Origin of the sequence: Hyphomicrobium sp. (genome assembly GCF_036780825.1) — a bacterium.
In the GTDB taxonomy this organism is placed as follows: Bacteria; Pseudomonadota; Alphaproteobacteria; order Rhizobiales; family Hyphomicrobiaceae; genus Hyphomicrobium_C.
On record NZ_DAIQCD010000006.1, the window covers coordinates 1 to 57,671 of the forward strand.

The window sequence follows — 57,671 nt, forward strand, 5'->3', positions numbered from 1 at the left end:
CGCGACACATGGGAATCCCCTAGCGATTCTGTAAGCTCGGAAAAGGCTCTAGAGCGCGTGTGCGTTCACGCCGCACAATCCGATTCCAATAAGAGTGAACGCGCTCTAGCGCCGCCGACTGCCCTGCCCGAGACATAAGGACTTGTTTATATCTTATTGCGGCATGTGCCTCACGAAGCTATAGGAAGGGCGACTTTGCGCTGAGAGGCCGCTGCCCCGGAAAACGCTCGCAAAAAAAGGATTCCCATGACTGCCACCACGGATTACGTCGTCAAGGACATCTCCCTCGCCGACTTCGGCCGCAAGGAAATCGATCTCGCGGAAACGGAGATGCCGGGCCTGATGGCCATCCGCGCCGAATACGGGCCGAGCCAGCCGCTCAAGGGCGCCCGCATCGCCGGGTCGCTTCACATGACGATCCAGACCGCGGTGCTGATCGAGACGCTCAAGGCTCTCGGCGCTGACGTGCGCTGGGTGTCCTGCAATATTTTCTCCACGCAGGATCACGCCGCCGCGGCCATCGCCGCCGCCGGCATCCCGGTGTTCGCCTACAAAGGCGAGACCCTGACCGAGTACTGGGACTTCACCGCGCGCCTCTTCGACTGGCATGGCGGCGGCTACCCGAACATGATCCTCGATGACGGCGGCGATGCCACCATGCTCGTCCATCACGGTCTCAGGGCGGAGGAGGGCGACGCGGCGTTCCTCGACAAGCCCGAGTCCGAGGAGGAGGAGATCTTCTTTGCGCTCATCAAGCGCCTTCTGAAGGAGAAGCCCAAAGGCTGGTTCGCCGAGGTCGCCAAGTCGATCCGCGGCGTCTCCGAGGAGACGACCACCGGCGTCCATCGTCTTTACAAGCTCGCCGAGCAGGGCAAGCTTCTCTTTCCGGCCATCAACGTCAACGACAGCGTCACCAAGTCGAAGTTCGACAATCTCTACGGCTGCCGCGAAAGCCTGGTCGATGCCATCCGCCGCGGCACCGACGTCATGCTGGCTGGCAAGGTGGCGTTCGTCGCCGGCTTTGGTGACGTCGGCAAGGGCTCGGCCGCATCTCTGCGCCAAGCCGGCGCCCGCGTCATCGTCTCCGAGGTCGATCCGATCTGCGCCCTGCAGGCTTCGATGGAAGGCTATGAGGTCACGACGATCGAGAACGTCTTCGACCGCGCCGACATTTACGTCACTGCTACCGGCAACCGCGACATCATCACGACCGAGCACATGCGGCAGATGAAGGATCGCGCCATCGTCTGCAACATCGGCCACTTCGACAACGAGATCCAGGTCGCGGGTCTCAAGAACTTCAAGTGGACCAACATCAAACCGCAGGTGGACGAGATCGAATTCCCGTCGGGCAACCGCATCATTCTGCTGTCGGAAGGCCGCCTCGTGAACCTCGGCAATGCCATGGGCCACCCGTCGTTCGTGATGTCTTCCTCGTTTGCGAATCAAACGCTGGCCCAGGTCGACCTTTGGACCAACCCCGGCAAGTACGAGAAGAAAGTCTACACGCTGCCGAAGGTGTTGGACGAGAAGGTGGCGGCCCTGCATCTCGAGAAGCTCGGCGTCAAGCTCACCAAGCTGCGTCCCGATCAGGCGGATTACATCGGCGTTCCGGTGGAAGGCCCATACAAGCCGGACCACTATCGTTATTGATGCTGCGTGCGGAAGGGTATCCGTTCCGTCCGCACCGGCATTCCACGATCCAAGACGCCCGGCTCCCGTCCGAAACGGGGGCCGGGCGTCTTGCATTTTCGCGTTTGAGCAAAAAGGTATTTTGGCTGTCCCTCGCACGCACTGGTGCGGGCCCGCGAAGCTCCCCATAATTCGTCACCGATTCGCATGTCCGGTGCCGGGCGCCTTCGCGCCTGTCCGGACCGAACCCCGAGATCGATGGCAATCAGGAGCCCTATGCCGGATCGGCAAAATACACGTGTCGAACTGGCCATGCTGGCGTTGGCGAGCCTCGCCTGCGTTACCGTCTTGACCGCGACATTCGCCTCCGGCCGCCGGATGCTCGAGGAGGGCGGCCTCCCGGGCGGCACGTGGATCCTGGCCGGCCTCGTTGCGGCGGCCGGGGCCGGTGCCGTCTACCTGCTCTATCAGGCGATCACGGCCATGCGCCGCCAGACGCGCCGCGCACAGGACGAGGCGCGCGAGCTGCGACGCGCCCTCGCCGCCGCCGAATCGCTCATCAAGGCGGAGCCGCAGGTCCTGATGCACTGGGAACAGGGCCGCGGCTTCTCGGTCGTCACCAGCACACTTGCGGGCGTGCCGGGCCTGCCGAGCAACACGGGCGAGCTCGTGCGCTTCAATTTGTGGCTGGATCAAAAGAGCAACGCGGCCTTGCGCGGAGCACTGGATGGTCTTCTGGCCCAGGGCCGCGCCTTCAACCTCATCCTCAAGACCGCCGCCGGCGGCCACGTGGAAGCCGATGGCCGCGCCGCGGGCGGACGCGCCGTTCTGCGGTTCCGCGATGTCGCCGGCTATCGGCGCGATCTTTCGGTGATCCTCGACCAGCACATGCGGCTAGCCCGCGACGTGCGCTCGAGCCGCGCGCTGTTGAGCGCTCTGCCCCATCCGGCCTGGCTCTCGGACGTGAGCGGCCGCCTCACGTGGGTCAACAGCGCCTACGTCAAGGCCGTGGACGCCGAAAGCGAGGCCGAGGTCGTCGAGGGACAGATCCAGCTTCTCGAGTCCCGCCAGCGCAAGCACATTGCGCCCGTTCTCAAGACCGGCGAGACGTTCAAGGAGCGCCTGCCTCTCGTCGTCGGCTCCGAGCGCAAGACTCACGAGGTGACCGTGCTTCCGCTTGGCGACGCGGTGGCTGCAGCCGCCATCGACGTTGCGGATCTCGAATCCGCCAAGGGCGAGCTCGACCGTCAAATCGCCGCTTACGATCGTACGCTGGACCGCGTCGCCACGGCGGTCGCGATCTTCAACGCCGACCAGAAGCTCACCTTCTTCAACGCCGCCTACCAGAAGCTCTGGCAGCTCGACGCCGACTGGCTCGCGACAGGACCGAGCGACGGCGCCGTGCTCGATCGCCTGCGCGAGCTCGGACGCCTGCCGGAGGTCGTGAACTACCGCGAATGGAAGGCGAAGATTTTGACATGCTACCGGGAAGCCGATGAGCATGAGGACTGGTGGCATCTCTCCGACGGCCGGGACCTGCACGTCATGGCCGCGCAGCGCCCCGACGGCGGCGTTACCTATCTCTACAAGGACGAGACGGAGCGCCTGGCGCTCGAGAGCCGTTACAATGCGCTGATCAGCGTCCAGACGGAAACGCTGAACAGCCTCAAGGAAGGCGTCGCCGTGTTCGGAACCGACGGCCGCCTCAAGCTGCACAACGCCGCCTTCGCCGCCATCTGGAAGCTCTCCCGCCAGCAGCTCGCCGAAAGCCCGCACGTCGACGAGTTCATTCGCGTCACGCAGGTTCTCTACGGTGAGATGAGCACGTGGCGCGAGATCAGCCGCTCGGTCACCTCGTTCGAGGATCGGGAGCCTCTCGAAGGCCAGATGATACGCCCCGACAGCAGCGTCATCGATTACGCGGTGACGCCGCTTCCCGACGGAGGCACGCTCTTGACCTTCGTCGACGTGACCGATTCGAAGCGCTACGAGCGCGCGCTGATCGAGCGCAACGAAGCGCTGGTCACGGCCGACAGGCTGAAGAACCAGTTCATCAGCCACATTTCGTATGAGCTGCGCACGCCGCTCACCAACATCATCGGCTTCAGCGAGCTGCTTTCCAACCCGATCTTCGGTGAGCTCACTCAGCGCCAGCGCGAATACCTCGACGACATCTCCTTCTCGTCGAAGACCCTTCTCGCCATCATCGACGACATTCTGGATCTCTCGGCCATCGATGCGGGAGGGCTGGAGCTCGATCTCGCGGAAATCGGCGTGCAGGCCCTCATCGACCATGCCATCCAAGGTGTGCGCGAGCGCGCGGCCCGTGCGCGGCTAACGCTCGATATCGCAGTTGCGGACGATGCGGTGAGCTTCGTCGCAGACGAGAGCCGCGTGCGCCAGGTGCTCCATAATCTTCTGTCGAATGCGGTCGGCTTCTCCAAGCCCGAGGCCGTGGTTCATCTCTCGTGCTGGCGCGAGGACGCCGCCACGGTTTTCTCGGTCGAGGATCAGGGCGTCGGCATCCCGAAGGATCAGCAGGCCCGCATTTTCGAGCGTTTCGAGAGTCAGAGTCAGGGCGGCAAGCACCGGGGCGCGGGGCTTGGCCTTTCCATCGTCAAGAGCCTTGTCGAGCTTCATGGCGGCGACATGACGCTTGAGAGCGAGCCTGGAAGAGGAACCAAGGTAACGGTACGCTTCCCCGACCGTGGCCTCGAGCAGAACCATGTCCCTTCCGCAGACAGCGATACGACAAGATTGGCACGTAACTGACGCCGACGAGGCGTCCCTGAGCCGACTGGCGGAGCGCATCGCGCTGAAGCTTGCGGCCGGCGACGTGGTGGCGCTTTCGGGCGATCTCGGCACCGGTAAGACGACGTTCGCGCGCGCTTTGATCCGCGCCGTCTTGGGCGATCCGCACGCCGAGGTTCCGAGCCCGACGTTCTCGCTCGTGCAGACTTATGTTTCGCCTCGCTTCGAGCTTGCGCATCTCGATCTCTATCGCCTCTCCGGCGACGAGGATCTGATCGAGCTCGGCTTCGACGAGCTGGTGGCGAACGGCGTTGCGATCGTGGAATGGCCGGAGCGGGCGCCGGGGCTCGTGGCCGCGAACCGCCTCGACATTCGCCTGACGCAAGGCGCACGTCCGGATCTGCGCACGCTTTCTCTCTCCGGCCACGGAACATGGGCGTCGCGTCTCTCGCGCACAGCCGCCATGGCCGATTTTCTCGACGGCCTCGAACCTTGGGGCAGGGCCGCAGCCGTTTACCTCCAAGGCGATGCCTCGCCGCGTGCCTATGCGCGCCTCACCTCTCCTCCGCTTGCCGCTAGTCCTCCTTCCTTGTGGGAGAGGCCAGGCGGGAGGAAGCCCGGAACAACGGCCGTCGAGCTTCCCATCTCCCCACAAAACGGAGGGTATGCAGCCATCCTCATGGATCAGCCGCGCCAGCCGGATGGCCCGCCGATCCGGAACGGCTTGCCCTATAGCCGCATCGCGCATCTCGCGGAGGACGTGCGCGCCTTCGTTGCCGTTGCGCAAGCGCTCGCCGGCGCGGGCCTCAGCGCGCCCGAGATTTACGCCGCCGACCTCGAACGCGGCTTTCTCATTCTCGAAGACTTCGGCGATCGCGTTTTCGGTGCTGAGATTGCAAAAGGCGCGCCGCAAGCCGAGCTGTGGCGTGCCGCGGTCGATATCCTTGTGGCGCTGTCCGCCGCTTCCGTGCCGGACGCCATCGTGCTCCCGGACGGATCGGCGCACCGCGTGCCGGACATGGATGCCGGCGTGCTGACGGTCGAGGTGGAGCTGCTCGCGGACTGGTACTGGCCCGCCGTCCATGGTGCGCCCATGCCGGCGGACGTTCGCGCCGACTTCATGGAGGCTTGGGCTCCTGTTCTTGCGCGCCTCGCCGAAGGGCCGAAGGGCTGGGTCCTGCGCGACTTCCATTCGCCGAACCTCGTCTGGCTGCCTGTCCGCGATGGCTTGCGCGGCGTCGGCCTGCTCGATTTCCAGGACGCCCTGAACGGCCCGCTGGCCTACGATCTCGCCTCGCTGCTCCAGGATGCACGCCTCGACGTTCCGCCCGCCCTCGAGGATGAGCTGCTCGCCTATTATGTCGCCGAGCGGAGTGCGGATCCGGGCTTCGATGCGGATGTGTTCCGCGCCACCTATGCGGCCGTCGGCGTGCAGCGCGCGACCAAGATTCTGGGCATTTTCGCGCGGCTCGCGGCCCGCGACGGCAAACCTACGTATTTGCGTCACATCCCGCGCCTATGGCGATATCTGGCCCGCGGGCTTGCGCATCCCGAGCTATCCGCGCTGGCCCGCTGGTTCGACCGCCATTTCCCCCCTGCGGTCCGCCTCGATCCCCCCGACATTCCACACCGCGAGAGCTTTCCTTCATGACCGCCGAGATCAAGACTGCGATGGTGCTTGCCGCCGGGCTCGGCACGCGCATGCGCCCCCTGACGGACACGATGCCGAAGCCGCTCGTGCCCTTCGCCGGGCGGCCGCTCCTTGATCACGTTCTCGATCGTCTGGCCGCCTCGGGCATCACGCGCTGCGTCGTCAACGTGCATCACTTCGCAGACCAGATCGAAGCCCATCTCGCGGCCCGCTCCGCTCCGGAGATCGTCATATCCGACGAACGCGATGCCCTGCTCGATACGGGCGGCGGTGTCGCCAAGGCGTTGCCGCTCCTCGGTCCCGGGCCGTTTCTCATCCACAATTCCGATTCGGCCTGGATGGAAGGGGTGGGCGCCAATCTCGCCCGCCTCATTGCGGCCTTCGATCCCGAGCGCATGGATAGCCTTCTGCTGCTCGCCCTTGGCTCGGCCAGCCTCGGCTACGATGGGCATGGCGATTTTCTGATGGCGCCCGATGGCGAGCTAACCCGCCGCCCCGAGCGCGACGAGGCGCCGTTTGTCTTCACCGGCGTTTCGATCGCGCACCCGCGCCTGTTCGAGGGCGCGCCGCAGGGACGCTATTCGCTTAATGTCGTGTGGGACCGCGCAATCGAGCGGCGACGCCTCTTCGGCTTGCGGCTCGACGGCACCTGGATGCACCTCGGGACGCCCCGGGCGATCGAGGAGGCGGAACAGTGGATAGCCCGCGTGGCGAGCGCCTGAGCGGCCTCTTTGGGATAGTATGCCCAGGCTCTAGAAGCTGAGCGGCAGTTATCCCGGGGGCGAAGCTCTGCAAGCATATCCGAACATCTATACGATCGCAGCCGGCCGCCCGTTTCTCGATTGCCTCGCCGCCGCGATCCTTGATGGCACGCTCCCTGGCGGCGGCGCGGGTGCGCCTGCCGCAATGGATCTCCCGCGCGTCACCCTCTACCTTCCGACGCGGCGCGCCACGCGCGCGCTGCAGGACGCCTTCCTGCGCGCCTCGGGCGGGCGCGCGCTGCTGTTGCCGCGAATCGTGCCGATCTCCGAAGGGGAGGAAGACCTCTCGCTAATCGCCGCTGCCGCGTCGGATGCCGCCGCTGCCTCGGTGGGCGCCATTCCGCCGGCTATCGGCGAGCTCGAGCGCCGCCTCGTGCTGACGAGCCTGATTCGCCGCTGGACAGAGGCCATGCAGAGCGCGCGTGCCGATGGCGCCGATGGCGATGAGCCGCTCGCGGCCGCAGGCGCTGCCACCACCGCCCAGGCCGCCATCCTCGCCAAGGAGCTGGCCGAGCTCATGGACATGGTCGAGACCGAGGAGGCGAGCCTCGACGGTCTCGCGAGCCTCGTCCCCGAAACCTTCTCCGAGCATTGGCAGAAGACGATCCGCTTCCTGGAGATCGTCACGCTTTATTGGCCCGCCTATCTCGCGGAAACAGGAACGCTGTCGGCGGCCGCGCGCCGCAACGCCGTCATTCGCGCCGAGGCGAAACGTCTTGCGGCATCTCCACCCGATGGGCCCGTCATCGTCGCCGGCGTCACGGGGTCCATTCCCGCGACCGTCGACCTGATGCGTTCCGTCGCCGGGCTCGCCAACGGTGCTATCGTGCTGCCGGGGCTCGACACGGATCTCGACGCCGAGAGCTGGCAGGCGATCACGCCCGATCATCCGGAGCATCCGCAATTCGGCCTGAAGAAGCTGCTCGATGCGCTCGGCTGTCCGCGAAGCGGCGTGCGGCCGCTTGGTGAGATGCCGTCTGCACCGGTGAAGGCGCGCACCCGCCTCATTGCGGAAGCCATGCGCCCCGCCAGCACGACGGAACGCTGGGAAAGCTTCGCCGCTGCCGCCCGCAAGGATCCGGCAGGGATCGCGCCGCAAGGCTTGAGCCTCGTCGAAGCACCGACCGCCCAGGACGAGGCGGAGGCTATTGCCCTGATCCTGCGCGAGGCGGCGGAGACGCCCGGCCGCACGGCGGCCTTGGTGTCTCCCGACCGCTTGCTGGCCCGCCGCGTGGCGGTTCGGCTCGAGGCGTGGGGGATCACGGTTGACGACTCGGCCGGCCGGCCGTTGCGCAAGACGCCGCCCGGCGCGCTCCTGGACCTCGTGATCAACGCCATCGCCACGCGCTTTGCGCCGGCGGATACCGTGGCGCTTCTCAAGCATCCTCTGGCGCGCCTCGGCCTCGATCCGTTTTCGGCCCGCCTCGGCGCGCGTGCGCTCGAGATCGTCACCTTCCGTGCGCCCTATCTTGGCGAAGGGCTCGATGGCATCGAGGCCGCCTTCGAGCGCGCCGCCGCCGACCATGCGCGTGGCCTGCGCGCGCATCCCGCCGCGCGGCGTCTCTGGGACGAGGACTGGCAGCGCGCCCGTGATTTGCTGGCGCGGCTGCGCGCGGCCTTCGCGCCATTGCTGGCGCTCTACGAGAGCGATGCGCCGGCCGCGCTCCGCGATCTCGTCGCCGCGCACTGCCACGCCGCCGAAGCCGTCGCCCGCGTGCCCGGCATGGAGCCCGCCACGGCCGATCTCTTCGCACGAGGGGAAGGCGAACCTTCAGACGATGCAGAAAGCCCGCTCTGGCAGGGCGAGGCGGGCGAGACGGCGGCGCGCTTCTTCGCAAGCCTTCTCGATGCGCGTCTGCCGTCGCTTGATCTGCCGTCCTCCGACTACGCCGATCTCTACCGTGGCCTCGCCGCCGCCGAGACGGTGCGCCCGCGCGGTCCCGTGCATCCGCGGCTGTCCATCTGGGGGCCGTTCGAAGCGCGCCTGCAGCAGACCGACATCGTCATTCTCGGCTCGCTCAACGAGGGCACGTGGCCGAAGTCCTCGGACCCCGGCGCCTGGCTCAACCGTCCGATGCGCACCGCCCTCGGTCTGCCTTCGCCCGAGGAGAAGATCGGCCAGTCCGCGCTCGACTTCGCGACGCTGCTCGCCGCGCCCGAGGTGATCCTGACGCGCGCCGAGAAGAAGGATGGGGTGCCGACGGTGCCGTCCCGTTGGCTCTTGCGCCTCCAGGCGTTGCTTGAGGGCATGGGCGCCTCTGCCGCGCTGGAGCCGAAAGAGCCCTGGCTCGCCTGGGCACGCCAGCGCGATAGGCCGGCCGAGATGCAGCGCCTTTCCGCGCCGGAGCCGCGGCCCGCCGTCGCGCAGCGCCCGCGTAAGCTCTCTGTCTCGCGCGTCGAGACCTGGATCGCCAATCCGTATGCGATTTTCGCGAGCGAGATTCTGAAGCTCACGCCGTTGCCGCCGCTCGGCGAGCCGCCTGGTCCGGCGTTGCGCGGCAGCATCATCCACGACGCGCTCTCCGAGTTCGCGAAGGCGTATCCAGCCGCGCTGCCGGATGACATCGCAGGCGAGCTGATCCGCTTCGCGCGCACCGCGCTTGAATCCTATGCCGCCCATCCGCGCATCGCCGCCTTCTGGATCCCGCGCTTCGAGCGCTTCGCCGGCTGGTTTGCCGCGACCGAGCCCGCCCGCCGCGCCGGTATCGAGACAGTGTATGCGGAGATGCGCGGTGCGCTCGTGATCGACGCGCCGGCCGGGCCCTTCCAGCTCACCGCCCGCGCCGATCGCATCGACGTCACCGAGAGCGGGCTCGTCATCTCGGATTACAAAACGGGGACGCCGCCGCCCGATTCCAAAGTGCTGGCGGGCATCAATCCGCAGCTCTCGCTCGAAGCAGCCATCGCGGCCGATGCGGTGCTGGGCTTCGAGGGCGTACCGAAGCGCCCGGTGATGGCACTGCGCTACATCCGCGCCTCGGGCGGCGAGCCACCGGGAGAGGCGCGCGACGTGAAGACGCCCGACATCACAGCCCTTGCCGCGGACGCGCGTGTCGGGCTTGAGCGCCACGTTGCCCGCTTCGACGACGAGAGAACGCCCTATCGCCCTCTGCGGCGCGCGCGGTTCGGATATGCTTTTGATGGTTACGCGCACTTGGCGCGCGTCGCCGAATGGTCGTCGGGCGCCCTCGCTGAGGAGGACGCATGACATGACGGCGATGACCGAGCTCAAATCGATCGAGATCGCGCTGGCCGAGACACGGCGGCTCCAGGCCGAGGCCGCCGATCCGGCTGCGTCCGTCTGGGTCAGCGCCAATGCCGGCACCGGCAAGACGCACGTGCTGACCATGCGCGTGCTGCACCTCCTTCTCGCCGGAACGCCGCCCGAGCGGATCCTGTGCCTCACCTACACGAAGGCCGCCGCGGCCGAGATGTCGAAGCGCGTTTTCGAAAGCCTGTCCAAATGGGTGATGCTGCCGGGAGCCGATCTCGAGCGAACCCTGGTCGAGTTTCTGGGCCGGCCGCCGGCCGCAGCCGAGATGGCGCTCGCGCGCACGCTCTTCACGCGCGCCACCGAAACGCCGGGCGGGCTTTCGATCCAAACCATCCACGCCTTCGCCGAGCGCCTGCTGCAGCGCTTCCCGCTTGAAGCAGGTGTCACGCCCGGCTTCGCCATCCTCGATGACGAGACCGCGCGCAGGCTGATGCGAGACGCGACGGACGCGGTGATCGGCACGGCGGCGCGCCAGCGTGAAAGCGCGCTCGGCCAAGCGCTCGAGACGGCCATCGCTTATGCCGCCGACGACCGCTTCGACGAGATCCTGGCCGATGCCCTCGGCCATCGCGAGTGGCTCGACGAGGCGCACCGTTTGCCGGGCGGCCTCGACGCGGTCGAAGCCATGTTCCGCCGCCATTTCTCTGTGCGCGAGGGCGTGACCCGCGCTGCCATCGAGACCGAATTTGCGAACGTTCTCACGCCGCACGATCTCGTGCACCTGCGCGACGTTCTGCAAGGCGGTACGAAATCCGACATCGATGCGGCGGGCCGCGCCGCCGCCATCCTCGCGGCCGCCTCCGACGGGGAGCGCATGGAAGCCGTCTGTGATTTCCTTCTGACCAGTAAGAAAGAGGCGCGCAAAAGGCTTGTGACGAAAGCCGTCGCTGCCAGTAATCCCGAAGCCGAGGCCATGATGACGCGCGCGCAGGGCCGCTGCCTCGCGCTCCATGCCGAGTGGCAGGGCCTCGTCGCCGTCGAGGCGACCATGGCGCTCCTGCGCCTCGCCGGCGCGGTGCAGCAGCGCTACACCGAGGCCAAGGTCCGTCGTGCCGCGCTCGATTTCGACGATCTCATCCAGCGCACGAAAGCGCTTCTCTCAGAGCAAAGCTCGGCCGAATGGGTGCTCTACAAGCTCGATAACGGTCTCGACCATATCCTGGTGGATGAAAGCCAGGACACGAGCCCATCGCAGTGGCGTGTCGTGGAAGCCATCGCCACCGAGTTCTTCTCAGGTTCGGGTGCGCGCGAGGACATCGTGCGCACGCTGTTTGCGGTCGGCGACGAGAAGCAGTCGATCTATTCGTTCCAGGGCGCGGCGCCCGAGATGTTCTCCTCCATGGGCAACCGCTTCGCCGATCTCGGGCGAGCGGCCGGCGTCGCCTGGCGCACCGTGCCGCTCACGCTGTCGTTCCGAACCGTGGCGCCGATTCTCGCGGCGGTCGACCGCGTGTTTGCCGATCGCCATCACACGCCCGGCGTCACGCCCGCGCCGCACGCCGCCAAGCGTGCCGGACACGGTGGCCTCGTCGAGATCTGGCCGACGGAGGCGCATGAGGATGTGGTACCCGCCGATGCGTGGTCACCCCTCGACGAGCAGTCCGCCGAGCCGCCCGTGGTGCGCCTCGCCAACCGCATCGCCGACACCATCAAGGACTGGCTCGCACACGGAGAGATCCTGGCGTCCACCGGCCGGCCCGTCACGCCGGGCGACATCTTGATCCTGGTGCGCAAGCGCGAGCCCTTTGCCGCGCCGATGGTGCAGGCGCTCAAGGCACGCAATATTCCCGTGGCCGGCGCCGACCGCATGCGCCTCACCGAGCAGATCGCGGTTGAGGATATGCTTTCGCTCGGCGACTTCCTGACGCTTCCCGAGGACGATCTCGCCCTCGCCGAGGTTCTGAAAAGCCCGATCTTCGGCCTTGATGACGGAGACCTCACGGACCTCGCGTTCTGGAGCCGGTCCAATCCGAGCCAGGAGCGCAAGGGCACGTTGTGGAAGGCCCTTCTCGAGAAGAGCAAGGAGAATAGCCGCTACGTCGAGGCGGCGGAGACTTTGAAGCGCTGGCGCAAGGCCGCCGATTTCCGGCCGCCGTTCGAGTTCTTCGCCGACATTCTCGACCGGGACGGTGTGCGCAAGAAGCTGATTGGCCGGCTCGGGCCCGATGCTGCGGACCCGCTCGACGAGTTCCTGAACCTCGCGCTCACCTATGACGACGGCGCGCCGCCCTCGCTCGCGGGCTTCCTCGCGTTCATGCGCGACGGCACGCGCGACATCAAGCGCGACATGGAGCACGGCCGCAACGAAGTGCGCGTCATGACCGTGCACGGCGCCAAGGGACTCGAGGCGCCGATCGTATTTCTGCCCGACACCACGAGCGCCGGGTCGGCCGGGGGCCAGGGCGGCCGCCCGATCAGATTGGATACGATCGCGCGGGCGTCTGGCGCGCCGCCGCCGTTCGTCTGGCCCGTGAAGGACGCGGGCGGTCTCGAGGTCTTGCGTGAGGCGCGCGAAGAGCTGCGCCGGCGCGAGCGCGAGGAGCGAAACCGGCTGCTCTATGTGGCCATGACGCGCGCCCGTGATCGTCTCTACGTGTGTGGCTTCGAGGGTGCCAAGGGCCCGGAGCCCGGCTGCTGGTATGAGCTGATCACCGAGCGCCTGGATGGCTTGTTAGAGAGCGTGGCGGAGCCTTCTGGCCGCGAGGTGAAGCGCTTTACGGCACCCCAGACGGCCGAGCTGGAAACGTCCAGGGCGACGCCCGCAGCCTCGCTCGCAGCCGCCCCGCTGCCGCCGTGGAGCGCCACGTCCGTGCCGCGCGAGCCGCAGCTCACGATCCCGCTCGCGCCGTCTCGCCTCGAGGTCTTCGAGACCGACGAGGAAGGCGAGCCGTTGCCGGACCAGCCGCCGCGAGCCCGCAGCTCGGAGCCGTCCTCGATGAGCCCGGCGATGCTTGCTGGCGAGGGGCGTTTTCTGCGCGGCACGCTCACGCATGCCCTGTTGCAGCATCTGCCCTCGTTCGAGCGCACGGCGTGGCCGGCGATCGCTGAGACCTTCCTCGCCGAACGCGGGCGTGGCCTTCCGGCGGCTATGCTTGCCAGCATCAAGGCGGAAACGCTCGCTGTCCTTTCCGATGCAACATTTGCCGCCGTGTTTGCGCCGGACAGCCGGGCCGAGGTGCCGATCGTCGCCGTCATTCCGCGCTCCGAAGGCAGCGGACCACCGCTCCGCATCGCCGGCCAGATCGATCGCCTATCCATTACGGACGATGAGGCGTTGATCATCGATTACAAGACGAACCGCGCTGCGCCGCGCGACCTCGCCGCCGTTGCGCCAGCCTACCTCTATCAGCTTGCCGCCTATCGCCTGGCGGTGCGCGAAATCGTCCCTGGCAAGCGGGTTCGGGCTGCGTTGCTATGGACGCAAGGCCCACATCTCATGGAAATTCCAGAGGAAATTCTGGATGGCCATGCTGCCGAGCTGTGGCGCCTCGATACGGCGCAGCTTGACGCCTGACAAGCCCATTCCTACGTTTACGGTCCGCTGAGGGCCCCGCAACCGCATCGGCCAATGCCGATCAAAGGAGACACAATGACCACGCTCGTATCCGACAAGACATTCGACGATGAGGTCCTGAAAGCGAGCGAGCCGGTGCTCGTAGACTTCTTCGCGGAGTGGTGTGGTCCCTGCAAGGCGATGGCCCCGGCGCTGGAGCAGCTCGCTGCCGAGCTCAAGGGCAAGGTCAAGGTGGTCAAGCTCGATGTTGACCAGAGCCCGGCCATCACGACCAAGTACGGCATCCGCGCCATGCCGACGCTGATGGTCTTCAAGAATGGCCAGGTCGCGGCCCAGCACGTCGGCGCGCTGGTGCAGAAGCGCAAGCTCGAGGAGTGGCTCGGCCAGCAGGTCGGCGAGGCTATTGCCAAGGCCTGAGGCCTGATTGGCCGCAATGGCTTCGAGGTATGAAAAAAGGGCCCTGCGGGGCCCTTTTGTTTTCCGGCTTTGCAACAAAAGAGTGGAGGGGGGAGGGCGCCCGCAAGCGCCCTGCCGGTTCCCTCAGTTCGCCTGCGGCTCGACGCCTTCCTGCAGCGCCAGCACGTGCCCTGCGAGGTAGAGCGAGCCTGTGATCAGAATGCGCTTCGGCCCCGGATCGAGCGCATCGATGCGCTTCAGAGCGGCTTCGACGCACGTGCCGCCTTCGGCGCTCAGCGAAACGGAGCGCGCGGCTTCTGCCAGCGCTTCGGGCGAGAACGGCGCTTCGTGCGATCCCGGGATCGGCACGCCGATCACGTGGCGAGCAAGCCCGCGGAACGACACCAGGAAGCCCGGCGCATCCTTGAGGCCGAGCATGCCGACGACGAGATAGAGCGGTTTCGGAGAGCGTTCCTCGAGATCGGCGAGGGACTGGGCGATGTAGAGGCCCGCGGCCGGATTGTGCCCGCCGTCGAGCCAGAGCTCCGAGCCTGGCTTGAGCAGCGACGGCAGCGGGCCGCTGTCGATGCGCTGCATGCGCGCCGGCCAGCGTGCTGTGACGAGCCCCTGCTCGATCGCCTGCTCGTTGATCGTGAAGCCCTCGAGTTCGAGGGCCGCCGCCACGGCCGTACCGGCATTGATGATCTGGTGCCGCCCAACGAGCGCGGGCAGCGGCAGGTCCAGGAGCCGGTCGGCCTGCTGAACGATGAGCCGGCCGCGCTGCTCGTAGGCGTCGAAGTGCTCGCCGAGGAGAACCGGGCGCGCCCCGACGCGTGCGGCCTCGCTCAAGATGACGTCCCTGACCGCCTCGTTCTGCTGCGCGACGACGCATGGCACGCCGCGCTTCAGGATGCCGGCCTTCTCGGTCGCGATGGCTTCGATCGTGCTTCCAAGCTTGTCGGCGTGATCGAGCGAGATCGGCGTGAGGATGGTGAGCGCCGGACGCTCGACGACATTGGTCGCGTCCAGCCGGCCGCCGAGGCCCACTTCAAGCAGCACGATATCTGCCGGATGCTCGGCGAAGGCGACGAGCGCTGCCGCCGTCGTGATCTCGAATTGCGTGATGTCGTCGCCGCTGTTGACCGCCTGTACGCGGCTCAACACGTCGACGAGACCCTCTTCCGAGATCGGCCGCGTCACCCCGTCTGGCCCCGCGAGCTCGATGCGCTCGTGGAAGCGCACCAGATGCGGAGACGTGTAGACATGGACGCGCAGCCCGGCCGCCGTCAGCATGGCCTTGAGATAGGCCGTGACCGATCCCTTGCCGTTCGTGCCTGCCACGTGAATGACAGGAGGCAGCGCCTTATGCGGATTGCCGAGCTTGGCCAACAGCCTCTCCACCCGTCCAAGCGACAGGTCGATCAGCTTAGGGTGCAGGAGCTTCAAGTCGGCGAGGAGCTCTTTGCTGGTCGGAATGGCACGCCCCTCCCGTTCGAGGCTATGGAGCTATGTACTCAAATCCCCAGCCCGCGCAGGGGTCAATACCTGAATCGATAAATGGAGATTTGTCGCGCCCAACTACCGTTCGCCGGCGCAACGTCGATCCCTCAGCTCCTCGCTTGATCCCGCGTGTCGGTGGAGCCGGACTCGGCCGCGTTTCCGTCGCGCACTTCCGCCTCCGCCTTTACCTCCGCTTCGCCGTCCGCGCGTCCGTCGCCGCTTTGAGCGGGCTCGAGCTCCATGGGGGTCGTCTCGATGAGCTTGCCGTCCACCATCGTGCCATTGGCGGGCATGCGGCCGTTCCCACGCTTTGATTTGCCCGTCTCTGCCGAGGCGCCGCCATGCATCAGCAGGCTACACAAGCGGCTCAGCGTCTCGCGCATCTTGTGGCGGTGCACGACCATGTCAATCATGCCGTGCTCGAGGAGGTATTCGGCCCGCTGGAAGCCTTCGGGAAGCTGCTCGCGGATGGTCTGCTGGATCACGCGGGGGCCCGCGAAGCAGATGAGCGCGCCGGGCTCTGCGATGTGGATGTCGCCCAGCATCGCGTAGGAGGCGGTGACGCCGCCGGTCGTCGGATCCGTCATCACCACGATGTAGGGCAGCTTCGCCTCGCGCAGGCGCTGCACGGCGATCGTCGTGCGCGGCATCTGCATGAGCGACAGGATGCCTTCCTGCATGCGCGCCCCGCCCGACGCTGCGAAGAGGATGAATGGCGTCTTGAGGTGCACGGCGCGCAACATGCCGGCGACCACGGCCTCTCCGGCCGCCATGCCGAGCGAGCCGCCCATGAACTCGAAATCTTGCGCTGCGGCGACGAGCTGCCGCCCGTCGAGCGTGCCTTCGCCTACGAGCACGGCGTCCTCGAGCGAGGTTTTGGTGCGTGCGTCCTTCAAGCGGTCGGTATAGCGCCGTCCGTCGCGGAAGCGCAGCGGATCCTGCGCCACGGAAGACACGGCGACCTGCTCGAAGCTGCCGCCATCGAACAGGCTGGCAAGGCGCGCCCGCGCGCTCATCTTCATGTGGTAGTTGGAGCCGGGCACAACGAACTGGTTGGCCTCGAGGTCCTTGTAGAAGACCATCTGCCCCGTCTCTGGGCACTTGACCCAAAGGTTTTCCGGCACCTCGCGCTTCGTGGTGAGGAAGCTGCGGATCTTGGGACGGACGACGTTATTGATCCAGTTCACGCTTGACCGCTCCTGAAGCGCTCCCAGTTCTGGGAGCACGGTAAAACACTGACCCGGCTTCTCAGGATTTCGCCTGCCAGGCCCGGGTGAAATTCGTACTTGCTATCGGCGCCGCTCGTCTGCGGTGCCGCCGATGGCTGCATCCTCCAAGATATGTCCGAGGGCTCCGTCCTCAAGGCGCCCTAAGGGCCGCGCTCAGGCTTTCGACCACACTCAGCACGGAACCCGCCGTATCGCCAGTTGCGCGCCCGTCTCCGGTTAAGCTCGCCTCGATGGCTCGCACCAAGGCCGAGCCGACTACGACACCATCGGCGCTCTTGGCAATCGCGCGCGCCTGTTCCGGCGTTTTTACGCCAAATCCTACCGCGACGGGAAGGGTTGTTGCACGTTTTAGGCGTGCCACCTGGAGTTGAACGTCCTCCGGGTTCGCAGATGCGGCGCCCGTGATCCCGGTGATGGAGACGTAATAGAGGAAGCCGGACGTGTTTTTCAGTACCGTCTTCAATCGCTTATCGTCGGTCGTTGGAGTCGCGAGACGGATGAAGTTGAGCCCCCGCTCGACCGCCGGCAGGCAAAGCTCGTCATCCGCCTCCGGTGGGATATCCACGACGATCATGCCGTCGACGCCTGCGGCCACCGCATCGTCGAGGAATTTTTCGCCCGGATAGACGTAGATAGGATTGTAATAGCCCATCAGCACGATGGGCGTGTCCGCGTCGGTTTTGCGGAATTCACGGACGAGATCGAGCGTCTTGCGCATCGTATGCCCGCCCTTGAGCGCCCGCAGCGACGACGCCTGGATAGAGGGTCCGTCCGCCATGGGATCGGAGAACGGCATGCCGATCTCGATGACGTCGGCGCCGACTTTCGGCAGTCCGAGCAGGATCGCCTTCGCCGTTTCGAAGTCCGGATCGCCAGCCGTCACGAAGGTGACGAGTGCTGCGCGCCCTTCCGTCTTCAGCGCTGCGAAGCGCCGATCGATCCGCGAGTCTCTCGTGTTGCTCACAGCTTGATCCCCAGGTAGCCGGCTACGGCAAACACGTCCTTGTCGCCGCGCCCACACATGTTCATGACGAGGAGGTTGTCCTGGGGCAGCGTTGGCGCGAGCTTCGTCACCCATCCGAGCGCATGCGAAGGCTCGAGCGCCGGTATGATACCCTCGAGCCTAGCCGAGAGCTGGAACGCCTCGAGCGCCTCCTTGTCGGTGATCGGCACATAGGTCACGCGGCCTGAGTCCTTGAGCCAAGCGTGCTCCGGCCCAACGCCCGGATAGTCGAGCCCGGCCGAGATCGAGTGTCCCTCGAGGATCTGCCCCTCCGCATCCTGCAGCAGATAGGTGCGGTTGCCGTGCAGAACGCCCGGCCGGCCTCCGTTCATCGAGGCGGCGTGTCCGTTCTCGACATCCATGCCATGGCCTCCCGCCTCGACGCCGAAGATCGCGATGTTTTCGTCGTCGAGAAACGGATGGAAGAGGCCGATCGCGTTCGAGCCGCCGCCGATGCAGGCAACGAGCGTATCTGGCAGCCGCCCTTCACGCTCCAGCATCTGCTCGCGGGTTTCCCGGCCGATGATGGACTGGAAGTCGCGCACCATCGCCGGATAGGGATGGGGGCCCGCCGCTGTGCCGATCAGGTAGTAGGTGTCCTGCACGTTGGTGACCCAGTCGCGGAGCGCTTCGTTCATCGCGTCCTTGAGCGTGCCGGCGCCCGACGTAACGGGATTGACCTTGGCGCCGAGCATGTGCATGCGCGCCACGTTCGGCGCCTGCCGGGAAACGTCCGTCGCGCCCATGTAGATCTCGCACGGAAGCCCGAAGCGGGCGCACACAGTGGCCACCGCCACGCCGTGCTGCCCGGCGCCAGTCTCGGCGATGATCCGCGTTTTCCCCATGCGCCGTGCCAGCTGGATCTGGCCGAGGCAGTTGTTGATCTTGTGGCTGCCGGTGTGGTTCAGCTCGTCGCGCTTGAAGTAGATCTTGGCGCCGCCGGAACCGCCCTGGGTTTTGGCGACATCGCGGAGATGATCGGTCAGACGCTCGGCGTAATAGAGCGGGCTCGGCCGGCCGCCGTAGTGCGTCATCAGGTCCGTGACCTCGGCCTGGAAGGCAGGGTCCGCTTTTGCCGCCTCGTAGGCCTGCTCGAGATCGAGGATCAGCGGCATCAGCGTCTCGGCGACGAACCGCCCGCCATAAAGGCCGAAGTGGCCGCGTCCGTCTGGCCCTCCACGCATGGTGTTGAGCTTGGCTTCGCCAGTTTTCTGCTGTTCCGAGGCCATAGGCCTTATTCCCTTTCGCACATGCCCCGCCGGAGGAGCGGATATTCAGGACTGCTTAGCGGCCTTTGCCGCGCGAAGGAAGCGCCGCATCAACAGGGGATCCTTCTCGCCGGGCCGGCTTTCTACGCCTGAGGATACATCGACGATGGCCGCACCCGTCAGCCGGATCGCGGCCGCGACATTCTCGGGCGTGAGCCCGCCGGCGAGCGCAAAGGGAGCACCTCCTTTTGCGCTTTCGAGAATATGCCAGTCGAAGGCGAGACCGTTGCCGCCCGGCAAGGCGGCGGGATCGGCGGGCGGCTTGGCGTCGAAGAGAAGAACATCGGCGCCGCCTTCGGGCTCGAGATAAGCGGCGGCAGCCGTCACCTCGCCCGTGTCGGCGACCGGCACGGCCTTGAGGATGGTGAGCCCGCTGCGCCTGCGGATCGCCGCCGCCCGTTCGGGTGTTTCGTTTCCGTGGAGTTGCAGGATGTCAGGCTTCACCTCGGCCGCGATGCGATCGACGAGTGCGTCGTCGGGGTTCACCGCGAGAAGCACGGTTTCGGCGCGCCCCTGCGCCCGCGCATGCGCGATCAGCGCCGAGGCTGTTTCAAGATTCACATGACGTGGGCTTTTCGGATAATGCACGAAGCCGACGAGGTCCGCGCCAGCTTGGAGCGCGGCGTCGAGCTGCGCCTCGTTGCGCAATCCGCAGATCTTTACGCGTGTGGACATCGTGCGCGACTGCTTGCAATCCTATCTGATCAGGCTTCCCGGTGCGTTTTCCTCGCCAGTCTCCAACGAGCCGGCCCCATGCGTGGCGCCGATCGTCAAGCCGGCGCCGAGAGCCCGGAGAGCATTTGCGGTGAGCTACGCTGCGCTGCGTGTCTCGGGCGCCGAGAGCGCCTTGGCGCGCGCGCTAACCTCCGCATCCCGCTCGCGCATGAGACGATCGGCTTCCGCCTGCCATCGCCTAGCGTCGCTTCCCTGCGTGCGCGCCAAGCGTCGCCATCGCGCCTGCGACAGCCATGTCGCCGTCCCGCCGAGCAGGACGCCGATGATCAGGGTGCCGAACAGGAAGCCGTAGAACGGGAGCTCGATGGAGAGCACCGGCGTTTCCGGACGAAACGGATCCAGCGCGAGACGCACGGAATGGCGGTTCGCAACCGCCAGCGTGATGAGCAGCGCGGCCGCGGGAAACGCCGTCAATAGCCAGAGAATACGCTTCAGCACTGTTGCTCCTCTCGACTGCGGCGCTCGACCCGGCTCCGGTGTTTCCGGAAGGAAGCACGGCCGGATAAAAGATCTAAAGCCGTTCCGTCGGTCCGTGCAACCTGGAACGGCTCTGACCGCGAGAACCTATGAATCTGCGTTCAGGCGGTCTCGAAGCTCTTTGCCCGTCTTGAAGAACGGGACGTACTTCTCGGCGACGGGAACCGGCGTTCCGGTCCGCGGATTGCGGCCCTGGCGCGCGGCGCGATGCTTCACGGTGAAAGCGCCAAAGCCGCGCAGCTCCACGCGATCGCCTTGTGCCAGCGCATCCACGATCTCATCGAACACGACATTGACGATGCGCTCGACGTCCCGATGATAAAGGTGTGGGTTTGACGCTGCAATTTTTTGAATGAGTTCCGATTTAATCAAGACACTGGCCTCCCGAACGTGATTATTTCCTTAATTTTCCGAAGGTTGCCAAACGGAGACGAGGCCGTCAAGGCCAACGCCTCCAAGCTCCCGAGGTAGCGTGATCCCGCCGATGAGGCTGCCGAGGGCGGCTGCGAGAACGCGGCCTGCCGCCTCCGACGCGCCTCCCGTGACGGCGCCCCAAGGCCCTTGCGCGGTGGGCTTCCAGTCAACCACCTTGAGGTCCTTGGTGACGTTGCGGTTGGCCTCAAGCCAGCGAACGGCTTCCGCCTCGCCCCCGATTTCGTCGACGAGGCGGAGCGCGAGCGCCTGGCGGCCAGAGTAGATGCGCCCGTCCGTGAGGCCGTCCACATTCCGCGCCGAGATGCCCCGGCGCGCCTCGACGAGCGACAGGAACCAGCGGAAGCCGTCGTCGATGGTCTCCTGCATGACCTTGCGGGCGTCCTCGCTCGCCGGCTCGAACGGGTTGGGCGCGGCCTTGAGGTTTCCGCTCTTGACCTCGTTGAATTTGACGCCGAGCTTGCCCAGCATCTCGCTCACCTCGGGCCACTGGGCGAGCACGCCGACCGAGCCGGTGATGGAGTTGCCGCGCGCCACGATGTGGTCGGTGCCGAGCCCGACGATGTATCCGGCGGATGTCGCGATGGTGCCGAACTGAGCCACCACGGGCTTCTTCTCCGCTACGTCGCGCAGCGCGAGATAAAGGCTTTCTCCGCCGGTCGTCGTGCCGCCGGGGCTATTCACGAACACGACGAGCGCCTCGACATGGCTCGCGTCGCGGATCTTCTTCAGCATAGCGATCTGGTCGCGATCGTCGGTAATCGTACCTTCGATGGCGACGCGCGCGATCTGCTTCGTGCCGGGCAGGCTGGTGAGGTCGCCGCTGCCAAACATCACTGCGCCGATGAGCAATCCGACGAAAAGCACGGCGGCGCTTCGCCAGAAGGTAAGGCGCCGGCGCATTCGGCGCCTGTCGAGCACGGCTTCGGTTTCGAGCGACATATCGCGGCTCCTGGGGTTAAGCCATTGCGGGCAAATTATAAAACTGCTGCGCCTAGCGCAACGAAATCCCGCCGTCCGGCTGCCCTATCCAGCGAAAGGGCAAAAAAATGCGCGGGATTCTCATCCCGCGCACCTGATTTGGCTTCCGTCAGCCGGATGTGACGAAGATCACTCTTCGTCGTTCTCACCCGCCTCGGCTTCACGCTTCTTGATCGCGGCCTTGAAGATGTCACCGAGCGAGGCGCCGGAATCCGACGAGCCATACTGGGCAACGGCCTGCTTCTCCTCGGCGATCTCGAGCGCCTTGATGGAGACGCCGATGCGGCGCGCCGCCTTGTCGACCGAGACTACGGCTGCGTCCACCTTCTGGCCCACCGTGAAGCGCTCGGCGCGCTGCTCCGAGCGGTCGCGCGAGAGGTCCGAGCGCTTGATGAACGTCGTGATGTCGCTGTCGGCGATGCGCACCTCGATGCCGTTCTCCTGCACCTGGACGACTTCGCACGTCACCTGGTCGCCCTTCTTGTACTTGCCGAGCGCGTCGGCCGGATCGCCGCCGAGCTGCTTGATGCCGAGCGAAATGCGCTCCTTCGAGCTATCCACGTCGAGCACCACGGCTTTGACCGTATCGCCCTTCTTGTAGTCCTTGATCACCTCGTCGCCCGGCTTCTGCCAGTCGAGATCGGAGAGGTGGACCATGCCGTCCACGCCACCGTCGAGGCCGATGAACAGGCCGAACTCGGTGATGTTGCGGATCGGGCCTTCGACCTCCGAGCCCTTCGGATGCAGGGCGAGGAAGGCATCCCACGGGTTGTCCTGGGTCTGCTTGAGGCCGAGCGAGATGCGCCGCTTGGTGGGATCCACCTCGAGGATCTGCACCTCGACCTGCTGGCTCGTGGAGACGATCTTGCCCGGATGCACGTTCTTCTTGGTCCAGCTCATCTCCGAGACGTGGATCAGGCCCTCGACGCCGGGCTCGAGCTCCACGAACGCGCCGTAGTCGGCGATGTTCGTGACCGTGCCGGTGAAGCGTGCGCCGATCGGGTACTTGGCCTCGATGGCCGACCACGGATCGGACTGGAGCTGCTTCATGCCGAGGCTGATGCGCTGCGTCTCGGGGTTGATGCGGATGATCTGCACCTTCACCGTATCGCCGACGTTGAGGATCTCGGACGGATGGTTGACGCGCCGCCATGCCATGTCGGTGACGTGGAGGAGGCCGTCGATACCGCCGAGATCGATGAACGCACCGTAGTCGGTGATGTTCTTGACCAGGCCGTCGATGATCTGGCCTTCGGCGAGGCGAGCCACGATGTCGGCGCGCTGCTCGGCACGCGTCTCCTCGAGCACCGAGCGGCGCGAGACGACGATGTTGCCGCGGCGGCGGTCCATCTTGAGGATCTGGAACTGCATCGGCTGATGCATGAGCGGGCCGATGTCGCGCACGGGACGGATGTCCACCTGCGAGCCGGGAAGGAACGCCACGGCGCCGTCGAGGTCGACGGTGAAGCCGCCCTTCACCTTGTTGAAGATGACGCCGGTCACCTTCTCGCCCTTCTCGGCGAGCTTCTCGAGGCGGGTCCAGCTCTCCTCGCGGCGCGCCTTGTCACGCGAAAGCACGGCCTCGCCGAGCGCGTTCTCGATGCGCTCGAGATAGACTTCCACCGTGTCGCCGACCTTGAGGTCGCCCGGCTTGCCGCCGACGCCGAATTCCTTGAGCGGTACGCGGCCTTCCATCTTGAGGCCGACGTCGATAACCGCGAGATCTTTCTCGATGCCGACGACCTTGCCCTTGACGACGCTGCCCTCGAAGACGTCGTCCTTGGCCAGGCTCTCGGTGAGCATCGCGACGAATTCGTCGCGCGAGGGGGTATACTCTTTGCTGATCTCGGTAGTAGGCATTCAGGCTCCTGAACGGTGTTGGAATGGGGAACGTACCGGCGAACCCGCTCGAAGCGTGTTTCGGCCGGCGCGAATGGCATCTGGCCCACAAGGTCCTCCCGGCTGTGCATGCGCGCACGCCCGGGCGGTCCTCAATCGGCCTGGATCTCGTGAATATTGTCGGCGCCGCCGTGATGGGCCTCTAGCCCGCCAGCAAAAATTTGAGACGCTGTGTCAGCATCCCGCGTGGCTGATCTTCCTCTTGATCAATCCGACGGCGGCGTCGAATGCGGCTTCTATACTCAAATCGGTGGTGTCAAGCAACATCGCATCGGGGGCAGCGATCATCGGGGCGTTGGCACGCCCCGCGTCGCGCGCATCACGTACCCGGATATCCGCCAGCACCGTTTCATAGGCAACATCCACGCCGCGGGCGATGAACTCGGCATGCCGCCTCCTGGCCCGCACGTCGGGAGAGGCGGTCACGAAAATCTTAACATCCGCCGTAGGGCACACCACGGTGCCGATATCCCGTCCGTCGAGAACCGCGCCAGGCGGCCGGCGGGAAAAATCACGCTGATAGGCGAGGAGCGCCGCCCGCACCTCCGGGATCCGCGCGACGAATGAGGCGGCATCCCCCGCTTCCGTGCCCCGGAGAGCCGGGTCGTCGAGGGTGGCGGGGTCGAGGCCGCGGGCCGCCGCAACCGCGGCCCAGGTGTCGTTAAGCTGGAAGCCGGCCCGGGCGACGTCACGCCCGACGGCGCGGTAGAGGAGGCCGGTGTCGAGACAGCCGAAGCCCAGGTGCTCGGCGAGTTGCTTGGCGAGCGTTCCCTTGCCAGACGCCGCCGGTCCATCGATGGCGACGATCATGCCGCGCTCTCGCCGAAGCGCGCGCCGATCCCTTCCATGAGGGGCCTGAACTCCGGAAAGCTGGTGGCGATCATGGCCGTATCGTCCACCGTCACCGGCGCTGCGCTGGCCAGCCCCATGACGAGGAACGACATCGCGATGCGGTGGTCGAGATGCGTCGCAACCCGTCCGCCGCCCGGCACGCGCCCTGTACCGTGCACGATGAGCGTATCCCCATCGACTTCCGCCTTGACGCCGTTGGCGGTAAGTCCGGCCGCCGTTGCCGCCAGCCGGTCGCTTTCCTTGACCTTGAGTTCGGCGAGCCCATCCATGCGCGTCGGCCCGTGTGCGAACGCGGCAATAACGGCCAGCGCCGGATATTCATCGATCATCGAAGGCGCCCGTTCGGCCGGGACCCGGACGCCCTTGAGCTCCGAATAGCGGGCACGGATGTCCGCCACCGGCTCGCCGCCTTCCTCGCGCTGGTTGATGAGGGTCACGTCCGCTCCCATCTCCTGCAGCGTCGTATAGAGGCCGGTGCGCGTAGGATTGACGAGCACGCCCTCGATCGTGATGTCGGAGCCCGGCACCAGCAGCGCCGCCGCCACGAGAAATGCCGCCGATGACGGGTCGCCCGGCACCGTCACCTCGCGCCCTTCGAGCTCCGCTTCGCCCTTGATCGTGATCCGCGTAGCGCCGTCCTCCGTGGCGCTCGTCACCTCCGCGCCGAAGTGGCGCAGCATGCGTTCCGTATGGTCGCGCGTCGCCTCACGCTCGATCACCGTCGTCTCGCCGGCCGTGCCCAGCCCCGCGAACAGGATTGCACTCTTGAGCTGCGCCGAGGGCACCGGCAGCGTGTAGGCGATTGGCGCCAGCCGCGAAGAGCCGCGGATGGTGAGCGGGAGCTGCTCGCGGTCGCCCTCGACCTCGAGGCCCATGGCCTTGAGCGGCCCGAGAATGCGCCCCATCGGCCGCTTCGAGAGCGAGGCGTCGCCGATCATGCTGACGGAGATGTCATGCGGCGCCACGATGCCCATCATGAGCCGGGCGCCGGTGCCTGAATTTCCGAAGTCGATCGGGCCGTCCGGCTGTGCGAGGCCGCCCGTGCCGCGTCCCAGCACCTCCCAAGTATCGCCGGATTTGCTGGCTGGCGCCCCGAGCGCCGTGACGGCGCGGGCCGTGTCGATCACGTCCGCGGCCTCGAGGAGCCCCCGGATGCGGGTGCGGCCCGTGGCGAGCGCGCCGAGCATGAGGGCGCGATGCGAAATGGATTTGTCCCCGGGCACGCGCAAACGGCCCTGGAGCGGGCCAGAGGCGACTGCGGATAGGGGAGCAGGATCGGCGTGGGTCACGGAATTTGGGCGCCTGACGGTAAGGGCGGGCAACCGGCGGGGGCCGGGCCTCGCGAATTGGAGGAAAAGCCAGGGCATAGAGCCGCCCTATCGGCAAGCTGTCAACGGCGCCCGCCCGTGGTTTCCGGCCCCACTTGCGGAATACGTTTTGACAGCCGAGATGTGCTGTGGCAGACCCCGCTATCCCGATCAAACTGTGAGCAACGGCCATGGCGACGAAGCAAGCGCGCGGCACCAAGCGCACCTGCCAGAGCAGCGAATGCGGTGCTCGGTTTTACGACCTCAACCGCGACCCGATAATATGCCCCATTTGCGGCTCGATTTACGAGCTCGCGTCCTCTCCGCTTGCCGCAGCCGCGGTGAGCGAGGAGAAGCCTCGCCGTAGCCGCAGCAAGGGCGACTATGACGAGAAGCCCGTTGACGGAAACGCTGACGAGGCCGACGACGAGGCACTGCCCGACATCGAAGAGGATGGCGAGGCGATTGGTGCGGACGACGACGAAACCTTCCTCGAGGAAGAGGAAGAAGAGGGCGGCGATGTTTCGAACATCATCGGCGGCCCGGTTTCGGAGAACGACGAAGAGCGCTAAACGGTGGGAGTCCCGCCAGCCGAATTCTTCGGCCGGCGGGCGCCACCTTCTGGCGCACAACTTCGGGCTTGAAGTTTTTTGATGAACGGCCTAATGAGCCGGTCTCCGGAGGCTTCGTCCTCCGCGAACGATCCCAAAGGTAAGGGGCCATAGCTCAGCTGGGAGAGCGCTTGCATGGCATGCAAGAGGTCAGCGGTTCGATCCCGCTTGGCTCCACCATTTTCCTGATAGTCCAACTCTGATGTATCCAGGCGGCGCTGCAGGTCTTGATATCGGCCGCGCGCGAACCCGGGCCCGTGGCAGACTGCCGAGGTGAGCCCGCTCCCACTTGAAATTACGGCTCGTTCAGCGCGGCTTGAAAGTGCGCGACCCGGCTCGCCTTTGGGAGCGGAGCAAATGAACGCTTGTCATTGGTCCGACCGCACGGATACTTTCTCGTGGTGCGTGCGCGTGGTCTCCACGGCGTCAGGCTTTCCCGAAGCGTCCTCGCTCGTCCGCCACAGCAAGCGATCGGTGAATGTTAGGATGTCCACGGCCAGCGTCAGCGGCGGCGCGACGAGAAGATAGAGGATCTTCGTATCGGCGCGGCAGTGCCGCCACTCATGGCGAACGATCCAGAGCGCGCGCCCCACGTAGAATGCAACGAGCCCGAGCAAGATTATCGAGCTCGATACAAGGAACGAGAATCCGGTTGCTTCGTCCGTCACCGTTGATACCGCCAATCCTCACAGTCTCCGCTCATAAAGCTAGCATCGAAATCTGCAGCCGGGGTTCATAGTTTCCCTCGCGCCGGCTCCAACACTAACAACAGTGACTGTGGAAATGCCACCGAAGCGATTCCGCGCCTGCCCGTATTTGGGGAGAACGGGGGAATTGCAGACCGCGAGCTTCGCCCCGTGCTTATGATGGCGCCTGCCGGCCCATGGCTGGTCCGGAAGCTGCAATTGTGCCGTTATGCGCAAGATATCGTCCACATTGGCCCTGCTCGGCTGTCTCGGAATGGGAGGGATCGCCCTGTGCGTCCCATCCGGACACGTGGCTGCTTATCGTGCCGGCGTGCCGGCTGGTGCGGCAGAAAGCCTGCCCACAGGCATCGAGCTGATCGCCTTCGAAGCGCCGGGTTGCCGATATTGCCCGGTGTTCCGCCGGGACGTCGCCCCGAGCTATGCGGGTTCCCTGGCGGGCAAGACGGCACCGCTGCGCTTCGTCGACATCAATGACCGGACTATGGAAAGCTTGAAGCTCGCGAGCCCCGTCACGGTGGTGCCGACCTTGGTTCTGGTTCGAGATGGCGTCGAGATCGGCCGCATTGCGGGTCATGTCGGACGCGAGAGCATGCACCACATCCTGGCCACCATGCTTCCGCGGCCATAGCAAGGCCCCTGCCTCTCGGCTGGCGCTCCGCTCATTCGTCTGGAGCGTTCCGTCCGTAGCTTTTGAAGAGTTCGAGCACGGTTTTCATCTCGCCTTCTGGAAGCAGAACCGGCGGGCCAAGCGCCAGCACCTTGATGTACTGTTCAGCCAGCATCTCCACATCCTGCGCCAGCTCGAGCGCCTCGGGCAGCGTCCTGCCAAGCGCAATCGCGCCGTGATGGGCCATCAGGCAGGCCTGCCGGTCCGCAAGGCACGCGGCGACGTGGCGCGCCAGCGCCTCGCTGCCGAAGGTCGCGTAAGGGGCGATGGGAATGTCGCTGCCCCCTGCCGTCGCCACCATGTAGTGGAAGGCCGGAATCGGGCGGCCGGCGCAGGCGAGCACCACGGCATGCGTCGAATGTGTGTGCACCACCGCGCCCATGTCAGGGCGTGTTCGGTAGGCAGCGACATGGAGCGGCCATTCGCTGGAAGGTTTGCGCCGTGCTTGCGGTACATTTCCGTCGAGCGTGACAAAAACAATGTCCTCGGGCCCGATCTCCTCGTAGACGAGCCCGGTCGGCGTGATCAGCATGCCCTCGCCAAAGCGGGCGGAGACGTTTCCGGAACGGCCGGGTGAAAGCCCGCTGCGGCTCATGGTGAGCGCCGTCGCCAGGACGAGACGGCGCACCTGCGCTTCGTCGTGTGTTGGGGCGTCGCCGGCTGCGCTTCGGCCGCTGCGGGTCACGAGGCCGCCTCCAAGCGTTCCGGATAGAGTGAGAGCAGACCGTTGCGATTTGCCGGCGCGATGCCCCTCTCGGTTATGAGCCCGGTGACGAGGCGTGCCGGCGTCACGTCGAAGGCTGGGTTCGCGGCCGGAGTTCCTGGCGCCGTGAGGGCAACGCGCGCGATGGCCCCATCATCGAGCTGCCCCTGCATCAGCAGCACCTCGTCCGCGTTGCGTTCCTCGATCGGAATGTCGCCGCCGGAGGCGAGCTGCCAGTCGATCGTCGAGTAAGGCAGGGCAACATAGAACGGCACGCCGGTATCATGCGCGGCAAGCGCCTTGAGATAGGTGCCGATCTTGTTGGCCACGTCTCCGTTCGCAGCTACGCGGTCGGCGCCCACGATGCAGAGATCCACTTGGCCGCGCTGCATCAGATGGCCACCGGCGTTATCGGCGATCAGCGTGTGTGGCACGCCGTGCCCATTGAGCTCGAATGCCGTCAGCGCAGCGCCCTGATTGCGCGGGCGCGTCTCGCCCACCCACACATGCACGGGAATGCCGGCGTCATGGGCGTGATAGATCGGCGAGGTGGCCGTGCCCCAATCGACGCATGCGAGCCACCCGGCATTGCAGTGCGTGAGAATGTTGACCGGCGCGCCATCGGCCTTCGCCGCGGCGATGGAACGGATCAGGCCGAGCCCATGCACGCCGATCGAGCGGCACGTCTCGACATCATCCTCCGCAATCGCCTGTGCCTTTGCGAATGCGGCGCCGGCGCGCTCTTCGGTAGGAAGAGGCATCACTGCTCCGCGCACTTCGTCGAGCGCCCATCTGAGGTTCACGGCTGTGGGCCGCTGCTTAGCAAGAAAAGCTGTCGCCTCATCGATCCCGCGGTCCGAAGCGTCGCGCTGGATCGCGATCGCAAGGCCGTAGGCAGCCGCCGCGCCAATGAGCGGTGCCCCGCGCACCTGCATGCTGAGAATGGCGTGGGCGGCGTCCTCGACGGTCCTGAGCGTCACCGTCTCGAGTCGATGCGGCAGCCGCGTCTGGTCGATGATGACCGCGGATGCGCCGTCTGCGCCCGGCCAGATCGTCCGATAGGATTTGCCGTCGATTTTCATGCGCCGTCTCCTCAAGCCGCCACCGGGCCGGCAAGACGATAGCATCCTGCGTGTGCCCTGCCGAATGATCGGCGCAACGGCGCCGTTGCGCCAGCCAGCGTGGGTGTCTTGAGCGTGATCGTTTGAGGCGGGCGCTCAGTGTCCCTCGAAGGCCACGAGCGCCTGGCAGTTGATGCCGTGGCCTTTGAGAAGCGCGAGCCCCCCGAGATCGGACAGGTCGATGATGAAGGTCGCGCCCACGATCGTGCCTCCGCTGCGCCGCACGAGCTTGACGGCTGCTTCAGCCGTGCCGCCCGTCGCGATCAGGTCGTCGACGATTAGGATCCGCTGGCCCGGAGCGAGGGCGTCCTCGTGGATCTCGATGACATCGACGCCATATTCCAGCGAGTATTCCTGCCCGATGGTTTTCCACGGCAGCTTGCCCTTCTTGCGGATCGGAATAAAGCCGCAGCCGAGGCGGTCGGCAATCGCTCCGCCAAGAATGAAGCCGCGGGCTTCGATCCCGGCCACCGCATCGATGGGAAGCCCGCGGAACGGCTCGGCCATCTGTGTGACGGCGGCCTTGAGACCCTGCGCATCGCCGAAAAGGGTCGTCACATCCCGGAACAGGATCCCGGGTTTGGGATAATCAGGAATGGTACGTATCAGCCCCTTGAGCTCTTGCAAGAGCGCCTCCCCATCGAAGCCCGATAAAATGAACCGGCAATCCATGCCTCGAAATAGACCCGCTGATGAAAGCGCAGCGGCCTGCGCCATCGTCTGTGAAATAACCTATCTCAACTTTCGGTTAACGTTCGATGCCAGCGTTTGCAATTACGCCTTCGAGGTGACGGGGAGATTGCGCGTCAGTGCAAAAAAAAGCGCCGGCGAAGAGGGGCGCCGGCGCAGTTTCAAGAGACCGGCTTTTCGCCGGCTTGTTGTTCGTGGAAAGCCTCAGAGCGACTTCGACCAGTCGTCGAGCTCCTTCTTCACCTGATCCTTGCCGTATCCGTAACGCTCCTGGATGCGGCCCTCGAGCTGATCGCGTTGGCCGTTGATGACGGCAAGATCGTCGTCCGTCAGCTTTCCCCACCGTTCCTTCACTTGGCCGGAAAACTGCTTCCAGTTGCCTTCGATACGATCCCAATTCATGACTATCTCCTCATTTCGATTTCGAAACTATGGAAGGCTCGTTCGGCGCCAAATCGTGTCATGCGCGTCGGATAAAATTCAGAACGAGCGAGATCACGAGAAACACGATGGCCACCCAGAAGAGCAGTCTCGCGCCTTCCATCGCCGTACCGGCGACTCCGCCGAAACCCAGAAATCCAGCAATGAGTGCGACCACGAGAAAGACGATGGCCCAATGTAACAAGTTCCCCATCCGCGACTCCTGAGTTTCCGATATCAGCGGCTCTCCGCCGAAAAGGTGAGTTCCAAAGACACGTCACGGTCTAGAAAAAGTCTTTTGATGAAAGAACCTGCATCCGTGACCGCATAAAAAACGCGGTCGCCCGGAATTGGTTCCGCGTGCGGCTGGCGCTGGAGCCGGCGTCAATCGGAGAGTTGCGCTATGAGATGCGGCCGCGCGCGAGGCTTTCTAGAGCCTGATCGTTTGAGGCGGATGCGGACACGCATTCACCGAGAACGTGAATCGGTCTCGCAAAATAAAAACTTAGAGCGCGTTCACGTCGCGCAATCCGATTCCTATAAGAATGAACGCGCTCTATCGCATGTTCACGCGGGCGTGCACGCTCGGGATTGATCCGTGTTTTCGATAGAGCGCGGCCGTGTCTGTCGCGCATTCATGCAGCGTGACACACACTTCAAGCCGCTCATCTCGTCAGATGCGCAATCCCATGCGGAGTTACGGTAAAGCTATCGTTGCCTGCAGCGACTTGGCGGCCGCCGCGGCAGCATCGATGAGCGGCCCCGGGTAGGCGGCATAGAGAACCACGAACAGGCCTGTCGCGATGATGACGCCGCGCACGTAAGGCGCCGTCCCCGTGAAGCGTGGCTTGGCCTCATCGAAGAACATCACCTTGATGATGCGCAGATAGTAGAACGCGCTGATGACACTGGTCAGCACGCCGAGAATCGCGAGCCCGTAAAGCTCTGCCTTCACCGCTGCGGCGAAGACGTAGAACTTGGCGAAGAAGCCTGCGAGCGGCGGCACGCCCGCCAGAGAGAACAGCAGCATGGCGAGAAAGAACGCCATCGGGAGGTTCGTCTGCGCAAGGCCCGCGAGCTCGTAGATGTCCTCGACTGGCCCATCCTCGCGGCGCATGGCGAGGATGCAGGCGAAGGTGCCGAGCGTCATCACGAGATAGATGGCGAGATAAACGAGCAGCGATTCGACGCCGGCCCCGCTGCCGGCCGAAAGCCCGACGAGGGCATAGCCGACGTGGCCGATCGACGAATACGCCATGAGGCGTTTGAAGTTCGTTTGCCCGATGGCGGCGAACGCGCCGAGCAGCATGGAGGCAATGGAAAGGAAGATCACGATCTTCTGCCACTGCACGAAGAGCCCGCCGAAGCCGTCGAAGAGCACGCGGGCGAGCAGCGCCAACGCCGCAAGTTTCGGTGCCGCGGCAAAGAAGGCTGTGATCGGCGTTGGCGCGCCCTCATAGACGTCGGGCGTCCACATGTGGAAGGGCACGGCCGAGATCTTGAACGCAAGGCCGACGAGCAGGAACACGAGGCCTGCTATAAGGCCGATGTTGGTGGCAGCGTCGGGCGCGGAAGCGGCGGCCTGAAGCCCCTCGAAGGAGGTCGTGCCGGCAAACCCGTAGAGCAGCGAGGCGCCGTAGAGCAGCATGCCGGACGAGAGCGCGCCGAGTACGAAGTACTTGAGGCCCGCTTCGCTCGAGCGCACCTCGTCGCGGCGAATGGCTGCCAGCACATAGAGCGCGAGGCTCTGCAACTCGAGGCTGATGTAGAGCGAAAGCAGGTCCGAGGCCGAGACCATCAGCATCATGCCGACGGTTGCCAGCACGATGAGGACCGGGATCTCGAAGCGCGCCGCGCGCGCGCGGCGGAAGTCGTCGAACGAGAGCAGGATCGCAACCGCCGAGCCGGCGAGCACGAGCAGCTTCATGAAGCGCGCGAAGATATCTGAAACGAATGCGCCCTGGAAGGCGCTCTGGTCGCCGGTCTGCGTGGCGACGAGCACGCCCGTGATGGCGAGCAGCGCGATGGCGAGCCATCCGGTCGTATCCCGGCGCCCGTCCTGGTCACCGCCGAAGGCACCGATCATCAGGAGACCCATGGAGCCGAGTGCGAGGAAGATCTCGGGCAGGGCGGCGATGGCGTTAAGCTCGGACATTGAGCGGATCCTTTATTGCGCAACCGCCGCGGCCTGGCTCGCTGCCTCGAGCGAGCCGACGAGCGCTTTCACGGAGACGGCGGTCACGTCGAGAATGGGGGCCGGGTAGAAGCCGAACAGGATCGTGAGCAGCACGAGCGGGGCCAGTATTGCGATCTCACGCGCGCTGAGGTCGCTGATGCCCTTGAGAGACGGCTTCTCGAGCTGCCCGAAGATCATGCGCCGATAGAGATAGAGCGCATACGAGGCCGAGAGAATGATCCCCGTCGTCGCGAAGAAGGCGACGTAGGTGTTGACCTTGAACGAAGCGAGCAGCGTCAGGAACTCGCCGACGAAGCCGGACGTTCCCGGAAGGCCGACGTTGCCCATGGTGAACACCATGAAGACCGCCGCATAGATCGGCATGCGCTCGGCGAGCCCGCCGTAGGCCTTGATCTCGCGCGTGTGCAGCCGGTCGTAGACGACGCCGACACAGAGGAACAGGGCGGACGAGATGAGCCCGTGCGACAGCATCTGGAAGATGGCGCCGTCGAGGCCCTGCTGCGTGAAGGTGAAGATGCCCATGGTCACGAAGCCCATGTGGGCGACGGACGAATAGGCAATCAGCTTCTTCATGTCATCCTGCACGAGCGCGATCATCGAGGTGGCCACGATGGCGACCACCGAGAGCGCGAATACGAAGGGCGCGAGCTGGGCGCTCGCCTCCGGGAACATCGGCAGCGAGAAGCGCAGGAACCCGTAGCCGCCCATCTTGAGCAGGATGCCCGCCAGGATGACCGAGCCCGCCGTCGGCGCCTCGACGTGCGCGTCCGGCAGCCACGTATGCACCGGCCACATCGGCATCTTGACCGCGAAGGACGCGAAGAACGCCAGCCACAGCCAGAACTGCATATCGGACGGGAACTGCGTCGTCATCAGCGTCGGGATATCGGTGGTGCCCGTGTGCCAGTACATGGCCATCATGGCGAGCAGCATTAGCACCGAGCCGAGGAACGTATAGAGGAAGAACTTGAAGCTCGCGTAGACGCGCCGCGGTCCGCCCCACACGCCGATGATCAGGAACATCGGGATCAGGCCGCCCTCGAAGAACAGGTAGAAGAGCACGAGATCGAGCGCGCAGAAGACGCCGATCATCAGCGTCTCGAGCACGAGGAATGCGATCATGTATTCCTTGACCCGGTCCCCGATGGCCTCCCACGAGGCCAGGATGCAGAGCGGCATCAGGAACGTGGTCAGGATGACGAACAGCATGGAGATGCCGTCGACGCCCATCTTGTACTTGATGGGCCCGAGCCATTCGCGTTCCTCGACGAACTGGAACGCCGGCGTCGAGGGATCGAAGTTGATCCAGATGGCGAGCGAGATGACGAACGTGATGAGCGTCGTCCACAGCGCCGTATAACGGATGTTCTGCACCGCCTCGCGCGAGAGCAGAGCGATGAAGAGTGCGCCTGCCAGCGGCAGGAACGTCACCAGCGATAGGATCGGCGCGTCCTGGATGTTCATGGCGCTCCCCCGCCGCCAGCGAGAATGAAGTAGGTGAGAAGAACCGCCACGCCGACCAGCATGGCGAAGGCGTAGTGGTACATGTAGCCCGTCTGCAGCCGCACGACGCGCCCGGTTCCCCACAGCACGCTCTTTGCCGTGCCGTCGATGGTGCCGTCGATCACGGCGCCGTCGACGCCCCTCCAGAGCAGGCGGCCGATGGCGAACGTCGGGCGTACGAAGATGCGGTCATAGAGCTCGTCGAAGTACCACTTGTTGAGCAGGAACAGGTAGATCGGCCGGAACGCGCGGGCCGTCGCCGCCGGCAGGCCTGGCACGAGCACGTAATAGATCACCGCCAGGCCGAGCCCTGCGAGCATTGCGATCGCCGGCGCCCACATCACCCACGCCGGCACTTCGTGCATGTGGTGGCGGATGTCCTTGCCCGGCGCCTCGTAGAGCGCGGTGCGCCAGAAGTCCGCATACCCGTCGCCGATGAACACATGCGTGAAGGCCACGCCCGCGATCACGGCGCCCGCTGCGAGAACGAGGAGCGGGATGAGCATCACCCACGGGCTTTCGTGTGCGTGCTCGTAGGTGTGAGCGTCGGCACGCGTCTCGCCATGGAAGGTCAGGAACATGAGGCGCCAGGAATAGAACGAGGTCATGAAAGCAGCGATGACGAGCCCCCAGAACGCGAAGTTGCTCGGAGTGTGGGCGGCGTAGGCGGCTTCGATGATGGCGTCTTTCGAATGGAAGCCGGCAAAGCCCGCAAGCTGCGGAATGCCGACGCCGGTGAGCGCCAGCGTGCCGATCAGCATCATGGCCCACGTGATCGGCAGCTTCTGCCGGAGGCCGCCCATGCGGCGCATGTCCTGCTCGTGGTGCATGCCGTGGATGACGGAGCCCGCACCGAGGAACAGGAGCGCCTTGAAGAAGGCATGGGTGAAGAGGTGGAAGATGCCAGCCGAATAGGCGCCGACGCCGCAGGCGACGAACATATAGCCGAGCTGCGAGCACGTTGAGTAGGCGATGACTCGCTTGATGTCATTTTGCACGAGGCCGATCGTGGCGGCGAAGAAGGCCGTGATGGTGCCGATGACGACGACGACCTCGAGCGCCGTTGGCGCCAGCTCGAAGACGGGCGAGAGGCGTGCCACCATGAACACGCCGGCGGTGACCATGGTCGCGGCATGGATCAGCGCCGAGACCGGCGTCGGGCCTTCCATGGCGTCCGGCAGCCAGGTGTGCAGCAGGAATTGCGCGGACTTGCCCATCGCGCCCATGAAGAGCAGGAGCGCGATGAGGGTGAGCACGTCCACCTCATAGCCGAGGAAGCTCAGGGTTTTACCGGTGAGGTCCGGCGCGGCCGCGAACACGGCGTCGAGATTGATCGAGTTCGTCATCGCGAACAGGGCGAAAATGCCGAGCGCGAACCCGAAGTCGCCGACGCGGTTGACGACGAACGCCTTGATGGCTGCCGCATTGGCCTCGGGCTTCTTGTACCAGAACCCGATCAGGAGATACGAGGCGAGGCCGACGCCCTCCCAGCCGAAGAACATCTGCACGAGATTATCGCTGGTGACGAGCGCCAGCATGGCGAAGGTGAAGAGCGACAGATAGGCGAAGAACCGCGGGCGGCTGTCGTCCTCGTGCATGTAGCCGATGGAGTAGAGGTGCACGAGCGCCGAGACGGTGGTGACCACCACCAGCATGACGCTCGTCAGCGTGTCGATGCGCAGCGACCACGCGGTGTCGAGCTCGCCCGATGTGATCCAGCGCAGGAGTGGCACGCGCGCCGTCTCTCCGCCGAAACCCACCTGAACGAACACGATCCACGACAGGAGCGCGGAGACCATCAAAAGCGACGTCGTGATGATCTCGGAGGGGCGCGGGCCCAGGGCGCGGCCGAACAGCCCCGCGATCAGCGCACCGGCGAGCGGCAGCAAAACAATGAGCGTATAGATCATGAGGACATCTCACCCTGGGGCGAGGGCGCAGCCGGCGGCCATCCCCCGTCAAGCCGAAGACCCATCGCGCTCATCCCTTCATCATGTTGATGTCCTCAACCGCGATGGAGCCGCGGTTGCGGAAATAGACGACGATGATGGCGAGGCCGATGGCGGCCTCGGCCGCTGCGACCGTCAGCACGAACAGCGCGAACACTTGGCCCACGAGGTCGGCGTGAAAATGCGAAAGAGCCACGAAGTTGATGTTGACGGCGAGCAGCATCAGCTCGATCGACATCAGGATGACGATCACGTTCTTCCGGTTGAGGAAGATGCCGAACATGCCGAGCGTGAAGAGGCACGCGGCGACCGTAAGGTAGTGTCCGAGCCCGATCTCCATGACCTTGCCTCTTGAATCCCCCTGCTAAGCGCCGCGTTAGTGTCTGGCCGGTGCGTCAGGAATGACGCTTTCGCCCGACGCGACCTTGACCATCTCGACGGCCGTCTCCGGTCCGCGTGCCACCTGCTCGGCAACCGACTGACGCTTGACGCCGGTCTTGTGCCGGAGCGTCAGAACGATGGCGCCGATCATCGCGACCAGAAGCACGAGCCCCGCCGCCTGGAAGAAGAAGACGTATTTCGTATAGAGAACTTGGCCGAGCGCTTCGGTGTTGGTGATGCCGGGTGGGATGGGTGACGCAAGTGTCTCCGGCGCCGCCGGCCCCACGCCGTGGGCGACGAAGAGGGCCACCAGCTCGGCAAGCACCACGCCGCCGACCAGAAGACCCACCGGCGCATTTCTGATGAAGCCCGCGCGCAGCGCCGCGAAGTCGACGTCGAGCATCATGACGACGAACAGGAACAGCACCGCCACCGCGCCGACATAGACGATCACCAGCAGCATGGCCAGGAACTCGGCGCCGAGCAGGATGAAGAGGCCGGCTGCGTTGAAGAAGGTGAGGATCAGGAACAGCACGGCGTGAACCGGGTTCTTCGCGACAATCACCAGCGTCCCGGCGACGAGCGCCAGGATCGCAAACAAATAGAAGAAGAACGCCGTCAGTGCCATTCCGTCCCCGCTTCTCCTCTCCCGTCGAGAGAGGAACGCTTCGTCTCCCCGCGCGCAGCCGTCACCGATAGGGCGCGTCGAGCGCGATGTTCTTCGCGATCTCGCGCTCCCAGCGGTCGCCGTTGGCGAGCAGGCGCTCCTTGTTGTAGTAGAGTTCTTCCCGCGTCTCGGTCGCGAACTCGAAGTTCGGTCCTTCCACGATGGCATCCACCGGGCAGGCCTCCTGGCACAGGCCGCAGTAGATGCACTTCACCATGTCGATATCGTAGCGCGTCGTGCGCCGCGTCCCGTCGTTGCGGCGCGGCCCGGCCTCGATGGTGATGGCCTGCGCCGGGCAGATCGCTTCGCATAGCTTACAGGCGATGCAGCGCTCCTCGCCGTTGGGATAGCGCCGGAGCGCATGCTCGCCGCGGAAGCGCGGAGAGAGCGGCCCCTTTTCGAACGGATAGTTGAGCGTCTTCTTGGGCGCGAAGAAATAGCGCATCGTCAGGAAGAACGCCGTGACGAATTCCGTGAGGAACAGCGATTTCAGCCCTTGGGCCGTCCGCATGGCCTTCTCCTATGCCGATCTCAGGATCTGCAACACGCCCGCGACGACGACCACCATGGCCAGCGAGAGCGGCAGAAACACCTTCCATCCCAGCCGCATCAGCTGGTCGTAGCGATAGCGCGGCACGATCGCCTTGGCCATTGCGATCAGGAAGAAGATGAAGACGGTCTTGATTGCGAACCAGAAGATTCCCGGCACCGCATTCAACGGCCAGATATCGAGGGGCGGCAGCCAGCCGCCGAGGAACAGGATGGTCGTCAGCGCGCACATGGCGACGATCGACACATATTCTCCGAGCATGAACAGGAGGTACGGCGTCGAGGAGTATTCGACCATGAACCCGGCGACGAGCTCGCTCTCGGCCTCGACGAGGTCGAACGGCGGACGGTTCGTCTCGGCGAGCACCGAGACAAAGAAGACGATGAACATTGGAAACAGCGGCACCCAGTGCCAGTCGAGTGCCGACGCCGGCAGCCCGACACGGGAGCCGAGGCCCGACGTCTGCGCCATCACGATATCGCCGAGGTTGAGCGAGCCGACCAGCAGCAGAACCGTGATGATGACGAAGCCGAGCGAGACCTCGTAGGAGATCATCTGCGCCGCGGAGCGGAGGCTGCCCATGAACGGATATTTCGAGTTCGACGCCCAGCCGCCCATGATGATGCCGTAGACGGCGAGCGAGGAGATGGCGAGGAGGAAGAGGATGCCGACGTTGAGGTCGGCGATCACCCAGATGCCCCACGAGTTCTGGTTGAGCGGGATCACCGCCCAGGCGGCCAGCGCGAATGTGGCGGTGGCAAGCGGCGCCAGCAGGAACACGCCCTTGTCGGCGCCGGCCGGGATCACAGGCTCCTTGAAGACAAACTTCAAAAGATCCGCAAACGACTGAAACAAGCCGAACGGACCGACGACGTTCGGGCCGCGCCGCATCTGCACGGCTGCCCACACCTTGCGGTCCATGAGCAGCAGGAAGGCGATGCTGATAAGCAGGCCGACGAGCACGAGCAGCGACAGGCCGACCGTGATCGCGAGCCACAGGCCGTAGTCCCAGAGCATGGAGAAGGTCTCGCTCGACATTGCGGGCTTGAGCTCCTATTCGGCCGCGGCCAGGCCGGACTGCTTGCCGGCGGCCTTCTTGATGGCGCTCATTTCGGCCATGACGGCGGAAGCGCGCGCGATCGGGTTTGTCAGGTAGAAATCGTGAATCGCGTTGCGGAACGGCTCGTCCTTGAGCGTGCCCGTGCCGTTCGCCAGGCTGGCGATGGCGTCGCCTGGCGCGGCCGTCACGCGGTCCAGCGCGGCCAGCGTCGGCGCGTGGCGGTACATGGCGGCGCGCAGCACGTTGATCGAGTCGTAGGGGAGCGTGTGCCCGACGAGCGGCGACAGCGCGCGGATGATGGTCCAGTCCTCGCGGGCGTCGCCCGGCGGGAAGGCGGCCCGCGCTGTCATCTGCGCACGGCCCTCGGTGTTGACGTAGGTGGCGCTCTTCTCGGCATAGGCCGCGCCCGGGAAGATCACGTCGGCCCGGTGCGCGCCGGCATCGCCATGGCTTCCCTGGTAGACGACGAACGTCTTGCCGAGCCGGCTCATGTCGATGTCGTCGGCGCCGAGCAGGAACAGGACGTCCAGCTCGCCTTTCTCGGCTGCCGCGACGAAGCTCTCGACACCGGTTGCGTCCGGCGTCTCCGGCACGAAGCCGAGGTCAAGCCCGGCGACGCGCGAAGCCGCCGTATGCAGCACGTTGAACGCGTTCCACGACGCATCCTTGCCGGCCGCCACCCGGGCGGCTGCGGCCAGCACCGCGCGTCCATCCTCGCGGGCGATGGCGCCAGCGCCGACGATCACCATCGGCGCCTTGGCCTCGGCGAGCGTTTTGGCGAAGGCGTGCTTGCCGTCAGCGACCTCGGCCAGCGTCTGTCCGCCCGCGCCGAGATACTCGTAAGGATAGGTGAGGTCGGCCTCTTCGCCGATGACGCCGACGGTGAGCCCGCCCTGGCGCCAGCGCTTACGGATGCGCGCGTTGAGCACGGCGGCCTCGAGGCGCGGGTTGCTGCCGATGAGCAGGATCGCGTCGGCGCGCTCGATGCCTTCGATGGTCGTATTGAAGACGTAGCTTGCCCGTCCGAGTGCCGGATCGAGCTTGGCGCCGTCCTCGCGGCAGTCGACGTTTTTCGAGCCGAGGTGCTGGAAGAGGTCTTTGAGCGCATACATCTCTTCCGCGCCTGCCAGCGGGCCGGCAATGGCGGCGATGCGTGCGGCGGAAGCGCCCTTGAGCTTCTCGGCCACGGCGGCCAGCGCATCCGGCCAAGTCGCGGGCTCGAGGCGGCCGTTGCGGCGGATATAGGGCTGGTCGAGGCGCTGCGTCCGCAGGCCGTCCGCCACGTGGCGCGTCTTGTCGGAGATCCACTCTTCGTTCACGGCGTCGTTGTTGCGCGGCAGGATGCGCATCACCTCGCGCCCGCGCGTATCGATGCGGATCGCCGAACCCACAGCGTCCATGACGTCGACGCTCTCGGTCTTTCTCAGCTCCCACGGCCGCGCGTTGTGCGCCCACGGTCGGTGCGTGAGCGCGCCGACGGGACAGAGATCGTTCACGTTGGCGCTCATCTCCGAGAGGATGCCACGCTCGAGGTAGGTGGTGATCTCCATGTCCTCGCCGCGGCCGATGGCGCCGAGCTCCTCGACGCCCGCCACCTCGGTCATGAAACGGACGCAGCGCGTGCAGTGGATGCAGCGCGTCATCGCCGTCTTGATCAGAGGGCCGAGATACTTCTCCTCGACGGCGCGCTTGTTTTCTGCGAAGCGCGAGCCGCCCGAGCCGTAGGCGATGGCCTGGTCCTGCAGGTCACATTCACCGCCCTGATCGCAGATCGGGCAGTCGAGCGGGTGATTGATGAGCAGGAATTCCATCACTCCTTCGCGCGCTTTTCTGACGGAGGCGCTCTGCGTGGAGATGACTTTCGGCGAATTGTCCTTGTTCGGCGGTAGGTCGTTGACGCCCATGGCACACGACGCGATCGGCTTCGGGCTGCCCTGCACCTCGACGAGGCACATGCGGCAGTTGCCGGCGATCGACAGACGCTCGTGATAGCAGAAGCGCGGAATCTCGGCACCGGCCAGCTCGCACGCCTGCAAAAGCGTGATGCCGTCCTCCACCTCGATCAGCTTGCCGTCGATGATGAGCTGCTTCGGCATGGTCTCAGCCTTACTCCGCCGCTTGCCTGTGCGCCGCCTGATAGGCGTCGATGCGCGCTTCGATCTCGTGGCGGAAATGACGGATCAACCCCTGTACCGGCCAGGCGGCCGCATCGCCGAGCGCGCAGATCGTATGGCCTTCGATCTGCTTCGAGACGTCGAACAGCTTGTCGATCTCGCTTTTCTGCGCCTCTCCGCGCGACATGCGCTCGAGAACCCGCCACATCCAGCCCGTACCTTCGCGGCAGGGGGTGCACTGCCCGCAGCTCTCGTGCTTATAGAAGTAGGCGATCCGCGTGATCGCCTTGACCACATCCGCCGATTTGTCGAGCACGATAATAGCGGCCGTGCCGAGGCCGGACTTGAGCTTCGTCAGGCTGTCGAAGTCCATCGTCAGGTCCTGGCAGAGCTCCGCCGGAATGAGCGGCATCGAGGAGCCGCCCGGGATCACCGCCAGCAGGTTGTTCCAGCCGCCGCGCACGCCGCCGCAGTGCTCGTCGATGAGCTGGCGCAGCGGGATGCCCATCTCCTCCTCGACCACGCAGGGCCGGTTCACGTGCCCCGAGATCTGGAACAGCTTGGTGCCGGTATTGTTCGGCAGGCCGAGCGCCGCGAACCAATGCCCGCCGCGGCGCAGGATATCGCCCACGACGGCGATGCTCTCGACGTTGTTGACCGTCGTCGGCGCGCCGTAGAGGCCCACGTTGGCCGGGAACGGCGGCTTGAGGCGAGGTTGGCCCTTGCGGCCTTCGATGCTCTCGAGCAGAGCCGTCTCCTCGCCGCAGATGTAGGCGCCGGCGCCATGGTGGATGTAGAGATCGAAATCCCAACCGTGAACGTTGTTCTTGCCGATCAGGCGCGCCTCATAGGCCTCATCGATCGCCCGCTGCAGGCGCTCGCGCTCGCGGAAGAACTCGCCGCGGATATAGATGTAGCTCGTGTGAGCGCGCATCGCGAAGCCGGCGAGCAGCGCGCCTTCGATCAGGAGATGCGGATCATTGCGCATGATCTCGCGGTCTTTGCAGGAGCCCGGCTCGCTCTCGTCGGCGTTGATGACGAGGTAGGAGGGGCGTGCGTCCGCCTTCGGCATGAAGCTCCACTTGAGCCCTGTCGGGAAGCCCGCGCCGCCGCGGCCGCGCAACCCCGAGGTCTTCACCTCGGAGATGATCCAGTCGTGACCCTTCTGGATGAAGAACTTGGTGCCATCCCAGGCGCCACGCGCCATCGCCCCCTTGAGTCCCGAATCATGGAACCCGTAGAGGTTGCGGAAAATGCGATCCGTATCCTCGAGCAGCATAGCGATGCTTACCCTTTGAGTTTCTCGTCAGAAGACGTCGTCGAGGGCGAGGCGCCGTCCTCGAGTTCGGGGAAGCGTGACCGCCAGGAGCCCAGCGTCGATCCGTCGTACAGCGAAGGATCGGTAAGCGACGTCGGTGGTCCCTCCGGAGCTGACGTCTGCCGCCCGATTTGGGAACCGGTCTGCGGCTGAGCGCCGCGGGCAAAGGCACCCAGAATTTTATCCAGCGCCTCGGGAGTGAGGTCCTCGTAGGTATCTTTCCAGATTTGGACGATAGGCGCGTTGGCGCAGCAGCCGACGCACTCGACCTCTTCCCACGAGAAATCACCGTCTTCGGACAGCTCGTGTGGGCGCTCCGAAATGCGCCGCTTGCAGACATCGATCAGCTGTTCCGCGCCCCTGAGCATGCAAGGCGTGGTGCCGCAGACCTGCACATGCGCTTTGGCGCCCACGGGCGAAAGCTGGAACAGCGTATAGAAGGTCGCCACTTCATAAGCCCGGATATAGGCGACGCCGAGCATATCCGCCACGTGGCGCAGCGCGGGCTCCGGCAGCCAGCCGCCGGCTTGCTCCTGTGCGCGCCACAAAAGCGGTATGATGGCGGAGGCTTCCTTGCCCTGCGGATATTTGGCGATCGTCTCCTGTGCCCAAGCGAGGTTCTCAGGCGTGAAGGCGAAGTCGCGCGGCTGATCAGGACTGAGGCGGCGGACGGCCATGCTGGCTCCCCAAAACGGAACAGCGCGGGGCTCGGAGGCTGCGCACGGATGATCCGGGTCAAACCCTGATCGTCCGGGAACTCTCCAGGCACTCCCCCGCTCGAGTGTTGCCCGTTCCCTACGTCTATTGCATCGCGAAAGCAAGCGCGCACCCCGCGACCGATCACACGCTATGCACGCGTATTGCAGGAGTTTCTTGATCTGGAGCAACAAACGGCAAGACGCTCCCCGGGCATTTGCCGCATTGGTGCCGGAAGGGATCGCGGAGCGCGTTATGCGCGCGCTGATAGCCGTTCACAGAGCCAGGGAGCCGCGACCTGCTGGGGCCGTCCACACCGGAGTGCTCCAAGCCTTGCCACAACCTCGCCGAGACGTCATATTCGGCTCGGAGGCTGGCGGCGGACGAGTACGTCGCCAACCGGGTCAGGTCCGGAAGGAAGCAGCCCTAACGACAGGTGCGCGGGTCGTTCGTCAGCCTCTTAATTCGCTCACGTTCGCTGATCGGACCGCCGGAAGCGATTCGGTGCTTCCCAAGCATAGCTTTGCTCCGCGTCCAAGCGCAGCTTGGCTTGGCAAAGACATTTGGCAAAGAGACGGGGCGCGGCGCAGTCCATGCGGAGCATGCCACGCCAGGATTGCCGGGTCGCATCCAAGCGTCACTTGGTTTCCCCAAGACGCTCCCCGGCCCATCCAGGCTGACAGTGGCGCCTCCGTTCCCCTATCGTTGAGCGCAAAGGCGGGGCGGGATGGCTGACAGGAAATCAGAAAGCAGAGACGCGGCTGCGGGCGCCGAGGCGGTGCCGGCGAAGCCCTATGTCGTTCTTGCTCGCAAGTATCGCCCGCAGACCTTCGACGATCTGATTGGCCAGGAAACGATGGTGCAGACGCTGCGCAACGCGTTTGCCTCCGGCCGCATCGCGCACGGCTTCATGCTGACCGGTGTGCGGGGCGTCGGCAAGACGACCACCGCGCGCATCCTGGCCCGTGCCCTCAACTACGAGACGGAAACCGTCGACCAGCCCACGATCGACATGCCGGCCCCTGGCCGCCATTGCATCGAGATCATGGAGAGCCGGCACCCGGACGTCATCGAGATGGACGCCGCCTCCAACACCGGCGTCGACAACATTCGCGAGATCATCGAAAGCGCCCGCTATCGTCCACTTTCCGCACGCACCAAAGTGTTCATCATCGACGAGGTGCACATGCTGTCGAAGGGCGCGTTCAACGCGCTCCTGAAGACGCTTGAGGAGCCGCCGGGCCACGTCAAGTTCATCTTCGCGACGACGGAAGTGCGCAAGGTTCCGGTGACGGTGCTCTCGCGCTGCCAGCGGTTCGACCTGCGCCGCGTCGACGTTCCGCGCCTGGCCGCGCACTTGAAATCGATCGCCGCCAACGAGGCGGCCGCCGCGGAGGACGATGCGCTGTTGATGATCGCGCGCGCCGCGGAAGGCTCGGTGCGCGATGCGCTCTCCATTCTCGACCAGGCAATCGCGACTTCGCTCGGTGCGGCTGGCGGCTCAGTGACCGCAGCGTCCGTTCGCGCGCTCCTCGGGCTCGCGGACAGAGGGCGCATCTTCGACCTTCTCGAGATGCTGGCCGGCGGGCGGATCGCGGAGGCGCTGGCCGCTTTCGATGATCTTTTCCAGGACGGCGCCGACGCGGTGCAGGTTCTGGCCGACCTCGCCGAGGCCGTCCACGTGACGGCCCGGATCAAAGCCGTGGGGCCCGATGCGGCAGGAGAGGGGCTGGCGCAGGATGAGAAGCGCCGTGCCGCCGCGCTCGGCGACCGCCTCTCCATGGCGCTGCTGGCGCGGCTCTGGCAGATGCTCCTCAAGGGGCTGGAGGAGGCCGGCAAGGCCCCCAATCCGCTGGCCGCCGCAGAGATGGTTCTGATCCGCATCGCACACACGGCCGACCTGCCGCCTCCGGACGAGGTCATCCGCATGCTAGGCGGAGCTCCGGCGACGCGTCGCGAGCCAGTGGATCGGAAACCGGCCGAGCCCGCGGAGCCGGCACCGACGGCGCAAGCCGCGCACGCGCCATCCGCCCGTGCGCCATCGTTGGATGAATCCGAGAATCCGGCCAGTTTCGATTTCGCATCCGAGCCCGACGAGGAATTGCTGGACGACGAGGCTGGTGAGTCCGCCCCGGCGCCAAGCATCTCGTTGCGCCCGCTGGCAACCTTCGCCGACGTGGCCGCGCTCGCTGGCGATCGCCGGGACGTCAAGCTCAGGATCGCGCTCGAGGAGCAGGTGAGCCTCGTTCGCTTCGACGGGACCGCTGGCGCCATCGATCTGTTTCTGCTGCCGGGAGCCGCGCCCGATCTCGCCAACGATCTGCGCGAAAAACTCAACAAATGGACAGGCCGGCGCTGGATCGTTGCGCTTTCGAAGACGCCGGGCGAGCGGAGCCTCGGCGAGGTGCGCCGTGAGCGCGAGGAGCAGGAGATCGCGGCCTTGAAGCGTCATCCTGCAATCGCAACGGTGCTCGCGGCTTTCCCCGATGCGGAGGTGTCCGCTGTTCCTCGGAGGCCGCTCGCGCGCGACGACGATAGCGCCACGGGATGATCCCCGGCTGGCGCGCGGTACATAGCCCGGGAATTGCTCCCGATTTGCGCCTGCGAGCCCTGTCATCCTTTTCCGGGCGTGAAGAGCAATGCTATGCTCGTCGTCAGCGCGCCGAATCGCGCTGCCCGCAAGCTCGGGTTCGGCGCCAGGACGGACGAACGTACGGATAAAAAGAATAAAGACGTAGACGCGCGCCTTCTCCCATATTCAGGACGCGATTTGGCCGGGCCTAGCCCGGCCTTTTTTTGTTCGTTTGGAGGGCTTCCGGAAAAGAAGCGCAATCAAAGGGCGCCCCGACAAGGCGCCGGCCTGCGGCCGTGTGTCGATAACGCGATGCGCTCCGCCGCCAAATGCACTAGCTTCAGCCAGAAACGCTTTACGCAGAGACGCGAACCGCAGGAGGATCGATGAAGGATCTGATGGGCATGATGAAGCAGGTCAAGGACATGCAGGAGCGCATGCAGCGCCTGCAGGAGGAATTGGCCGCCATGGAGGTCACCGGCACCGCGGGCGGTGGCCTCGTCTCCGTCACGCTCACGGGCAAGGGCGACATGCGGCGCGTCAATATCGACCCGTCGCTGCTCAAGCCCGAGGAGGCCGAGATCGTCGAGGATCTGATCGTCGCCGCGGCGGCCGATGCCAAGTCCAAGGTGGAGGCGGGCCTGCAGGAAAAGATGTCCGAGGTGACCGGCGGTTTGCCGTTGCCTCCGGGCATGAAGCTTTTTTGACGGAGCGGTGCTTAGGCTCGAAAAAATACCTTCGCTCATCCGGCGCCCAGGGGCCTGAGACTTGTTGAAATCCCAGGGCTTGTGCCCTATTGCGCACGCGTGCTGCCTGGGTGCGGGCCGTTGCGAGGCGAGCATGAGCTTGCGTAGCAATCGCAGTCAGGTTCCCATATAGCGAGATGGAGCGCATTCGCGGCGAGCGAAGGATTTGATCGCACGCGGACGCGCTTTCGTTTGGTCTTTCATGCAGGAAGGAAGCTTCATCTTGGACAGCGTTCTCATCATCGGGGCCGGTGCTGCGGGTTCGGTCACGGCGCAGAAGTGCGCGATGAACCGCGATGTTTTCAGGACGGTGCATCTCGCATCGCGGCGCCTCGAGGGCTGCGAGAAGGTCGCCAAGCTCTGCAAGACGCCGATCGACATCTCTCAGGTCGATGCCGATAACGTCGACGAGACCGTGGCGCTGATCGAGAAGGTCAAGCCCGATCTCGTGATCAACATGGCGCTGCCGTACCAGGACCTGCCGATCATGGATGCGTGCCTGAAGACGGGCGTGCATTACATGGACACCGCCAATTACGAGCCGCGCGACGAGGCGAAATTCACGTACGAGTGGCAGTGGCCCTACCACGACAAGTACGCGGACAAGGGCATCATGGCGGTGCTCGGCTGCGGCTTCGATCCGGGCGTCACGAACGTCTTCTGTGCCTACGCGCAGGAGCACCTGTTCGACACCATTGACACGATCGACATCATCGACTGCAACGCCGGCGACCACGGCAAGGCCTTCGCCACCAACTTCAATCCCGAGATCAACCTGCGCGAGGTCACGCAGCGCGGAAAGTATTGGAAAGACGGCGAGTGGATCGACATCGACCCGCTCTCCATCTCGACCATGATTGACTATCCGGAGGTTGGCCCGCGCAAGAGCTACCTGATCTATCATGAGGAAGAGGAGAGCCTCGTCCGCCATATCAAGGGCCTGAAGCAGATCCGCTTCTGGATGACCTTCTCGGACAACTACATCAAGCATCTCGACGTGCTGCAGAACGTCGGCATGACGCGCATAGATCCCGTCATGTACAAGGGCACGCCCGTGATCCCGATGGAGTTCCTGAAGGAGCTTCTGCCGCCGCCCTCGTCGCTCGGCGAGAACTACACGGGCAAGACGTCGATCGGCTGCGTCATCGATGGCACCAAAGACGGCAAGCGGAAGACGGTGCTGATCTACAACGTCTGCGACCACGCCGAGAGCTTCAAGGAGACGCGGGCGCAGGCCGTTTCCTACACGACTGGCGTGCCTCCCGTCGTGGGAGCCATGCAGATGTTCAACGGCGCCTGGACCGGCAAGGGCGTGTTCAACGTCGAGCAGTTCCCGGCGAAGCCGTTCCTCGATGAGCTCGCGAAGCAGGGTCTCCCCTGGCACGTGAAGGAGATCACGCCGGCCGATCAGGCCGAGCTTTTCTCCGTCAAGGGCTAACTCCAACTCGCTCTTGAAATGGAACGGCTCGAAAATCGGCCCGGAGCGCTCTCGCTCCGGGCTTTTCCATATGTGTGCGATATTCGGCCACTGCCGTAACGACGCCGCCGGGTAAGCGCGGGCCGCGCCCGTGATGATGACCGGCGCAGCGTGATCTATGAATGCATCGCACTTCTTCTCGGTCTGAGCCCAAGAAAAGGCCTCTGACGATGGAATAATTTTGCAGTCTCAATACTGCAGATTGCGTCAATTCCAGCGTTGCCCGTCCTCAATTGAATCACAAAATTCACCGAGCGTTAACGCTGTGATTCGATACTACGGGGGATAGAATGGCTCATCTTTCTCAGAAGCTCGCCGAAATGCACCGACGGATCGCCGAGAGCACTCAGGAGGAGCAGGCGCTCATCCGCGCGCTCGATGCCGCACTCAATCACGTGGACGAGAAGCTCCTCGCCGAGATCCGCCAGGTGACTGCGCATCACGAGGTGCGCCGCGCCGCGATCCTGACTGAGCTGCAGCATCTCGCCGGCCGTCTGTGCACGATCCCAGTCTCGGCGGGCGAGCCGCTAACGGCGATCGAAGCCGATGCGCGTCCGGCGCACGCCGAAGGGCAGACAAACGGCAACCAGCACCAGAACGGGGCCGCGCACGCGGCGGGCGGCACGCACGCTCCGGGCAACTGGCGCATCGCCGCGCAGAACATCCAGGACGATCTCGATTTCTACACCGACCCGCCCGCGGCCTCACACTGAGGCCCGGCACCGTTTGTCGGCAGGCGGTTGCCGGCGGTTCGCAGCGGCTCTCCTGCGCCTATCCGGACCAGGAATGATCCGCCCTGGCGACAAAAGGCCGAGGATGCCATATAGCGCGCTTTACGATCTCCCTTCCGAGGCAGCGCGCATATGATCCCGGAACTTCCTCATGACATCCGTACGCCGGCCTACGTGCTCGACGTAGCGGCGCTCAAGCGAAATCTCGCGACTGCGGCCCGCATCAAGCGCGAAGCAGGCGTGAAGATGCTGCTGGCCACCAAGGCGTGGGCGATGCCGGCCGCTTTTCCGCTGATGGTGGACGTGCTCGACGGCACGACCGCCTCGGGCGAGTACGAGGCGCGTCTTGGCCGCGAGGAGTTCGGCCGGGAAGTGCACGTCTATGCGCCGGCTTACGCGCAGGGCGAGGTGGCGCGCCTCACCGGCATCGCCAATCACATCTACGCCAACTCGCCGGAGCAGGCCGTGCACGTGGCGGACGTCGTGCGCGGCTCAGGCCGTTCGGACATCGCGATCGGTGCGCGCATCAACCCGGGCTATTCTAACGCCACGCTCGGGGGTGCGCTTTACGATCCATGCGCGCCGAATTCGCGCTTCGGCACGACCGCGGCCGAGATCGATCGCCTCCCGTGGGACGATATCGACATCTTCCACGTGCACGCGCTGTGCGAGTCTCTGGCCGATGGATCGGTCGGCTTGATCGAGCATGTGGCGCGCGACTTCGCGCCATACCTCAAGCGCGTGAAGGCCGTGAACTTCGGCGGCGGCCACTTCATCAACAAGCCGGGCTATGACGTCGGCAAGCTAATCGCTGCCCTTAAGGCATTCCGTGCCGAGTTCAGCCTCGAGGTCTACCTCGAGCCGGGAGCGGGGCTCATCGTCGACGCCGGCTACCTCGTCGCAACCGTCATCGGCCTGCACCGCAACGACGGCGAGATCGCGATCCTCGATGCCTCCGCCTCGACGCACATGCCCGACGTGTTGGAGGTGCCCTACACGCCGCCCGTGCTCGGCGCGGAACTACCGGGTGTGCTGGCGCACGACTACATTCTCGGCGGCAAGACCTGCATGACCGGCGACGTGATCGGCGAGTATTCCTTTGCCGAACCTCTCACCGCCGGCTCTCGCATCGTGTTCGGCGACATGATGCAATACACGTTCGTGAAGAACACGACCTTCAACGGCACGCCTCTGCCGGACCTCGCGATGCTGCACGAGGACGGCCGCTACGAGGTGGTGCGCACCTTCGGCTATGAGGAGTTCCGCCGCCGCCTGGGTTAACGCGGCTCGCCATGGCTAGCGTCCGCAATTCCACTGGCCCCCAGCCGGTGTTATGAAGCCCTGCCGAGAAGACAGTCTTGCGAAAGGCGGGCGGCGTTCATGATGCGTCACGCGGTAATGGTGATCGTCGCTGGGGTGACCTTGGCGGGCAGCAGCCTGGCGCAGGACATCAAGCCCCCCGACGATTTCAAGGCCAACATGATGATCCGCTCGACGGTGATAGCGGTCAATCAGGCCAACAAGACCAACAACTACACGGTTTTGCGCGATCTGGGCTCGCCGCGCTTTAAGGAAGCCAACAGCGCAAAGAAGCTCGCCGACGTTTTCGCGGAGCTTAGAAAATCGAAGTTCGACCTGTCTCCGGTTCTGTTTTTCACGCCCCAGATGCTTGCGCCGCCGGCGGTGACGCCTGCTGGCATGCTGCGGCTCACCGGCTATTTCGACACGGTTCCGCAGCGCGTCTCGTTCGACATGCTGTTCGAGAGCGTCAAAGGCGAATGGCTGCTCTACGGTATCAACATCGCGACGCAACGCTCGCCTGCTGTTGAGGGCGCCAAGAAATAGCGGCGCTTGCCTGCGAGGGTGCCGAGAGATCGGGTGGCTCTGTATCGCATCGGCAACAGTTAACAAGCTATTAATCGTCCGATCACATCGGATGCGTTGATTTGCGTCAAGGTGCGTGCCCTAGATGTGGACGGTTTGTGGAGAAGTTGTGTGCGAAGTGTGTCGTGACGTTGCATCTTCGGTCCTTTTCGGGGTTCACGCCTTTAGGCGCAAAAGGGCGAAAAACACAGACCGCGTAGGGGTTTGTGGAGTTGCGTATCATGTGCTCGAGGGGATACTCGCAGGAGCGGACACTTTATTGCGGAAAGCCTCTGTCCTCGGTTGTGAGTGCTTTGGCAATTTGCGCGATATTGTCGACCACCGGGTCGACTGAGGCCGGCGCGCAGAGCATCCCAGTATCGCCAGGCCAGCCGAGTCCACTACAGAATCTGGTGACCAGTTCGCCACAGCTTGGCAAAGATGACATTGGCGGGACAGGCCAGTGTGCCGAGCAATTCACCAATGCCACCAACACTGCCTATCGCAACGCAATCATCGCCGGCGATGTTGGTCTCGCGTCGAGCGCTGCCGGCTTGGCAGCCTCGATCGCTGCTGTGACCGCACAGTCAGTTGCCGCAGGTGTTCAGACCGGAGCTTACGCCACGATGGCGGCGGGCTTGGGAGTTGCGGCAGCGGGAGCGGCGCCAATTGTCGTTGTGGCAGGGGCGGCTGCTCCCGGACTTGCAACCGCTGCCGCTGCGGCCGGTGTTCTGGCCGGCGGATCAACGGCAGAGACTGTTGCCCTTGGCGCGGAGATCGCGGGATTGGGCTTAGATGCAGCAGGCGTTGCATCTCAGATTGCAGGACAGGTCTTCAGCCACGAGGCACAGAATCTCGTCGATTACGCCGCAACGCTGCCCAGCTGCGAAGCTGAGTTCACCGGCACGGTTCTCGCCCACGCGAACATCGCTGCCGGTCAGGGCATCTCCGCATTTGACGGTGCCATCAGCATCGGCAACCCCGACGGCACGAGCTACGCTCCTGGCATTACGTTGGGAGGCGGCGCGCTGTCCGGTGCGGGCTCCGGTGCTCTCGCTGAAACCGGGCATATCGATGCCATCGCCATCGGAAACGACGCGGAAGCAAAAAACGCGAACGACACCGCACTGGGCACCGGTGCGAGCGCGACGGGTGGTGGCGCGACGGCGATCGGCGCCGGTGCGAATGCCGAAGGCGAGAATTCGATCGCCATCGGCAATTCTCACGCCGAGGGCGCGAGTTCGGTCGCCATCGGCGACGGCTCCCATGCAGGCGGCGAGAATGACATCGCCATCGGCACCGGAAACGACACGGGAGCCGGCGGCAACAACACGGCCATCGGCAGCGGCATCAAGATCATCAACGGCTCGGGCAACACCGCGCTCGGCATCGGACACGAAATCGACGGCAGCAACAACTTCGTTGCGGGCGACCCGAATGAAACCATCGGCAGCGAAAACAGCGTCGTTGGCAACGACAATTACACGAACGGCGATGACAACCAGCTCGTTGGCAACAGAAACGAGCTAGCCGGAAACCAGAATCAGCTGACCGGTGTCGACAACAGCGTCCATGGCGACCGCAATCAGGTGTCTGGTGCTGATAACAATGTCGAAGGCAACGAGAACGTCGCCATTGGCAACAGCATTGACGTGGATGGGGACGAGAACATCGCCATCGGCGATAACGCGTCGATCGACGGAAATCGAAGCGTAGCCATCGGACGCAACTCGGAGGCGGCCGGAGACGGCAACGTTGCAATGGGCGACGCAGCGGCCGCCGCGGGCTCTAACGCGACGGCGATCGGGCAAGGAGCTACTGTTGTCGGCATCGACTCAACCGCGACAGGCGCGGGAGCGTCGTCCTTCTTCTCTCTCGGCTCAACGTCGACCGGCGCCCTCTCGAATACGAACTTCAGCGCCTACTCGCTCGCGAGCGGATTCGAGTCCGATGCCTCTTACAGCGTCGGCTCATCGGCCACGGGCGCGTTCTCCTCGGTCGCTGGGACGACCCTCGGTACGGCCAACGGATACAGCGCCGCTGTGACCGCAGGCACCATCGGCGGCACGGCAAGCGGCGCCTTCTCGGTCACGAGCGCTGACGGCGCCTCCGCATACGGCGGAGCCTCGACGGCGAGCGGTGTCGATTCGACCGCCGTCGGCACGGCCTCCACGGCATCGGGAGCGAGCGCAACGGCCATGGGCGCGAGTTCGGAGGCCTCCGGCGTCGGTTCCATCGCGATCGGCGATGCCGATGCCACGGAGACGAACGCCGTCGCCGTCGGAACGGGCTCTGTCGCGCAAGGGTCGAATTCGATCGCTCTCGGCGCCGGAGCATTTGCAGGCGGTTCCAGCGATATCGCCGTCGGTCATGATGCGAGGGTGCTTGCGAGCAACAGCAGCGCGTTCGGTAGCGGAGCTACCGTCAACGCGGGCCATGTCAACTCGACCGCACTCGGAACGGGCGCGAGCACGACGTACGACAATCAGGTGATGTTGGGTTTGAGCACCCAGACCTACACGACCCCCGGCATCACGTCCGACCTCAGCCGGAGTCGGCAATCAGGGCCGCTTGAGCTCCTGACGACCGACGCCAACGGAAATCTCGCCTCCGATAACGGCGATACGTTCAAGGCTATCGCTAAGCTACAGGCTGGCGTAGCGCTCGCGCTTGCGGCCGAAGCACCCTCGCTTACGACGAGCGAGTCCTTCGGCGTCAGAGTGGGCTGGGGCAACTTTGATGGCGATGGCAACGCTGCGGCCATCAGCGCCATCGGTGTCCTATGCCGCAACTGTCTTTCGACAGGCGATCGGCTTGCCATCGACGGTTCCGTCGGTGCCGGCTGGTCCGAATATAAGACGTATAGCGCCGGTAACGTCATCGGCGGCCGCGCAGGCATCCAGTGGACATGGTGATCTGACTACGGAAGAAGCCCGCTACCGCCATAGGACCCGGTGGCGGGGATAGGCAGTATCGCGCGAGGACGGGCTACCGCTTCGCCCGGCAGGATTGCAGGCAGCGGGTGAGCTCCGCTCCGCAGCGTGGGCTGTCTTTGGTGGCCCGGCGGCAGGAATTTTCCTGGGCATAGCAGCGCTGAGCGCAGTCGTTGGCCGACGTGAGTGTAGGCAGGGCAGCAGAAAACGCCCCGAAGCACAGGGTGGCGATTGCGTATCGCATGGCTCGGCTCACGGAGCGGCCTCCTCTCCTCGGGTCTTTCCCGTTGTCCGATGGAACGCCTTGCGCGCCGCGGAGTGTGGCCTGCGCACGATGAACGCCAGCTGAACCGGTCGTCAAGCCGGACCTAGTGTGCTTCCGGAAAAGTGGGCACCGGTTTTCGATAAGAGGCACGGCTGAATAAAAGCTTAGAGCCGCTCCCCGGTTCCACCTAAACTGGAACGGCTCTGGAGCGCCACACGGCCGGTTCCGATCCGGGCGGCATCACGAAGCGCCTCCGGGGCCTTTATCTATCCGACCGCGCGTCTACCCGGCAAACCGGTTGCCATGAAAACGTGAATCCGCCGCTGGCATAACCGCAAGGGCCGCAACCGCCAGCGATCCCGATTCGTTGCTCTGACCGCGCTAAAAGGAAAACTCCGCAAAGATGCGGTCGATCGAGCCGTGCCACCGGCCCTCGAAGCGCGCGATCAGCTCATCCGCTGCTGTCCGCCCGGAACGGACGAGGCTGTCCAGTGAGTCGAGATAGACGCTCTCGTCCTGGCCTTTGGCGTTGAACTGGCGGCGATTGGTAAGGCCAGCGCGTGATATCGCGAGAGCCTCCTGCGCGAGATGCTGCACGGTCACGTCTCTGAAGCGCGTAGCGAGCGCTTCGCGCGGAACGGCGTTGCGCAGGCCCTGGCGCTCCTCGGCCGTCCATGACTTGACGAGATCCCACGCCGCATCGAGCGCCTCGGCATCGTAGAGAAGTCCGACCCAGAAGGCCGAGAGGGCGCAGATGCGTGGCCAGCGTCCGCCGTCGGCGCCGCGCATCTCGAGGAAGCGCTTGAGCCGCACCTCGGGAAAGAGCGTCGTCAGATGGTCAGACCAATCGTCGAGGGTCGGAAGCTCGCCGGGCAAGGCGGAAAGATTGCCGGCCATGAAATCCCGGAATGACGCGCCGGCGACATCGATGTAGCGACCGTTGCGGTAGACGAAGTACATCGGCACATCAAGCGCGTATTCGACATAACGCTCATAGCCTGCGCCCCCCTCGAACATGAACGGCAGCATGCCGGTGCGTTGCGGATCGGTCTCGCGCCAGACTTCACTCCGGAGCGACTTCATCCCGTTGATGCCGCCTTCCGTGAACGGCGAGGAGGCGAACATGGCCGTGGCGATCGGTTGCAGTGCTAGGCTGACGCGCAGCTTCTTCACCATGTCGGCTTCGTCTTCGAAGTCGAGGTTCACCTGGATGGTTGCCGTACGGTACATCATGTCGAGCCCGCGCTTGCCGACCTTCGGCATATAGCGGGTCATCACGGCGTAGCGCTCCTTGGGCATGTGAGGCGTCTCGGCCAGCGTCCACTTCGGGGAGAAGCCGACGCCGAGGAAGCCGATGCCGAGATCCTCGCCGACATCGAGCACCTCCTGGAGATGCTGATCCGTCTCGTCGGCGGTCTCATGCAGTGTCTGGAGCGGCGCGCCGGAGAGCTCGAACTGCCCGCCGGGCTCAAGGCTGATCGTGCCGCCCGGCTGCCCATCCGGCCGCTTGAGCGCGATGATGGTCTCGCCTTCGAAAATCGCTTCCCAATCGTAGCGGGTCATCAGGTGCTCCATGAGCGCCCGGATGCCGCGCTCACCCTCGTAGGGCACCGGCTTCAGCGTTTCCGTATAGAAGACAAACTTCTCGTGCTCGGTGCCGATGCGCCAAGCGTCTCGCGGTTTTTCGCCGGCCGCGATCCAGGCGACGAGATCGTCGCGGGAACGCGCGAGCGGGCTCTGAGCCCCATCCTGGCGGGTCGACATCTGTGGGGCCTCTGAAAGGATCCGGGGCGGAGTTTGGCAGGAGTTATGACGATTGGGGCGGGACGAAACAAGGGGTGGGTGATCGGCCAGATTATCGGTCGCGCCTTTTGCATCCGGCCGCCCGTGTGGTGGCGCGTGGACGGGAAAGTTGAGAAAAGTCCTAACGCACGCGCTGAGGCGGGAGGCACGCTTCCACCCGGCGCGGATCGTCAGGGATCGTTTCCGAAGCTACGCAAGCTTCGAGGCGTCGGATCATCACAGGCCGATGATTAGGGCGGAGGCAGTCGACGATCCGGTGCATGCCGGCCTGTCTGCATCGGTCGAGCTCGCCCATGATGAAATCCGGGGCATCGACGTCGGTGCGCGGGCGCCGCGAAAGATCGATATAGGGCTCGATGCTGATCTGCGGCCTCTCGTGACGCGTCGGCGCGTTTGGCTGGCCTTCGCGGCGACCGCCTGCGGACAGGGGTGCCACGGCGTCGGCGACGAGCAGGATCGCGGCCGCCGTCAGGACCCCTGCTGTCATTCGCATCTGCAACTCTCCATGCGCAGCGGAGCGAGGTACGCTTCGCTCCAGCCTGCGATGGTACGGCTCGGCCGTAAAAGAATCGTGCGCCCGGCCCTTAATCATGAAGTGGCCCGGGCCGGCAGCGGACGGAGGTCGCCATGAAGTACGAGGCTCTCCTCGCCGGTGGCATCATCGTCGCCGCGATCGTCGTCGCCGCGCTAACGCTGGACGGCCAGAAAGTACCCAATAAGAAGATCGCCGGCGGCACCGAGGCGTGCACCTATCATGCCGGTCCTATGGACGCTGAGCTGATCGCTGAGGGCAAGGATGCCGGACGGCGCATTCTGTACACGATCCTCGCTCTCGAGAGAAAATGCGAGTACGTGACCCTGGCGCTGCCGGATGGGACCCGCCAGGCGATGAAGCTCGGCCCCGCCGGCCGCAAGCCGGGCGAGCGCGGGCCGCCGAGCGTGCCAACGTTCCAGGATGAGTGAACGTGCTCTGGGCGTGCGGCACGCCGGGGAGAGACCCGAATGATCAGGTTTGCTTCGCCTCTGGCTTAGGCTGCGCCGGCGGCCCTGCCGCCGGAGGTGAGGCGGCGAGGATGGCCCGCGCCTTGGCGCAATCCTCCTCCATCTGTCGCACCAATTCGTCCGCGTTCGCGAACTTGCGATCGTTACGAACCTTGTCGATGAAAATGACCTCGATGGTGCGTCCGTAGATCCGCTCGGCGAAATCGAGCAGAAAAACCTCGAGCACCGGCATGCCGTCGTCGAACGTCGGGCGCGTGCCGAGATAGGCGGCGCCGTCCAGAACCCGCCCGTCGTCGAGCGTCGCCCGAACGGCGAAGATGCCATGTCCGAGCGCCGTACCCTTCGCCATCGCCACGTTCGCGGTCGGAAACCCGAGGCCTGTCCCGCGCTGCGCGCCGCCGATGACGGATCCGCGCACGCTCCAGGGCCGTCCGAGCAACTCGGCCGCGCTCTTGACGTCCCCTTCCGCCAGCTTGAGGCGGATTCCCGTTGAGGAAAATGGCTCGCCGCCCGCGGCGACAGGTTCGATAACGGTCACGTCGAAGCCATGCGTTTTTCCTGCGGCCCGCAGCGTTTCCGCCGAGCCCGATCGATTGTGCCCGAAGAAGAAATGATAGCCTACCACGACGTGGGCGATGCCGAGGGCACCGACCAAAATCTCGTCGATAAAGCGGTTGGCCTCGAGGGCTGCAAGCTTCGCGTCGAACGGCAAAACGATGGCGAGATCGAGACCCAGATCGCCGAGCACGTCGAGCTTTTCGGGAAGAGGCGTCAGGCGGAAGTGCGGCGTGTCGGGCCTGAAGAATTCGCGCGGATGCGGCTCGAAGAGCAGCACGCCAGCAGGGCGCCCCAATCGCCGCGCCTCTTCGATGGTCCGCTGGATCAAGATTTGATGGCCGCGGTGCACGCCATCGAAGTTTCCGATCGCGAGAACAGCGCCTCGGGCCTCGGGCGGAATTGCGTCCGAGCCTTCTATGACTCGCATGGTGGGGCGATCCTGTGGATGGGTCATGCGGCCGGACGGCCGGGAACCTTGAGCTGCGCTTCGCCCGTCAGAACAGGCGTTCCATCGACCGTGCATACGGTTTCGAAACGCGCCCGTTTCTTCTCGGGATTGAGCTCGACGAGCTTGACGGTAGCGACAACGGTATCGCCGATCTTGACGGGTGCCTTGAAATTGAGGGTCTGGGAAACGTAGATGGCGCCGGGCCCGGGCAGCTTCATGCCGAACACGGCTGAGATGAACGCGGCGGACAGCATTCC

General features: G+C 65.0%; 49 protein-coding genes, 1 tRNA gene and 1 other RNA gene (1 of these 51 running past the window's edge). 20 read left to right on the forward strand and 31 right to left on the reverse strand.

All coding sequences use genetic code 11. The annotated features are described in order from the left end of the window. Positions 1–246 precede the first annotated feature (246 nt). The 7 genes from ahcY to trxA all read left to right on the forward strand — a co-directional run bounded on the left by ahcY (position 247) and on the right by trxA (position 14,000). Complete coding sequence (gene ahcY / locus V7P99_RS04375) at positions 247–1,653, forward strand: adenosylhomocysteinase (protein ID WP_333793568.1); 1,407 nt, start codon at positions 247–249, stop codon at positions 1,651–1,653. 255 nt (positions 1,654–1,908) lie between these two features. After that, on the forward strand, positions 1,909–4,404 hold the full coding sequence (locus tag V7P99_RS04380) for a sensor histidine kinase (protein WP_333793569.1): 2,496 nt from the start codon (positions 1,909–1,911) through the stop codon (positions 4,402–4,404). Further along, positions 4,358–6,034 carry a tRNA (adenosine(37)-N6)-threonylcarbamoyltransferase complex ATPase subunit type 1 TsaE gene (tsaE, locus tag V7P99_RS04385; RefSeq protein WP_333793570.1) on the forward strand — a complete coding sequence of 559 codons (1,677 nt, stop codon included), beginning with the start codon at positions 4,358–4,360 and terminating at the stop codon, positions 6,032–6,034. Before V7P99_RS04380 ends, tsaE begins: the two co-directional genes overlap by 47 nt. Beyond that, on the forward strand, positions 6,031–6,756 hold the full coding sequence (locus tag V7P99_RS04390; RefSeq protein ID WP_333793571.1) for a nucleotidyltransferase family protein: 726 nt from the start codon (positions 6,031–6,033) through the stop codon (positions 6,754–6,756). The genes tsaE and V7P99_RS04390 overlap by 4 nt, the downstream gene beginning before the upstream one ends. Positions 6,757–6,850: 94 nt before the next feature. After that, positions 6,851–10,003 carry a double-strand break repair protein AddB gene (addB, locus tag V7P99_RS04395; protein WP_333793656.1) on the forward strand — a complete coding sequence of 1,051 codons (3,153 nt, stop codon included), beginning with the start codon at positions 6,851–6,853 and terminating at the stop codon, positions 10,001–10,003. 1 nt (position 10,004) lies between these two features. Then, positions 10,005–13,583: a double-strand break repair helicase AddA gene (gene addA, locus V7P99_RS04400; RefSeq protein ID WP_333793572.1), complete on the forward strand. Its 3,579-nt coding sequence runs from the start codon at positions 10,005–10,007 to the stop codon at positions 13,581–13,583. A gap of 75 nt (positions 13,584–13,658) precedes the next feature. Next, on the forward strand, positions 13,659–14,000 hold the full coding sequence (trxA, locus tag V7P99_RS04405) for a thioredoxin (protein ID WP_333793573.1): 342 nt from the start codon (positions 13,659–13,661) through the stop codon (positions 13,998–14,000). 123 nt (positions 14,001–14,123) lie between these two features. Here the strand turns inward: trxA and V7P99_RS04410 are convergent, their stop codons facing one another. From V7P99_RS04410 to rpsA, 9 genes are all read right to left on the reverse strand, one after another. Continuing rightward, positions 14,124–15,425, reverse strand: coding sequence for a bifunctional folylpolyglutamate synthase/dihydrofolate synthase (locus V7P99_RS04410; RefSeq protein WP_333793574.1), 1,302 nt, complete (start codon positions 15,423–15,425; stop codon positions 14,124–14,126). A 161-nt stretch (positions 15,426–15,586) separates the two neighbouring features. Beyond that, a complete protein-coding gene (gene accD, locus V7P99_RS04415) occupies positions 15,587–16,666 on the reverse strand; it encodes an acetyl-CoA carboxylase, carboxyltransferase subunit beta (protein WP_333793575.1) in 1,080 nt (359 codons plus the stop codon). A gap of 172 nt (positions 16,667–16,838) precedes the next feature. After that, positions 16,839–17,672, reverse strand: coding sequence for a tryptophan synthase subunit alpha (gene trpA, locus V7P99_RS04420; protein ID WP_333793576.1), 834 nt, complete (start codon positions 17,670–17,672; stop codon positions 16,839–16,841). Next, positions 17,669–18,940, reverse strand: coding sequence for a tryptophan synthase subunit beta (gene trpB, locus V7P99_RS04425; RefSeq protein WP_333793577.1), 1,272 nt, complete (start codon positions 18,938–18,940; stop codon positions 17,669–17,671). The genes trpA and trpB overlap by 4 nt, the downstream gene beginning before the upstream one ends. 45 nt (positions 18,941–18,985) lie before the next feature. Then, complete coding sequence (locus V7P99_RS04430; RefSeq protein WP_333793578.1) at positions 18,986–19,654, reverse strand: phosphoribosylanthranilate isomerase; 669 nt, start codon at positions 19,652–19,654, stop codon at positions 18,986–18,988. 135 nt (positions 19,655–19,789) lie between these two features. Then, positions 19,790–20,152, reverse strand: coding sequence for a hypothetical protein (locus V7P99_RS04435; RefSeq protein ID WP_333793579.1), 363 nt, complete (start codon positions 20,150–20,152; stop codon positions 19,790–19,792). A gap of 126 nt (positions 20,153–20,278) precedes the next feature. Then, positions 20,279–20,563, reverse strand: coding sequence for an integration host factor subunit beta (ihfB, locus tag V7P99_RS04440; protein WP_333793580.1), 285 nt, complete (start codon positions 20,561–20,563; stop codon positions 20,279–20,281). A gap of 30 nt (positions 20,564–20,593) precedes the next feature. Beyond that, positions 20,594–21,565: a signal peptide peptidase SppA gene (gene sppA / locus V7P99_RS04445; protein ID WP_333793581.1), complete on the reverse strand. Its 972-nt coding sequence runs from the start codon at positions 21,563–21,565 to the stop codon at positions 20,594–20,596. A 168-nt stretch (positions 21,566–21,733) separates the two neighbouring features. Next, positions 21,734–23,464, reverse strand: a complete 1,731-nt coding sequence (rpsA, locus tag V7P99_RS04450) for a 30S ribosomal protein S1 (protein ID WP_333793582.1) — start codon at positions 23,462–23,464, stop codon at positions 21,734–21,736. A 23-nt stretch (positions 23,465–23,487) separates the two neighbouring features. Between rpsA and V7P99_RS04455 the strand changes: the two genes are divergently transcribed. Beyond that, a complete protein-coding gene (locus tag V7P99_RS04455) occupies positions 23,488–23,649 on the forward strand; it encodes a hypothetical protein (protein ID WP_333793583.1) in 162 nt (53 codons plus the stop codon). Between the two features lie 28 nt (positions 23,650–23,677). On the opposite strand, the gene cmk is transcribed toward V7P99_RS04455, so the two are convergent. Then, entirely contained in the window at positions 23,678–24,313 is a 636-nt protein-coding gene (cmk, locus tag V7P99_RS04460) for a (d)CMP kinase (protein ID WP_333793584.1), read from the reverse strand. After that, the gene (aroA, locus tag V7P99_RS04465) at positions 24,310–25,644 is read right to left on the reverse strand and encodes a 3-phosphoshikimate 1-carboxyvinyltransferase (RefSeq protein WP_333793585.1); all 1,335 of its coding nucleotides are present in this window, start codon (positions 25,642–25,644) and stop codon (positions 24,310–24,312) included. The genes cmk and aroA overlap by 4 nt, the downstream gene beginning before the upstream one ends. A 209-nt stretch (positions 25,645–25,853) precedes the next feature. Between aroA and V7P99_RS04470 the strand changes: the two genes are divergently transcribed. Together V7P99_RS04470 and V7P99_RS04475 are read left to right on the forward strand one after the other, a co-directional pair. Continuing rightward, a complete protein-coding gene (locus tag V7P99_RS04470; RefSeq protein WP_333793586.1) occupies positions 25,854–26,234 on the forward strand; it encodes a TIGR02300 family protein in 381 nt (126 codons plus the stop codon). 143 nt (positions 26,235–26,377) lie between these two features. Then, a tRNA-Ala gene (locus tag V7P99_RS04475) sits at positions 26,378–26,453 on the forward strand. Between the two features lie 188 nt (positions 26,454–26,641). Here V7P99_RS04475 and V7P99_RS04480 read toward each other — a convergent pair. After that, a complete protein-coding gene (locus V7P99_RS04480; protein WP_333793587.1) occupies positions 26,642–26,941 on the reverse strand; it encodes a hypothetical protein in 300 nt (99 codons plus the stop codon). A gap of 328 nt (positions 26,942–27,269) precedes the next feature. Here V7P99_RS04480 and V7P99_RS04485 point away from each other — a divergent pair, with 328 nt between their 5' ends. Next, positions 27,270–27,608 carry a thioredoxin domain-containing protein gene (locus tag V7P99_RS04485; protein WP_333793588.1) on the forward strand — a complete coding sequence of 113 codons (339 nt, stop codon included), beginning with the start codon at positions 27,270–27,272 and terminating at the stop codon, positions 27,606–27,608. A 31-nt stretch (positions 27,609–27,639) separates the two neighbouring features. On the opposite strand, the gene V7P99_RS04490 is transcribed toward V7P99_RS04485, so the two are convergent. From V7P99_RS04490 to nuoE, 15 genes are all read right to left on the reverse strand, one after another. Continuing rightward, positions 27,640–28,332: a class II aldolase/adducin family protein gene (locus tag V7P99_RS04490; protein WP_333793589.1), complete on the reverse strand. Its 693-nt coding sequence runs from the start codon at positions 28,330–28,332 to the stop codon at positions 27,640–27,642. After that, positions 28,329–29,432, reverse strand: coding sequence for an S-methyl-5-thioribose-1-phosphate isomerase (mtnA, locus tag V7P99_RS04495; RefSeq protein WP_333793590.1), 1,104 nt, complete (start codon positions 29,430–29,432; stop codon positions 28,329–28,331). Before mtnA ends, V7P99_RS04490 begins: the two co-directional genes overlap by 4 nt. Before the next feature lie 135 nt (positions 29,433–29,567). Beyond that, on the reverse strand, positions 29,568–30,143 hold the full coding sequence (locus V7P99_RS04500) for an adenine phosphoribosyltransferase (RefSeq protein WP_442909866.1): 576 nt from the start codon (positions 30,141–30,143) through the stop codon (positions 29,568–29,570). Positions 30,144–30,365: 222 nt separating this feature from the next. Further along, positions 30,366–30,563, reverse strand: a complete 198-nt coding sequence (locus tag V7P99_RS04505) for a CsbD family protein (protein ID WP_333793592.1) — start codon at positions 30,561–30,563, stop codon at positions 30,366–30,368. A 58-nt stretch (positions 30,564–30,621) separates the two neighbouring features. Further along, entirely contained in the window at positions 30,622–30,795 is a 174-nt protein-coding gene (locus V7P99_RS04510) for a DUF1328 domain-containing protein (protein ID WP_333793593.1), read from the reverse strand. Between the two features lie 483 nt (positions 30,796–31,278). Next, positions 31,279–32,736, reverse strand: a complete 1,458-nt coding sequence (gene nuoN / locus V7P99_RS04515; protein ID WP_333793594.1) for an NADH-quinone oxidoreductase subunit NuoN — start codon at positions 32,734–32,736, stop codon at positions 31,279–31,281. 12 nt (positions 32,737–32,748) lie between these two features. Further along, positions 32,749–34,236 carry an NADH-quinone oxidoreductase subunit M gene (locus V7P99_RS04520; protein WP_333793657.1) on the reverse strand — a complete coding sequence of 496 codons (1,488 nt, stop codon included), beginning with the start codon at positions 34,234–34,236 and terminating at the stop codon, positions 32,749–32,751. A gap of 2 nt (positions 34,237–34,238) precedes the next feature. Further along, entirely contained in the window at positions 34,239–36,188 is a 1,950-nt protein-coding gene (nuoL, locus tag V7P99_RS04525) for an NADH-quinone oxidoreductase subunit L (protein WP_333793658.1), read from the reverse strand. Between the two features lie 73 nt (positions 36,189–36,261). Beyond that, entirely contained in the window at positions 36,262–36,570 is a 309-nt protein-coding gene (nuoK, locus tag V7P99_RS04530) for an NADH-quinone oxidoreductase subunit NuoK (protein ID WP_333793595.1), read from the reverse strand. A 36-nt stretch (positions 36,571–36,606) separates the two neighbouring features. Further along, positions 36,607–37,239, reverse strand: a complete 633-nt coding sequence (locus V7P99_RS04535) for an NADH-quinone oxidoreductase subunit J (protein WP_333793596.1) — start codon at positions 37,237–37,239, stop codon at positions 36,607–36,609. Positions 37,240–37,300: 61 nt separating this feature from the next. Then, complete coding sequence (nuoI, locus tag V7P99_RS04540) at positions 37,301–37,789, reverse strand: NADH-quinone oxidoreductase subunit NuoI (protein WP_333793597.1); 489 nt, start codon at positions 37,787–37,789, stop codon at positions 37,301–37,303. Between the two features lie 9 nt (positions 37,790–37,798). Further along, on the reverse strand, positions 37,799–38,866 hold the full coding sequence (gene nuoH, locus V7P99_RS04545; protein ID WP_442909867.1) for an NADH-quinone oxidoreductase subunit NuoH: 1,068 nt from the start codon (positions 38,864–38,866) through the stop codon (positions 37,799–37,801). A 15-nt stretch (positions 38,867–38,881) separates the two neighbouring features. Beyond that, entirely contained in the window at positions 38,882–40,984 is a 2,103-nt protein-coding gene (nuoG, locus tag V7P99_RS04550; protein WP_333793598.1) for an NADH-quinone oxidoreductase subunit NuoG, read from the reverse strand. Between the two features lie 10 nt (positions 40,985–40,994). Further along, complete coding sequence (gene nuoF, locus V7P99_RS04555) at positions 40,995–42,278, reverse strand: NADH-quinone oxidoreductase subunit NuoF (protein WP_333793660.1); 1,284 nt, start codon at positions 42,276–42,278, stop codon at positions 40,995–40,997. A gap of 11 nt (positions 42,279–42,289) precedes the next feature. Continuing rightward, positions 42,290–42,997, reverse strand: a complete 708-nt coding sequence (gene nuoE / locus V7P99_RS04560; protein WP_333793599.1) for an NADH-quinone oxidoreductase subunit NuoE — start codon at positions 42,995–42,997, stop codon at positions 42,290–42,292. A 387-nt stretch (positions 42,998–43,384) separates the two neighbouring features. On the opposite strand from nuoE, the gene ffs reads away from it, so the two are divergent. The 8 genes from ffs (at position 43,385) to V7P99_RS04600 (ending at position 53,320) form a co-directional block, all read left to right on the forward strand. Then, positions 43,385–43,480: signal recognition particle sRNA small type (gene ffs / locus V7P99_RS04565), an RNA gene on the forward strand. A 263-nt stretch (positions 43,481–43,743) separates the two neighbouring features. Further along, positions 43,744–45,567 (forward strand): DNA polymerase III subunit gamma/tau, encoded by a 1,824-nt coding sequence (locus V7P99_RS04570; protein ID WP_333793600.1) that lies wholly within the window; start codon positions 43,744–43,746, stop codon positions 45,565–45,567. Positions 45,568–45,974: 407 nt separating this feature from the next. Further along, positions 45,975–46,295, forward strand: a complete 321-nt coding sequence (locus V7P99_RS04575; protein ID WP_333793601.1) for a YbaB/EbfC family nucleoid-associated protein — start codon at positions 45,975–45,977, stop codon at positions 46,293–46,295. Positions 46,296–46,557: 262 nt separating this feature from the next. Further along, positions 46,558–47,772 carry a saccharopine dehydrogenase family protein gene (locus V7P99_RS04580; RefSeq protein ID WP_333793602.1) on the forward strand — a complete coding sequence of 405 codons (1,215 nt, stop codon included), beginning with the start codon at positions 46,558–46,560 and terminating at the stop codon, positions 47,770–47,772. A gap of 329 nt (positions 47,773–48,101) precedes the next feature. Next, positions 48,102–48,524 carry a hypothetical protein gene (locus tag V7P99_RS04585; RefSeq protein ID WP_333793603.1) on the forward strand — a complete coding sequence of 141 codons (423 nt, stop codon included), beginning with the start codon at positions 48,102–48,104 and terminating at the stop codon, positions 48,522–48,524. Between the two features lie 150 nt (positions 48,525–48,674). Beyond that, positions 48,675–49,823: a carboxynorspermidine decarboxylase gene (locus V7P99_RS04590; RefSeq protein WP_333793604.1), complete on the forward strand. Its 1,149-nt coding sequence runs from the start codon at positions 48,675–48,677 to the stop codon at positions 49,821–49,823. A 99-nt stretch (positions 49,824–49,922) separates the two neighbouring features. Further along, on the forward strand, positions 49,923–50,387 hold the full coding sequence (locus tag V7P99_RS04595; RefSeq protein ID WP_333793605.1) for a hypothetical protein: 465 nt from the start codon (positions 49,923–49,925) through the stop codon (positions 50,385–50,387). A 431-nt stretch (positions 50,388–50,818) separates the two neighbouring features. Continuing rightward, the gene (locus tag V7P99_RS04600) at positions 50,819–53,320 is read left to right on the forward strand and encodes a hypothetical protein (RefSeq protein ID WP_333793606.1); all 2,502 of its coding nucleotides are present in this window, start codon (positions 50,819–50,821) and stop codon (positions 53,318–53,320) included. Positions 53,321–53,984: 664 nt separating this feature from the next. On the opposite strand, the gene V7P99_RS04605 is transcribed toward V7P99_RS04600, so the two are convergent. Continuing rightward, positions 53,985–55,367, reverse strand: coding sequence for a glutamate--cysteine ligase (locus tag V7P99_RS04605; RefSeq protein WP_333793607.1), 1,383 nt, complete (start codon positions 55,365–55,367; stop codon positions 53,985–53,987). Between the two features lie 160 nt (positions 55,368–55,527). After that, a complete protein-coding gene (locus V7P99_RS04610; RefSeq protein WP_333793608.1) occupies positions 55,528–55,893 on the reverse strand; it encodes a hypothetical protein in 366 nt (121 codons plus the stop codon). A gap of 140 nt (positions 55,894–56,033) precedes the next feature. Between V7P99_RS04610 and V7P99_RS04615 the strand changes: the two genes are divergently transcribed. Then, positions 56,034–56,369, forward strand: a complete 336-nt coding sequence (locus tag V7P99_RS04615) for a hypothetical protein (RefSeq protein WP_333793609.1) — start codon at positions 56,034–56,036, stop codon at positions 56,367–56,369. A 43-nt stretch (positions 56,370–56,412) separates the two neighbouring features. Here V7P99_RS04615 and V7P99_RS04620 read toward each other — a convergent pair whose 3' ends face one another. Beyond that, positions 56,413–57,393: a bifunctional riboflavin kinase/FAD synthetase gene (locus V7P99_RS04620; RefSeq protein ID WP_333793610.1), complete on the reverse strand. Its 981-nt coding sequence runs from the start codon at positions 57,391–57,393 to the stop codon at positions 56,413–56,415. 23 nt (positions 57,394–57,416) lie between these two features. Next, positions 57,417–57,671 carry the 3' portion of a MaoC family dehydratase gene (locus tag V7P99_RS04625; RefSeq protein ID WP_333793611.1) on the reverse strand. It continues 180 nt past the right edge of the window, so the window shows 255 of its 435 coding nt (coding positions 181–435); the start codon falls outside the window, past its right edge; its stop codon occupies positions 57,417–57,419.

Bases quoted from the DNA above. Each gene is read 5' to 3' on its own strand.
- ahcY (WP_333793568.1), top strand. From the start codon at position 247: ATGACTGCCACCACGGATTACGTCGTCAAGGACATCTCCCTCGCCGAC.
- V7P99_RS04380 (WP_333793569.1), top strand. From the start codon at position 1,909: ATGCCGGATCGGCAAAATACACGTGTCGAACTGGCCATGCTGGCGTTG.
- tsaE (WP_333793570.1), top strand. From the start codon at position 4,358: ATGTCCCTTCCGCAGACAGCGATACGACAAGATTGGCACGTAACTGAC.
- V7P99_RS04390 (WP_333793571.1), top strand. From the start codon at position 6,031: ATGACCGCCGAGATCAAGACTGCGATGGTGCTTGCCGCCGGGCTCGGC.
- addA (WP_333793572.1), top strand. From the start codon at position 10,005: ATGACGGCGATGACCGAGCTCAAATCGATCGAGATCGCGCTGGCCGAG.
- trxA (WP_333793573.1), top strand. From the start codon at position 13,659: ATGACCACGCTCGTATCCGACAAGACATTCGACGATGAGGTCCTGAAA.
- trpB (WP_333793577.1), bottom strand. From the start codon at position 18,940: ATGGCCTCGGAACAGCAGAAAACTGGCGAAGCCAAGCTCAACACCATG.
- V7P99_RS04430 (WP_333793578.1), bottom strand. From the start codon at position 19,654: ATGTCCACACGCGTAAAGATCTGCGGATTGCGCAACGAGGCGCAGCTC.
- sppA (WP_333793581.1), bottom strand. From the start codon at position 21,565: ATGTCGCTCGAAACCGAAGCCGTGCTCGACAGGCGCCGAATGCGCCGG.
- rpsA (WP_333793582.1), bottom strand. From the start codon at position 23,464: ATGCCTACTACCGAGATCAGCAAAGAGTATACCCCCTCGCGCGACGAA.
- V7P99_RS04455 (WP_333793583.1), top strand. From the start codon at position 23,488: ATGGGGAACGTACCGGCGAACCCGCTCGAAGCGTGTTTCGGCCGGCGC.
- cmk (WP_333793584.1), bottom strand. From the start codon at position 24,313: ATGATCGTCGCCATCGATGGACCGGCGGCGTCTGGCAAGGGAACGCTC.
- V7P99_RS04470 (WP_333793586.1), top strand. From the start codon at position 25,854: ATGGCGACGAAGCAAGCGCGCGGCACCAAGCGCACCTGCCAGAGCAGC.
- mtnA (WP_333793590.1), bottom strand. From the start codon at position 29,432: ATGAAAATCGACGGCAAATCCTATCGGACGATCTGGCCGGGCGCAGAC.
- V7P99_RS04500 (WP_442909866.1), bottom strand. From the start codon at position 30,143: ATGGATTGCCGGTTCATTTTATCGGGCTTCGATGGGGAGGCGCTCTTG.
- V7P99_RS04505 (WP_333793592.1), bottom strand. From the start codon at position 30,563: ATGAATTGGGATCGTATCGAAGGCAACTGGAAGCAGTTTTCCGGCCAA.
- V7P99_RS04510 (WP_333793593.1), bottom strand. From the start codon at position 30,795: ATGGGGAACTTGTTACATTGGGCCATCGTCTTTCTCGTGGTCGCACTC.
- nuoN (WP_333793594.1), bottom strand. From the start codon at position 32,736: ATGTCCGAGCTTAACGCCATCGCCGCCCTGCCCGAGATCTTCCTCGCA.
- nuoK (WP_333793595.1), bottom strand. From the start codon at position 36,570: ATGGAGATCGGGCTCGGACACTACCTTACGGTCGCCGCGTGCCTCTTC.
- V7P99_RS04535 (WP_333793596.1), bottom strand. From the start codon at position 37,239: ATGGCACTGACGGCGTTCTTCTTCTATTTGTTTGCGATCCTGGCGCTC.
- nuoI (WP_333793597.1), bottom strand. From the start codon at position 37,789: ATGCGGACGGCCCAAGGGCTGAAATCGCTGTTCCTCACGGAATTCGTC.
- nuoH (WP_442909867.1), bottom strand. From the start codon at position 38,866: ATGTCGAGCGAGACCTTCTCCATGCTCTGGGACTACGGCCTGTGGCTC.
- nuoG (WP_333793598.1), bottom strand. From the start codon at position 40,984: ATGCCGAAGCAGCTCATCATCGACGGCAAGCTGATCGAGGTGGAGGAC.
- nuoE (WP_333793599.1), bottom strand. From the start codon at position 42,997: ATGGCCGTCCGCCGCCTCAGTCCTGATCAGCCGCGCGACTTCGCCTTC.
- V7P99_RS04570 (WP_333793600.1), top strand. From the start codon at position 43,744: ATGGCTGACAGGAAATCAGAAAGCAGAGACGCGGCTGCGGGCGCCGAG.
- V7P99_RS04575 (WP_333793601.1), top strand. From the start codon at position 45,975: ATGAAGGATCTGATGGGCATGATGAAGCAGGTCAAGGACATGCAGGAG.
- V7P99_RS04585 (WP_333793603.1), top strand. From the start codon at position 48,102: ATGGCTCATCTTTCTCAGAAGCTCGCCGAAATGCACCGACGGATCGCC.
- V7P99_RS04590 (WP_333793604.1), top strand. From the start codon at position 48,675: ATGATCCCGGAACTTCCTCATGACATCCGTACGCCGGCCTACGTGCTC.
- V7P99_RS04595 (WP_333793605.1), top strand. From the start codon at position 49,923: ATGATGCGTCACGCGGTAATGGTGATCGTCGCTGGGGTGACCTTGGCG.
- V7P99_RS04605 (WP_333793607.1), bottom strand. From the start codon at position 55,367: ATGTCGACCCGCCAGGATGGGGCTCAGAGCCCGCTCGCGCGTTCCCGC.
- V7P99_RS04610 (WP_333793608.1), bottom strand. From the start codon at position 55,893: ATGACAGCAGGGGTCCTGACGGCGGCCGCGATCCTGCTCGTCGCCGAC.
- V7P99_RS04615 (WP_333793609.1), top strand. From the start codon at position 56,034: ATGAAGTACGAGGCTCTCCTCGCCGGTGGCATCATCGTCGCCGCGATC.
- V7P99_RS04620 (WP_333793610.1), bottom strand. From the start codon at position 57,393: ATGCGAGTCATAGAAGGCTCGGACGCAATTCCGCCCGAGGCCCGAGGC.